Below are 51,180 nucleotides of genomic sequence, written 5' to 3'. Positions count from 1 at the left end.
CCCTATCCGTCGCGGGCGCAGGAAATTTGAGAGGAGCTGTCCTTAGTACGAGAGGACCGGGATGGACACACCGCTGGTGTACCAGTTGTCCTGCCAAGGGCATCGCTGGGTAGCTATGTGTGGACGGGATAAGTGCTGAAAGCATCTAAGCACGAAGCCCCCCTCAAGATGAGATTTCCCATGGCGCAAGCCAGTAAGATCCCTCGAAGAAGACGAGGTGGATAGGTCCGGGGTGGAAGTGTGGCGACACATGGAGCTGACGGATACTAATCGATCGAGGACTTCTCCTCAAGGAAGTGCCGAAGCGGCTGAACAGCTGCGACAGGCATAAGACGAACGGCGGAGCGGGTCCTGACCCGCATAGCTGGACGGCTTATGACCAAGCAGCTAGCCGCTGAGGCCGGACCATGGCACGTGGAAAGATTCGGTATACGAATACAATGTCAGGTTTATCCGGTTTTGAGCGAACAAGCTCAGGTCCAGTGATAATGGCGAAGAGGTCACACCCGTTCCCATCCCGAACACGGAAGTTAAGCTCTTCAGCGCCGATGGTAGTCGGGGGCTTCCCCCTGCAAGAGTAGGACGTCGCTGGGCACAAGGCCGTCTCCTTATGGAGACGGTTTTTTTGTGCGGAAAATTAAATGCACTTCAGGTTGAAAGGCAGCCTGTCCGAGGGTCACATGCATCGCTGGATTTCATTAAACGGGGCTGTCCAATAAGCAATTAAATTCTTGTATCATGGCAAACAGCAGTGGTGTCGGGAGACTCCTCGAAAATGCTTCGCATTTCCCTTGTGCGTGCTTGTTTGAGGAGGCTTCCCTGTCCTACGGGAATAGCCTTAGCCGAAGACGCCGGAAGACGCCGCAGGAGGGAGTCCGAGGAGTGCAGCTAATGCCGCTCAATACTTTCGCTTTTGAGCGCAGGTGCCAATCTTCGCATTAGTGCCGGAAACGCCTGCGGAAAGCGACCAGAGCCGTTGGAAAGACAATTTTCGGACAGCCCCGCTCAGTGAACACGCTAAAGAGTCTGTATATGTAGCCGCTCTCCTTTTTGAAAAGCCGGAAATTATCGAATTATCATTCTAACGACACGGCGGTTGTGGTATTGTTGAGTTGGATGATTCTAAAGACAGGGGGGCTTTTGATTGAAGAAGTTAAAGTTTTTGCTGACACTTGCAGCGCTTGTACTGTTCCTGGCAGCCTGCGGGAGCGAGGACGATGGAGCGTCTGAAGAGAATGGAAGTGCCGGCGAAGGGGGCGGCGATGGCGAGACGTATACGGTCGGCATTGACACGACCTATCCGCCATTTGAATTTGAAGACAGCAACGGGGATTACAAGGGGATTGACGTGGATCTGATCACAGCCATCGCAGATAGCCAGGGGTTTGAAATTACGCTCGAGCCGATGGACTTCGGCGGAATCATCCCGGCTCTTCAGGCAGGCCAGCTGGATGTGGCCATTGCGGGGATGAGCATCACGGATGAGCGAAAGGAAGTCGTCGATTTCTCAGATCCGTATTTTGAAGCAGGTCTGACGCTTGTTGCCCAGCAGGAAAACAATGACATCGAGGCGCTTGAAGATCTGGATGGAAAGACTGTTGTTGTCAAATCCGGCACGACTGGTGCCAAGTTCGCACAGGATAACCAGGACGAGTACGGGTTTGAAGTCACAGTGCTTGAAGACAGCCCGTCCATGTTCCAGGAAGTGTCGAACGGCAATGCGGATGTCCTGATTGAAGACTATCCGGTCATCGCGTATGCGATTGCGGAAAGCAATCTGGACCTGAAGATCGTGGGCGACCGCCTAAACGGAGACAACTACGGCATCGCGGTCCTGAAGGGTGAAAACGCAGATCTGCTCGAAAAGATCAATGCCGGTCTTCAGGAGCTGAAAGACAGCGGCGAGTACGATGAAATCCTGAACACCTATATCTCGGAATAAGCCGGACAGGCAAACGGCGCGCTGAGGCGCGCCTTTTCCATTTAACCATCAGGAATTTGCAACGACGGGGGAGTGAATAAATGGAAACGATTATCGAATCCCTTCCCATGCTGTGGGAAGGTCTGAAAATGACGCTTTATATTTTTGCTGTCGCCATTGTCCTTGGCTTTCTTATCGGACTTGTCATGGCGCTATTGCGGCTTTCGCCGTTAAAGATTCTGAACTGGATCGCCAAAATCTTCGTGGATGCAATACGGGGTACGCCGTTTATCGTCCAGTTGTTCTTTATTTATTTTGGCCTGAACTCATTTTCCTGGGTGTCCCTGGATAAGGAATGGGCCGGAATTGTCACGGTCGCAATCAATGCCGGGGCATACTTCGCGGAAATCATCCGTGCGGGGATCCAGTCCATCGACAAAGGACAGACGGAGGCAGCGCGCTCACTTGGACTCACACAGTCCCAGAACATGCGCCATATCGTCCTGCCGCAGGCATTCCGGCGGATGCTGCCGACGATCACGAACCAGGCGATCATTTCACTCAAGGATACATCGCTCCTGTCGATCATCGGAGTTGCCGATCTGACGCAGCGAGGCCGGGTCATCGTGAGTGCTACATTTGAACCATTCACCATATACCTGGCACTCGGGGTCATGTATTTTGTCATTATCTATCTTCTGTCACTCTTGTCCGGCTATCTGGAAAGGAGGTTTGTCCTGAGATGAGTATGATTCAGGTGAACAATCTCAAGAAATCATTCGGGGATCTGGAAGTCATCAAAGACATGTCCACTGCCGTGGAGCCCTCCGAAGTAGTTTGTGTCATCGGGCCTTCGGGATCGGGAAAGAGCACGTTTCTCCGGTGCCTGAACCGACTGGAGGAGATATCCGGCGGTCATGTCTATATTGACGGGGTGGATATCACCGACCCGAAAAACAACATCAATCAGATCCGTCAAAATGTCGGGATGGTATTCCAGCACTTTAACCTGTTTCCTCATATGACGGTTTTGGATAATCTGACGCTCGCACCGGTCAAGACCGGAAAGCTGAAGCCGGAAGCTGCAGAGAAAAAGGCACTTGTCCTGCTGGATAAGGTCGGTCTGGCCGCCAAGGCAAAGGCTTACCCGGGCGAACTGTCGGGCGGCCAGAAACAGCGTGTGGCGATCGCCAGGGCACTTGCGATGGACCCGAAGGTGATGCTGTTCGATGAGCCCACCTCTGCGCTTGACCCGGAAGTGGTCGGCGATGTTCTCGGCGTTATGAAGGACCTTGCAAAAGAGGGCATGACGATGATCGTCGTGACCCACGAGATGGGATTTGCCGCCGAGGTGGCTGACCGGGTGCTGTTCATCGACGGGGGCTATATCGTCGAGGAGAATGTCCCGAAAGAACTGTTCGGCAACCCGCAGCATGAGCGGACAAAAGCGTTTCTCAGCAAGGTTCTATAAGAATACCCAGACACCGCCTCTCTTTACGGGAGGCGGTGTTTTCTGTACATCCATGGGGCTAATATTAGGCTGACTCAAGCTAACTGAAACTCATAAAAGGCATGTAATGATTAGCTGTTCCCGCTTGTCCCCTCTTCCCTCGTATTGCACAATGGATTCAGGAAAGAAGGGATGAACGTGAAGATTCTGGTTGTGGATGATGATCCGGGGATCCGGGAGCTGGTCCGGATCACCCTTCAGGACGCGGGATACCGGGTTGCTGTCGCGGGTGATGCCATCGGCGCACTTTCGCTGCTGGATACGGAACATCCGGATTTGGCGGTTGTCGATGTCATGATGCCCGGCATGGACGGGTTTGCGCTCACGAGGGAACTAAAGTCGTTCAGGGACATGCCGGTGCTGCTCCTGACGGCAAAGGGTGCGCTGGAAGACAAGGAACGGGGATTCCGGGCGGGGTCCGACGACTATGTTGTGAAGCCGTTCGAGCCGAAGGAACTTCTGTTCCGGGTGGAGGCGATTCTGCGCCGCTACAGGAAAGAGGAAGAGGCGCCGATTTTGGCCGGCCCACTTGAAATTGACCGCCAGAGCTATGAGGTGGCCTGCGGAAACAGGACGCTGCTGCTCCCCCTGAAGGAGTTTGAGCTGCTTACAATTCTCGCATCCAGGCCGAATGTGGTGTTTGAGCGTGAACGTCTTCTGGAGCGTGTATGGGGGCTTGATTATGAAGGGGATGACCGGACGCTGTCAGTGCATATCAAGCGCATCAGAGGACGCCTGGAGGGGCTTACAGACCGGGTCTCGATTGTGACCGTGCGGGGAGTCGGATATAAGCTGGAGATCCGCCCATGAAATCACTGTATGGTAAGTTCGTCCTTGCGTCGGTTGTGGTGCTTGCTTCGGGGCTGATCCTGTCCTATCTAATCGTCAATACGGTGTATCACCGTGAAATGAAAGAAGACAACGATGCAAAACATGTCGCGATCGCCGCTTCCATGGCCGCTTTCATTGAGAAGAACGGATCGCTCGATCTTGACCAGTACCTGAAGACCCATGCGTATGCCGGATATATCCTGTACGTGACGGACCGCGAAGGGGGCGGGACTTTCTACGGCGGTCCGTTTAACGACAGGACCCTTCCTCCGGGCACGGTCGGCAAGGTGCTTTCCGGGGAGGTTTATCATGGCATGCGCGACCTGCCTGCTGAGACGTTCTGGGCAGGATATTTCGCCAACGATCTCGCCAACACGGCCGGAGTCCCCTTCACATATGACGGACGGCCACACGCGCTGTTTATCCGGCCGGACATCGGTCTCCTGTTCAGTGAGCTGCACTGGCTGACGGCGATCATGCTAGTGTCGATGGCGGTGATCGGCTTTGCAGCGGTTCTGGTCACGGCCAAACGGCTGATCCGGCCGCTGACGGAACTGACGGAGGCGACGAACCGGGTGGCGGAGGAGCGCTTTACGGAGCTCCCGGATATCCGCCGGGGCGACGAGATCGGCCAGCTGTCGGACAGCTTCCGGAGAATGGTCGGCAAGCTCGCCGAAAACGACCTGGCGCGCAAGGCGTTCATCAGCGATGTTTCGCATGATTTCCAGTCGCCGCTGCAGAACATGCAGGGCTATGCGAAGCTCCTTATGGATCCGGAGCTTCCCGCGGACCGCCGCCATGAGTATGCAGAAATCATCCGGGACGAATCCGCCAGGCTCTCGGCCCTATCCGGCCAGCTGCTGCTCCTGAGTTCGATCGACCAGTTTACCGAGCTGCCGGAACACTGTCTTTTCAGTGTATCCCGCCAGCTGAAAGAAACCGTACGCAGGTCCCGCTGGCCGTTCGAGGAAAAGGGAATTTCGGTGACGCTTGAAGTGGAAGAAGCATCTGTCACGGGAGACCGTGAACTGCTCGGAAAAGTATGGGAGAACCTCCTGTCCAACGCGGCAAAGTACACGACTGAGGGAGGGGAGGTCCGGATCACTGTCAACGATGGCCCGGATGGCGTCACAGTGAATTTTGACGATTCAGGGCCGGGGATTCCGGCAGGGGAGCGTGAGCGGATATTCGAGCGGTTTTACCGTTCTGACAAAGCGAGGAGCGCGGGAGGCGGCACCGGACTCGGGCTTTCGATCGCCGGAGCGGTTATCGCGCTGCATGGCGGCCGCCTCACTGCCGGAGATTCCCCTTCCGGAGGGGCCAGATTTACCGTGTTCCTGCCTGAAAAGACCCAGGGTTGAACGTTTTGTCACCCCAAGTTCATCTTCCGTTCAACTTGGGAACTTATAATGAAATCATCAAGTGAACGGAGGGATTCAACATGCAAGGAAAATGGAGTCTGCGCCTCATGCGCATCGCAGCCATTTTTGGGCTGATCGGTACGGTGATCGGCTCCCACATGGCGGGAGCGGGATCCTATGCGTTCCGCCCGATCCACGCCCATATCCTGCTCGTCGGCTGGCTGTCGGTGTTTTCCTGGGGTGTCTTTTATAAGCTTTACGCGGTGCGCTCACAGAAACTGGTCGCCATCCACGGCTGGACCGGGATCCTCGGTGCGATTGGCCTCACAACGGGGATGTGGCTGCAGTTCATGCAGCCATTCGGGATTAATGAAACGTTCTCGCTTATCTTCTACATCGTCGGCGGGACCACTCTGCTTGTCGCGTTCGCATTGTTTGTCGCGGTAACCTTTATGACTGAGAAAGAAGGGGATCGCCGATGAAAGGGAAACGGAAGTATTGGGCGACCCTGCTCATCTGGATCATTGCTGCCTCCGTGCTGTCTGTTGTGGCACCGGGTGCCAGGGACTTTTTCGAGCCGAATGAAAACTCCGGGCTTCCTGCGGATGAGCCGTCGATCGTCGCTTCGGAGCGCATCAACGATTACTTCCCTTCGGAGGAAGGGGTTCCGGCTATCGTTGTTGCAGAAAACGCGGATGGCCTGACCGAGGAACAGATCACTGCCTTTGCGGAAGCGATCGGCGGGCTTTCCGAAAACGAGTCCTATGAAGACGTGACGGTCATCCCGGCTCAGGCGCTTCTCGGAACAAGGGATACGTTCCTCTCCGAAGACGGAACGGTATTTTTTGCGCCGGTCACGCTGCCCGGCCTGGAAGGGACAGAGCTGAAGGTTCTTCTTGACGACATGAAAGAAACCGTCGCCGCGGAAGCGGGAGACGGCATGGAAATCTATTGGACCGGACCGGCGGGAATCGCTGCCGACGCTGTCGAGCTGTTTTCACGGGCGGATGTTGTCCTGATTCTGTCGACTGTGGCGATCATCCTGGTCCTGCTTCTCATCATCTACCGCTCACCGCTTCTGGCGCTGATCCCGCTTATCGGGGCATCGATCGTCTATACGGTCGTTGATAAAGTGGTCGGACTTGGTGCATCGGCCGGCTGGTATGTCACCGAGAACCAGTCCATCTCAATCATGCTTGTCCTGCTGTTTGCGGTCGTCACTGACTACTCGCTGCTTGTATTCTCGCGATTCCGCGAAGAATTGCGGACACATGAAGATACCGCCGAGGCGATGGATGCGGCGGTCAAGGGTGTCAGAGAACCGATCTTCTTCAGCGGAAGCACGATCTTCCTCGGTGTCCTTACTTTGTTTGTTGCGCTTTACGAGTCCTACCGGAACTTTGCGCCGGTGTTCGCCATTGCTGCTGCGATCATTCTTATCGCCGGCCTGACATTGCTTCCGGCACTGTTCGCCATTGCGGGGCGCAAGGCATTCTGGCCAAGGATTCCGGCTTATGGCGAAGAGAAAGCAAAAAAGAAGACGATCTGGGCCCGGCTTTCGGAAAAGGTCACGGCCCGTCCGGTCGCATTCCTGATTCCGGTGCTGGCCGTGCTCGTCCTCGCTTCGATCAACACGGTCAACTACAAGGAATCGTTCGACCTGATCAAGTCGTTCCCGGATGATCTGTCTTCACGCCAAGGATTCGAAGTGCTCGGCGATACGTTCGGCGAAGGGGAGCTTGCTCCGGGAACGGTGCTTGTCGTTTCTGAAGGCACAATCACGCCGGACCAGGCTGCCGAACTCGCGACGGCCATCGAACAAGAACCGGGCATCGCAGGAACCTCGTTCCAGGGCATGCCGGTATCGGAAGACGGCGAGGCGGTCCAGGTCACGGTCACGTTCGACTCGAACCCGTATGAAAGCGACGCGCTTGATGCGGCGAACCAGTTGAGGGACCGCGGCATGGAGATTGCGGAAGAGGCGGGAATCAATGCCGCCGAATTCCATCTGGCCGGCCAGAGCGCGATCAACGCGGACCTACGGGAAATCAATGACCGTGATACGCTCATCATCATGATCGCCGTCGCGGTCCTGATCACGCTTATGCTGGCGTTCCAGACCCGTTCGGTGATCGCGCCGCTGTATCTGATCGGCACGCTGCTGCTGTCATTCGCTGCGACGCTCGGATTGTCGATCTTCCTGTTCGATGTGTTCTTCGGGACGGATGAAATCAGCTACCGCATCCCGCTTTACACATTCGTCTTCCTGATCGCGCTGGGTGTCGACTACTCCATCATGCTCATCGCCCGGATCCGTGAAGAGCGGAAGCATCACGAGCTGAAGGAGGCCGTCAAGCTCGGTATCGAGAAGACCGGCGGCGTCATCAGTTCGGCAGGTCTTATCCTGGCCGCGACATTCCTTGTGCTTGGAACGATGCCGATTTACGAACTTAAACTGTTTGGCATTATGATGGCACTCGGTATCCTGATTGACACATTCGTCGTAAGGCCGCTGCTGATCCCGGCAATCATCCTTTTGCTCGGAAAGCGGAGCGGAATCTGATCAACCAAAAACCCCCGTGGCACGGTCTTCATGACTGTGCCGCGGGGATTCTTTTTATTCGATCGTGATGTCCTTGGCCGGCATCGTGTGCAGGCCGCGGGCGGTCGTATGAGGGATCACCTTATAGGTGCCCGGCTCGTCGAAGGTTTTCGTGATGGGGTAAGCTTCTTCTCCGTCGAATTCGGCCACGATCATTTCGCTTTCTCCGGCCTCGTTCCGGATCTCGTACTTCACTTCATCCGCGTCTTCAACGATTTCATCGCCCATCGTGACGATCGTGCGGATGGTGACTTCCTCGCCAGCGGTCGCCTTTTCCGGCAATTGCATATCTACGGTGAGCGGGTGTACGCCTTGTTCGGCATCCGTCTCTTCGTGTCCGGCATGGTCACCACCGGTTTCTCCCGACTGGTCATCAGAGGTGCCGCAGGCGCCGAGCAAGAAAATCAGGAAGGCCGACAAAAGAGTGAACGTCATTTTCTTCTTCATGGAGATACCTTCTTTCCATTAAGTGTGCTGACTCTATCAAACCATATGGGCATCCGGGAATCTTGACAAACAAAAGGCGATTACGTCGATTCCGTGACAGCGGGCGGAGCGGAACGCCTTCGCTCGAACAGTGTGGGAACGATCATTCCGATCAGGATGACAATGATTCCCGCAAGCTGCAGACCCGAGAACGGCTCATTCAGGAGAAGGACAGAGACGGTGACGGCGACCGGCAGTTCGGCCGAGCTCAGTATCGAGGACATGCCGGAGCCGACATGCGGCACCGCCATGCCGAACAAGGCAACCGGCGCAATAATCCCGAAGACGCCGAGCAACAGCCCATACATCCAAAGGCCATCCGGCAGGCTGCCGTTCCAGAGGATTTCTGGGGATTGGAAAACCGATATGACAATCACGGCTACAAAAGAAGTGACAAGCATGCGGGTGAGCGTATCCATGCCTTCTACTGATTTACGGTTTGAGAAGATGAACAGGGAGAAGGTAAGTGCGGCGGCCATTCCCCAAGCCCATCCCTGCCAAGGAATGCCGGTCAGGTCGGTGCCGATCAGGCCGGCAGCCAGCACCGTGCCTGCAAAGAGCAGGACAAGGGAAAGCAATTCTCCCCGGTTGGGCAGCCTTTTTCTGGCGATGCAGTCGATCAGCATGCCGATCCACGTAAACTGGAATAGCAGGACGACGGCAAGGGATGCGGGAAGGTAGATCAGCGACTTCCCATAGACGATTCCGGTCGCTGCCGTAAACACGCCCGCCGGAATCAGTGCCGATGCCCCCTTCAGATTCGGCAGCCGCCGGTTGATGGCGGCAAACAGGATCAGCGCCAGGAAAAAGCCAGTCATGTATTGGGCGGTGACAGCCTCGGACGCTGTAAAGCCGGCGTTCATCGCCAGCTTGATATTGGTTGACAGGATGCCGTAGCAGGACGAGCCCACTGCGATCATCACGGGATAAATCCATTTTGGCATTTCTGTGTTTCCTCCATTCCAACCGATAGTATAGCATGGCCGGAAGGCGTGGAGGAAACAGGGGCTCAGTGCCGGAGTGAAGGCGGCAACATTTCTTTTTAGTGGGAACTTTTCCTCACTATGAAACGTAGAATAACCATCTTGATCATGGAGGGATTCCCATGTCCATTACCGAACAGTTAGCTGAAATCCCCTGGGGGCTCATTTGGCCGCTGATTGCGATTCAGCTCGTTCTCATGACCGCAGCGCTGATTGACCTGAACAGGAAACGCTCGACGAACGGCCCGGTCATTCTTTGGGTATTTATTATCATCTTCATCAATACGATCGGTCCGGTCCTCTACTTTACGGTTGGGAGGCGGCATTCGTGAACACGGTATTGGAGGTATCCGGGCTTACGAAACAGTATGACGGCATCCGGGCAGTGGACGACCTGACATTTTCGCTCGGGGAGCATACGGCGACTGCGCTGATCGGGCCGAACGGTTCCGGCAAGACGACGACGCTCTCCATGCTCGCGGGACTGCTCCGGCAAACATCAGGCACAATCCGGTTCAGCGGAGAAGGGAAGGATCCAAGAAGCGCCATCGGGTTTCTTCCGCAGTATCCGAAGTTCTTCCCCTGGATGACGGCCATCGAATACATGGAGCTGGCGGCCGGCCTGAGCGGTCTTGAGGGCCGGAGTGTGCGCTCGGCATGCGAGAAGACACTTGGCTTCGTCGGACTCGGAGATGCAGGAAAAAAGCGGATCGGAGGCTTTTCCGGCGGGATGAAGCAGCGGCTGGGCCTTGCCCAGGCAATCGTTCACCGGCCTTCGCTCCTGCTTCTGGATGAACCGGTATCAGCACTTGATCCAGCGGGCAGGCGTGAAGTGATGGAGATGCTGAAGGAACTCGGCGGTTCGACGACCATCCTGTACTCGACCCATATCCTGAATGATGCGGAGGAGATGACCGACCAGCTGCTGTTTCTCCGGAGCGGCAAGCTGATCGAGCAGGGTCCTCTCCGTGAAGTCAGGGAAAAGTATGGCGGTTCGGGATACAGGGTCTTGTTCAATAACCCGGAGGCGGCGGAGCGGTTTGCCGCATCGGCGCCGTGGGCTGCACGTGCTGACGGTTCGGCCGTCACGATTTCCGGAGAAGCGGTTTCGATGGAAGAATTGCTCCGCTACGCCGGAGGTCATCCGGCCGGCATCACTAACATCGGCAGGGTATCCGTGAGGCTCGAGGACATTTTCATGAAGGTGGTGGAGCGGCCATGAAGCAGTTCAGCCTTTTACTCGGCAAGGAATTGCGTGAGCAGGCGAGAAGCTTCAAACTCTTCTGGGTCCCGCTCGTCTTCATCTTTTTCGGAGCGCTGGAGCCGCTTACCTACCACTTCCTTCCACAGATTCTGGAAAGCGTCGGCAATCTGCCGGAAGGAGCGGAGTTCATGCTGCCTGAAATGACAGGAGCGGACGTCTACGCTTCGCTTACCGGCCAATACCAGACCATCGGGCTGCTCGTCCTCGTGCTTGCGTTTATGGGCTCTTTGTCCGGCGAGCGGAAAAGCGGCACCGGCACACTGCTGTACGTGCGGCCGATCTCATATTCAACTTACTACCTGTCGAAATGGACAGCTGCCGTGTTGCTGGCGTTTGCGTCCCTCTGGCTTGGTTATGGCATGGCGGCGACCTATATCGTACAGCTGTATGAAACGGTCCCCGGATTCACCGATGTGGCCCTGTTTCTCCTGGTCATGGCTGCCTGGCTCATCTTTGTTGTGACTCTCACGCTTACGGCAAGCGCGGCGCTTCCGACCGGCGGGGCCGCGGGAGCGGCGCTTGGCATCCTGTTTATTGGCATGATGATTGATAGCCTCGTCGGGACGTACTGGACTTGGTCTCCGTGGAAGCTTCAGGGTTACGGACTGATGTATCTTACAGGCAGTCCCGAATCCGGTGACCTGGCAGGCGCGCTTGGCGTGACTGCCCTGATTACCGTCCTCCTGATCCTGTTCGGTATCCGGCAGGCCCGGAAAAACGCAGCAAAAGCAAAAGTATAAAGGGGGTAGGACGATGACAGCCAGCAATTCCGAACGGTTCCTGGTCGCTTTTAACCGCATTGAAAAGGCGCTTGAGAAAATGACCGGTTCCAACACTTATGTCTCTTTCTTTAAGCTGATCGATTTTGCCAAAAAGAAGAACGCCATCGTCCGCCGCTTTGAGGATGACCTGCGGGAGTACGGTGACCTGCGCAACGCCATCGTCCATCACCGGACTGCAATCGAGTACGCTATCGCGGAGCCGCATGACGAAGTCGTGGAGAAGATCGAACAGATCGACCGTATCCTCACCGAGCCGCCCGTTGCGGGTGGTCAGTTCCGCAGGCAGGTCCGCATTTTCGCCCCTGACGACTCACTCGCAGATGCGCTCCGCATGGCAGGGAAAAAGAAGGATTTCCAGATTCCCGTGTTTGAGGAAGACGAGTTCCGCGGACTGATTTCGCCTTCCGGTCTGATGGAATATCTGGCCGAAACAGTTGCTGATGACGTCATTTCCCGGGAAATAACGACGCTTTCCGACATCCTCCGCCATATCCATACCGGGCGCTCCTATGAATTCATCTCCGCCAACCTGTCTGTTTATGCGGCGGAAGAGATGTTTTCCGATGCAGTCGTGAAAGGGCGCCGGCTGGAGGCGCTGCTGATTACGGAAAATGGCCGGCGCGATGAAAAGCTGATTGGCATCATCACACCTTGGGACCTGATGAAAATCGAATAGTCAGCGTGAACGCATCGCGAAAAGAAAATAAGCCCCCGGACGGCATCCGTGCCGCCCGGGGGCTTATTCCTGTCTGGTTATCGCTCATCTTCCATTGTTTCGTCATTTTGCTGATAGTCCGCGCCGGGGAACTTCTGGGTGGTCGAGGAGTCATGTTTGGTCATCCGGTTATGGTTTTCCTCGATCTCCTCCTGTTTTCGGTCTTCTACGGGGATGGCGTCGACATGCTTCATATCTTCATCCCTGTCGTAAATGCTCTCGCCTTCCAGTCCCTTCATGTTTTCCGGGTTATCCTTGTTCTCGGGAGTGAGATCCAGCTCCTCTTCGGTTCCCCAAGTTTCTTCTACTTTTTTCTTCTCCTGACGATTTTCCATCTTCCGCACCTCTTTCCTTTATTAACCGGTTATTACCGTCTTTTTCAAGGCAATCCGGAGGTTTTCATACTTATATTATTTCCATGCGCACGTGGCTTCAAACCAGTGCCGGCAACTGCCCGGCTCTTTAAGTCTTTCATTTTTGTAATAGTTTCAGACTCTGAGACCCGGGTAAACACCAAGTAGTCGCACCTCAACATCAACAACGAAAAGATGGAGGGATTCAGTATGGTAAACAGAAAGTATATTGGTACGTATGGTACAGAAGAAGAAGTGATGAACAAGATCGAGCAGCTGAAGACGGAAGGGTATGACGAATCGCATCTTTATGTTGTGACGAACAACTCGGACAATCTGAATACGCTGCGTGGCCGGATGGACGTCGACGCCCGTGGCACGGATGATGACCGCGGCTGGCTCGACCGTTTCATGGACTTCCTCGGAGGCGATGAATCAAACCGGGGCGCCTTCAATGACATGGGCTTCACTGAAGAAGAGGCGAACCAGTACTACAATGATGCACGCGACGGCGGCATCCTGCTGTTTGCGGATGCGGATTATGGCCGTGCCGGCGGTGATATGATGAACAGCACTGATGTGAGCCACTACGACTCCACAAATGTGGGCCATTACGACTCAGGCGTGGTCAATGAGGATGGCATGACGGTGGATGCGCCTCCGCTCGGCGAAGGCCGCGGTGAATCTGTCGGTTCCGGCCGCTTCACGGAAAGCGAGCATCTCCATGAGCATGATCATCACGATCACCTCCATGAAGACGACGAGGCACGCCGCCTCCGCCTCCATGAGGAAAAGCTCAGTGTCGACAAGGAACGCGTACAGACAGGCGAAGTCGATATCGACAAGCATGTCGTAACCGATGAGCAGTCAGTGGAAGTCCCGGTAACGCGTGAAGAAGTATATGTGGAACGCCGCAAAGTCGACGGAGAAATGGCTGATGGCGAAGTGTTTGAAGACGGCGACAGCATCCACATCCCTGTGACGGAAGAGCGCGTCGAAGTGACGAAGCGTCCGGTCGTCAGTGAAGAGATTGTCGTCGGCAAGCGTGAAATCCAAGATACGGAAACAGTAAGCGAAACAGTCCGCAAGGAAGAAGTGGATATCGACAAGTCCGGCAATGTCCATGAAGAATACGGCCGTGCCGGAGGAGAAACACGCGCATTCGATGAATCTGCGTCTGACTTCGATCTGAATGACGATGAAGACCTCGAGCTGCGCAACCGTAACCTTAACGATCGCGACCGCCTGTAAGCGGCACATATCCATTTTAAGGAGGTTATGCATCATGGCAGATAGAGACAACGGTTTTTCCGATAAGGTAAAAGGCGCCGTCAACAAAGTAAAAGGCGAAGCGAAAGATCAATGGGGCAATGCTGCGAATGACCCATCCACCCAAGCCGAAGGCAAGTACGACAAAGCAAAAGGCAATGTGCAGGACAAGGTCGGAGATTTGAAGGACAAGTTCTCTGACGGCGAACGATAATCACCTTCAAGCCGGGGAGGCATTGCTTCCCCGGTATTTTTATTGGGTTTAAATAGGCTTAAAGTCCGGTGTCGAAATTTCGGAAATTCAAAGGAAATCAATAAAAACATGACTAAATATAGTTGAATGAATTTTCAAACAAATTTATACTGGAAGAAATAGAAAGAGAAAAGAAAAATAGGGGAAAGGCGGGATAATATGAAGTTGAGGAAGGGCAGGTATGCCAAATGGCAGGGAAATGTCTATGAGCTTGCATCCTATCAGCGGATCTATTACCTGAGTACGGACGATTCTTCGCTAGCCGAACAAGGTTTCCGGCCCCAAAATGGCCGTCCGGGCCGGTATATCCGCGAAGTCTCCGTCAAAGACCTGGAGGATGCGTATGAGGTGATTCCCTATACAATCTACAAAAGCCACCGTTTTCTTGTTGAAGGAGAAACCGAAGGCGGAAACCTGGTGTTGATTACAAGCGATCCTTACGTTCGGAATGATCTGGAGGTAAAGCCGTACGGCAGACACGAATTCATCATCGAAGTCTCGCCAAATGAAGTGGATCTTGCCGAAGAGCGGAGGGGCATTCTCGGATTCAGCAGCCCAGCATCCATATATCAGAAAAATCTGAAGTGACGAAAAAATAGTATGTTATACTTGAGAAAAGGTTCACCGTACAGGTGGACCTTTTTGGAGTCTGTCAGATCAGTAAAAAAATGAAGTCGGAGGTTTTGGGATTTGCTTGTATTTGATAATGTTTCAAAAGTCTATGCAGGCGGCAAACGGGCCGTCGACAACCTGAATCTTGAAATTGGAGAAGGCGAATTTGTCTGCCTGATCGGCCCGAGCGGCTGCGGAAAGACCACAACGATGAAGATGATCAACCGGCTTGTCCGGCCTTCTGAGGGTAAGATTCTCCTGAACGGAGAAAACCTGCTTGATAAAAATGTTGTCGAACTGCGCCGGTCGATCGGCTATGTGATCCAGCAGATCGGCCTGTTCCCCCATATGACAATCCGCGACAATATCGCGCTTGTCCCGAGGCTGAAAGGGACTTCCGTGGAAGAACGCAACCGGCGCGCGGAGGAGCTGATGGACCTCGTCAATATGCCGAAGGAGTTCCTCGACCGCTATCCGCATGAACTGAGCGGCGGTCAGCAACAGCGAATCGGCGTACTGCGGGCGCTTGCTTCCGACCCTCCGCTAATTCTTATGGATGAACCATTTGGAGCGCTTGACCCGATCACCCGGGATTCGCTGCAGGCAGAGTTCAAGCACCTGCAGCAAACCTTGGGCAAGACGATCATCTTCGTTACCCATGACATGGACGAGGCACTGAAGCTGGCCGACAAGATCGTCATTATGCGTGCGGGGAAGATTGTACAAGTCGGTTCGCCGGATGAAATTCTGGGAAGCCCGGCAGACGAGTTTGTCGAGGACTTTATCGGGAAAGAACGCCTTGCGCAGGCCAGGCAGCAGTTGCAGACGGTGGGCCAGATCATGAATCCGGATCCGGTGTCCGTCGGCATGGGTGAAACGCTGTCACAGGCCGTCAGGGTAATGCGCAAACGCCGTGTCGACTCCCTTCTCGTCACAGATGGAGCGGGTGTGTTCCGCGGCTGGGTGACGGTCGAGATGATTGACAGGCATAAGAACTGGGATGCCGCAGTTGCGGACATCATGGAAACGGATGTCCCGACCGTCCGTGCCGATACCCTTCTTCGTGACGCGACGCGCAATATTCTCGTCCGCGGCCTGAAATATGTGCCGGTCGTGGACGAGCGGAAGCACCTGGCCGGCATCCTCACACGCACAAGCCTTGTCGATGTCCTGTACGACTCCGTCTGGGGGGACGCTGAAGACGAATCTTCGGGCCTGGCTGACGGGGAGGGAGCCTGATGGACAGTATCCTTAACTTCTTCTCCGAGTACGGTGCCCTCCTTTTCGAGAAGACCTGGGAACACTTGCTCATCTCGTTTGCGGCATTGGCACTGGGAGTGCTTGTCGCGGTGCCACTCGGCATCCTGCTTGTGCGGCTGCCGAAAGTCTCTGGGCTCGTCATGGGAATCGCCGGCGTCGTGCAGACGTTTCCGAGCCTGGCGATCCTGGCGTTTTTCATTCCGCTGCTCGGCATCGGCAAAGTGCCTGCGATCGTGGCGCTGTTCCTATATTCCATGCTGCCGATTCTCAGGAATACATATATCGGTGTGAAGAACATCGACGGCAATCTTATCGAAGCGGCCCGGGGCATGGGCATGACCACCCTTCAGCGGACGGTACGGGTGGAGCTGCCGCTTGCGGTTCCGGTCATCATGGCCGGTATCCGGATGACCGCCGTTTACCTGATCGGCTGGGCGACGCTTGCCTCATTCATCGGAGGCGGCGGGCTTGGTGACTTCATCTTCGACGGGCTGAACCTGTTCCGTCCGGATCTCATCATCGGCGGAGCAGTGCCGGTCACGCTACTGGCGATCCTGCTTGACTGGCTTCTCGGCAAATTGGAGAAAGCGGCAACCCCTATCGGTGTCCGTTTGGAAAGGGGGGAGGCGTGATGAAAAAACGTCTGTTTCGGACCAGTCTGATTTTCGCGCTATCAGCCGCCCTTCTTGCGGGCTGTTCACTCCCGGGGCTCGGGGGCGGCGCGGACGGAACGGTCCGCATCTCGACTCTGACCCACACCGAAACGCAGGTCCTCGGCCATATGCTCCGCCTGTTGATCGAGGAAGAAACCGATCTGAAAGTGGAAATGGTTGAGAACCTGGGCACTTCGATCATCCAGCACCAGGCGCTTACCGACAGTCAGGTTGATATCACCGCAGCACGTTATACGGGGACCGACATGGCCTCGATTCTTGATGTTGAGCCCATGAAGGATCCCGACGAGGCGATGGCCTTTGTCCAGAAGGAGTTTGATGAACGCTTTGACCAGGTCTGGTATGACTCTTACGGTTTCCAGAACACTTACGCCTTTACGGTGACGGCGGAACTTGCCGAACAGGAGGGGCTCGAGACAGTGTCTGACCTTGAGAAGGTCGCCGACAGCCTGACGCTAGGCGTCGACAATAACTGGCTAAACCGCCAGGGTGACGGATACCCCGGATTTGTCGAGGCGTATGGTTTTGAGTTCGGCGAGGCGCTCCCGATGTCGATCGGGCTCGTTTATCAGGCAGTGAAAAGCGGCAAGATGGACGTCGTCCTGGCCTATAGCACGGACGGACGGCTGAAGGCATTCGATCTGAAGACGCTTAAAGACGACAAACAATTTTTCCCGCCGTATGAAACCTCGCCTGTCACGCGCAAAGATGTGCTGGAGAAGCACCCGGAACTGGACGGGCTGCTCAAGCGAATGGCCGGTACGATCGATGCGGAAACGATGACGCAGCTAAACTACGAGGCTGACGTCAACAAAAAAGAGCCTGCTATTGTCGCAAAAGAGTTTCTCGAAGAACACAACTATTTCAGGGACAAGGGGGAATGATGAAGTGGAAACCATCCAGGAACTGTGGAATTATTATCAGCTGAACGGATCCTACGTCATGGAACAGTTTTTCCGTCATTTCCTCATGTCGGCCTACGGCGTGCTGTTTGCAGCGGTCGTCGGCATTCCCACAGGCATTCTGATCGCCCGCTACGGCAAACTGAGCGGCTGGGTGCTCACGGCGGCCAACCTGATCCAGACGATTCCGGCGCTTGCGATGCTCGCGGTCCTCATGCTTGCCATGGGACTCGGCGCCAACACCGTTGTCATGAGTCTGTTCCTTTACTCGCTTCTGCCGATCATCCGGAACACCTATACAGGCATCAGGAGCGTCGACAGTTCGATTTTGGAGGCGGGGCGCGCAATGGGGATGACCGGGTCCCAGCGCCTGTTCATGGTGGAATTGCCGCTATCGCTCTCGGTCATCATGGCCGGTCTGCGCACAGCGCTGATCATCGCGATCGGTGTCGCGACAATCGGCGCGTTTATCGGCGGCGGAGGCCTCGGATCGATTATCATCCGGGGCACGAACGTCACTGATGGTGCAGCGATTATTCTTGCCGGCGCCATTCCGACTGCCCTAATGGCGGTTGTTGCGGACGTTGTGATGGGCTGGATTGAAAAAGCCCTGTCGCCTGCCAACCAGAAACGGGCCGCCAAAGCCGGCACGGCAAATACGTGACAGATTCACCCCCGCAAGAGAACTTGCGGGGGTGTTTTTTTGCGCTTGGTATCGCGAATCTCCGTGCTGCGTCCGAAAACTTCCAATCACTGATGCGAAACACGCCGGACGTCATGTTCTGCCTGCCATAATCGTACAATTCCGAAAGCCGGATTTCATTTCCGTCATCAGTCCTCATGCGGTACAATGAGAACAATTTGAAACTCCTGTTTTAAAGGGAGAAAGGAAGACTGCAATGAAGAAATTTCTCCTGTTCCTGCTGCTGATTGCCGCAGCCGCCGCGTATATCGTCTACGATAACGGACGGCTGACGGTGACTGACTATACCGTTTCGGACCCGCGCATCCCGGAATCCTTCGACGGATTGAAAATCGTCCAATTATCGGATGTCCATGACGGGGAGTTCGGCGGGGAGCAGGCAGACCTCATCGAGGCCGTCCGCCGGGAAAAGCCGGATTATATTTTCCTGACAGGGGACTTTATCGACAGTAACCGATATGACCTTGACCGCAGCATGAAAATGATTCCCGCACTTACCGGGATGGCGGAAGTCTTCTATGTGACCGGCAACCATGAAGTCGCAACAAATGAAGTTGATGAAATCACATCCGCCCTCTCGGATGCGGGTGTCCATGTGCTCCGGAACCAGGCGATGGTGGTCGGCTCGGGCAACAGCAGCATCGCAATCGCGGGCATCGATGATCCGCTTTCCGGTGTCGGCACGGAAGGGGAGGCGGCATTCACGCGACATGCCATCGAACAGGCAACCGCGGAAGTGCCGGAAGACATGTTCACGATGCTGCTTGCCCACCGTCCGGAACAGTTCAACACCTATTCCGACATGGATATGCCCCTCGTTTTTTCCGGCCACGCGCACGGCGGACAAGTCCGCATCCCTTTTGTCGGCGGACTGAACTCACCGGGACAGGGCTGGTTTCCGGACCTGACGTCGGGCATCCACAACCGGGACGGCACGCAGCTTGTCATCAGCCGCGGGCTCGGAAACAGTCAGATCCCTCTCCGCATCCTCAATACACCGGAGATTGTCACGGTGACACTCAAAGCTGAATAAATACAAGTGCACCCGGGTGCGGCTTTAGCCGTTGCCCGGGTGTCTGATTTCCATGAGACGGTCGTCGCCTTGGCGCGGGGTACCCCAACCGTCCGTATTGTTGGTAATAAAATAAATTGAATCGCCGTCCGCAAACACATCGCGCACACGGCCGTACCCCTCAATTTTCCGGATCAGGCTGCCGGTACCCGGATCGAACACGAGAACCGCTTCACCCCGTAGTGCACCCGCATAAAGAAGGCCACTGTGATAGGCAAGCCCGGACGGCGCCCAAGTCTCCTCGTCTCCCGAAGTCGCAAGGGGACGCTCCATGCCTTCCCGCTGTTCCGTTCCCTGGATCACCGGCCAGCCGTAGTTCCGTCCTTTTTCGATCCGGTTCAGTTCATCATTGGCCGACTGGCCGTGTTCGGTCGCATACATCACGCCGTTTTCATCCCAGGCGAGCCCCTGCGGATTTCGGTGCCCCATCGTGTACACTTCGAATTCTCCCGCTTCATTCGAACGGAGGATTTTGCCGTTCAGCGAATCCGGATCCTGTGCGGTACCGGGGTCCTGCCGGTCGCCGATCGTCGCAAAAAGAGTGCCGTCCGGGGACAGGGCCAGCCGGCCGCCGTGGTGCACAGGGCCGGACATCACCATATCCAGATGGATTTCAGTCTCCTGCCAGCCTGCATCGTCCCGTCTTAGAGTGACGATGCGGTTTACCGGTCCGGAATCTCCCTGGTAGGTGTAGTAGGCATAGGCTTCCCCGCTCTCGCCGAACCCGGGCTTCAGGACAAAGCCCATGAGCCCCGCCTCGGCCGCGCCGGACAGCGGGGCGGAAAGCCCGGCATCCAGCCGCCTAACTGCTCCGTCAGGTCCGATTTCTGCTATGGTTCCGCCCCGCTCGGAAACATAGAAGGTATCCCCGTACCGGTCGATCGACCATGGCGATTGGAGTCCTGAAGCGACTTCAGCTACCTGGCCTGCTTCCTCATCGACACTTCCTCCTGCAGGAAGTTTATTTTCCGCAGTCTCCTGTTTTTCTCCCGCACATCCTCCGGCAATCAGCAGGGAAACAAGTATAACCACCAACTTTTTCATCCGGAACCGCCCCTTTCTGCAGGTACTTCCTTCATCATACCCGGAGGAGATTTTTCCATCCCTCCGGCGCTTTGCTATAATGGGAGAATCATGGATGGGAAGTGTTGTACATGGAGAACCGGACGGATCCACCCGCTTATACGATGAGAGATGCCGCGTTCTGGAAGATTATCTCGTCGCTCGGTTTTGCTTCGCTGTTTGTGTTCGCTGCAATGTATACGACACAGCCGCTCCTGCCGCTGTTCACTAAAGAGTTCGGCGTGTCGGTTTCTTCATCCAGCCTGTCCGTGTCGCTCACGACGCTGGGTCTCATCATCGGCCTGCTCGTCATCAGTTTTCTGTCCGACCGGCATGGGCGGACGCTCTATATCAAATGGTCGGTCGCGCTGTCGGTCATCCCGTTTTTCATCATGCCGCTCACCGACTCGTTCTGGCTGATCCTGGTGCTCCGCTTTTTCCAGGGGTTTACACTTGCCGGGGTGCCTGCCGCGGCGATTGCCTATATCAGTGAGGAGATGGACCGGAAAAGCGTCAGTTTCGCGACAACTCTATATATCTCCACAAATGCGCTAGGCGGCATGGCGGGCAGGGTGCTGACGGGGTATGTCACTGAGCTCTATTCCTGGCAGACGGCGTTTTATGGTCTCGGCATTGCAGGGGCGCTGATCGCCGCTGCAGTCATTTTCCTTTTGCCCCGGTCCAGGAGGTTCGAAGCTGCTGACGGTACCATTCGCCAGGATATGGAAGCCTTCCTCTTTCACTTGAAGAACCCGCTCCTGCTCATCTCGTTCGGTCTGGGAATCGTTCTTCAGCTAAGCTTCACAGGCGTCTGGACGTTCCTGCCGTTCCATCTGCAGGAAGAGCCGTTCAGCCTTTCGCTTGAAGCCATTTCCTATACATATTTCGCCTACGGCATCGGCGTAATCGGCTCGCCGCTTGCCGGCTGGCTGTCAGTCCGGCTCGGCATCCGGCCGGTCCGGAAGGCCGGGGTGCTGATCCTCGCGGCGGGAATCCTGCTGACGCTTGCTGAAAGCGTCACGATGATCGTCGTAGGCCTGTGTGTGATCTGCCTGGGCTTCTTTACCGCCCATTCCCTCACAGCGGCCACAGTCGGGCGTGATGCGCCCCACCACAAGGGCAGCGCCTCCAGCCTGTATCTCGTTTCGTATTATATCGGCGTTGCCGCGGGAAGTACGCTTTTGTCGCCGCTCTGGACAGCGGGGGGCTGGACGCTCCTGATCCTGTTCACAGCGATCATTCCAATCATCTACCTGGCATTTGCCATCGCCGCAAGGAAACGGCTCGCGGCCCACGGATAATATTCTCATACGAAAAGCCCTGCACCCGAATTCGGATGCAGGGCATATTCATTTAAGGAACTCCGGCAATGTGTTCAGGTCGATGCCGAACACAATCGGCAGCAGGAACCAGATAAACAGCGGAACAAGAACGATGCCCAAGATGTTGAGGGCAACACCGGCCTTCGCCATATCAGGAATCCGCAGATAGCCGGAACCGAACACGACTGCGTTCGGCGGTGTCGCGACCGGCAGCATAAATGCGCAGGAAGCGGCAACGCCGGCAGCGACCATGAGAGCGAACGGATGGACGTCAAGTGCGACGGCAAGCGCACCCATAATCGGGTACATCATCGCGGCTGTCGCCGTATTGGACGTGATCTCTGTCAGGAAGATGACAAGTGCTGTGACGACAATGATCACGACGATGAGCGGAACGGCATCAAGTGCCGTTAGCTGGCCGCCGATCCATTCGGAAAGTCCCGAACCGACAAAGCCCGCGGCGATCGCGAGTCCGCCGCCGAACAGAAGCAGAATGCCCCATGGCAGTTTGACGGCCGTCTCCCAATCAAGCAACCGGTCGCCTTTCACGTTGACAGCCGGAATGGCGAACAGGACAATCGCGAAGAACATCGCGATGACGCCGTCACTGATGCCCGGCAGGAAATTCTGCAGAAAGAAAGAACGTGTAATCCAGGACAGCGCGGCGAGAATGAAGACGGCGAAAACGAGCTTCTCCTCGGTCGAGGCACTGCCCAATTTGTCTTTCTCGGCACGGATCATCTCACGGCCGCCTGGCAATTCTTTGATTTTCTGCGGAAAAGCAATTTTCACGAGATACAGCCAGATCACAAGGATGAACAGCCAGGCGAATGGAGTCCCGAACAGCATCCACTGCCCAAAGGAAATTTCAATGCCGTACATCTTTTCCATCGCAGCAGCGAGCGCTGTATTCGGCGGTGTGCCGATAAGCGTTGCAATCCCGCCGACAGAGGCGGAGTAGGCAATCCCCAGCATAAGCGCCTTGCCGAAACCGAAATTCTCCTGTGAGGTATCGACCGATGGATCATTTTTCAGGGCATCAGCCACCTGATAGGTGATGGCAAGGCCGATCGGCACCATCATCATTGCGGTTGCCGTGTTGGAAATCCACATCGACAGGAACCCGGTGGCCACCATGAAGCCGAGCACGATTTTGTTTATATTCGTGCCGATTGCCGAAATGATCGTGAGCGCGATGCGCCGGTGAAGGTTCCACTTTTCCATCGCGAGCGCGATCATGAATCCGCCCATGAAGAGGAAGATGTTTTCATCCCCGTATGCGGAAGCGGTTGCTTTAACGTCCAGCCCGCCCGCCAGCGGGAAGAGGACGAGCGGCAGGAGTGACGTCACCGGAATCGGCACCGCCTCGGTAATCCACCAGGCGGCCATCCAGACCGTTCCGGCCAGAATGGCACGCGCCTCAGGTGAAAGCCCCTCGGGATTAAAGAAGAACAGGATCAGGAAAAAGAGGAGCGGGCCTGCGATAAGTCCGATCATTTGCGGGGTGGTATAGCTCCGCTCGTTCCGCTTTTTTTCCGGGTCCTTTTCCGTGTAGCCGAACGGCGTCCCCGAGCCTTCGGCGTTCATCATGACCTTGTTTGGCCGGATAAAGAATGTAAAAAGTCGTTTGGCTTCATCGTGCCAATCCCACATCCGGGACCAGGCGTTTTGGAACATATGTATACCCCCTTTGTAGTGCGCTGTGACTAAACAGCCTTCATTATTATACGTGGTGTTCCATCACAGAAACAATCAGTTTTTTGTGAGAATGCAGACTGTTGAGGCAAACTGCTTAGGTTTATAAAGGGGATTAAAGTTCTTTTATCATAATTTTGCCAAAGTCAGGTTTATGTCCGGCCGGTCAGGGAAACTGTTAAAAGACAAGAATATGGGCAGGAAGCATGCAGTACCGGTATAAAACGGATATCCGGGAGGTATGCTTCGTTGTAGATTTTTCATATTCAAAGAATCGACAAAGGAGGAACAGACACATGGCGGATGAAAAGAAAGACGTCTCCCGTCGCGATTTTCTCAAGACGGCAGGCGTCGCGACAGGTGCTCTGGTCGGCGGCGGTGTCATCGGCGGTCTGATCGGATACAACGCAAAGGACGGCGGTACAGCGACCGATGAAGAGGAACGGAGCGGGGGCAGGGCTGACCAGACGGCAGGCTCACCTGGCGGCCGGATGTTCTTCACGAACGACCATGACTTCAATGTCCTTTCAGAGGCGACGGAGCGGATCTTCCCCGAGGACGACCTCGGACCCGGTGCCATCGGACTCGGAGTGCCGTATTTTATCGACCATCAGCTGGCCGGTGCGTACGGAAACAACGAACGGGAATACATGCAGGGTCCATTCAACGGCGGTGAAGTGACACAGGGCTACCAGAGCCGTCTCCGTCGCAAGGAAATCTTCCTCCAGGGTATTAAGAAAATGGAGCAGGAGGCACAGAGCCGGTTCGAGAAAAGCTTCACCGAACTGGAAGGCGATCAGATGGATGAAATCATCACTGCTTTCCAGAAAGACGAGGTCGAGATGGAAGGCGTAACCGCAGGCTTCTTCTTCAGGCTTCTCCGGTCGGCGGTTCTGGAAGGTGCCTACTCCGATCCGATGTACGGAGGCAATGTGGGCATGGAAGGCTGGAAGATGAAGAACTTCCCTGGCCACCAGGCTTCTTACATCGACAAGATCGATAGCAAGGAATTCCAAGAAATCGATCCTCAGTCCCTTGGCGGGAATCACTGATTAGGAGGGGAATTAAATGGCGACAACATTGGATAAGGTAGATGTCGTAACGGTCGGTGCAGGCTGGACGGGCGGCATCATTGCTGCGGAGGCGGCAAAAGCAGGTCTGAAAGTCGTAAGCATTGAGAGGGGACGGGAACGGGGAACCGAAGATTTCCTCCGGGTGCACGATGAGTATCGCTATGCGATCCGCTACGAACTCATGCAGGACCTGTCAAAAGAGACCATCACATTCCGTAACCGTCCGGACCAGCGCGCGCTTCCGATGAGGACAATGGGCTCATTCCTTCTCGGAGAAGGTCTTGGCGGCGCGGGCACACACTGGAACGGACAGACGTGGCGCTTCCTTCCGTATGATTTTGAAATCAAGACGATGACCGAACAGAAGTATGGCGCAAACAAGCTGGGCCCGGATTACCAGCTCCAGGACTGGGGAATTACATACGACGAACTGGAGCCGTATTTTGATAAATTCGAGTATACTGCGGGGATTTCTGGCGAGGACAAAAACCCGTTTGCCGGTAAACGCTCCAACCCGTATCCGACACCCCCAATGAAGAAGACCCCGGTGCTGGAGAAATTTGAAAAGGCGACGAGCGATCTCGGTTATTCCCCGTTCATGCTTCCTTCCGCCAATCTCTCGGAAGCATACACGAACCCGGACGGACAGACGATCAATGCCTGCATGTACTGCGGCTTCTGTGAGCGTTTCGGTTGTGAATATGGTGCAAAAACCTCTCCTGAAATCACGGTCATCCCGGCAGCCAGGGAAACCGGCAATTACGAGATTCGCTTCCATTCGAATGTTGTAGAAGTACTCCATGAGGGCGGCAAGGCAACGGGGGTCCGCTATATCAACTGGATGTCCGGAGAAGAATTTATCCAGCCGGCCGAATCTGTGGTTCTGACAAGTTACGTTATGAATAACGCCAAGCTCCTCATGGTGTCCAACATCGGTGAGATGTATAACCCGGAAACAGGACGCGGCACGCTGGGCAAGAACTACTGCTACCAAGTCCTCCCTGGAGCGACGGGCTTCTTTGATGAGCAGTTCAACACGTTCATGGGAGCTGGCTCGCTCGGCATGACCATTGATGACTTTAACGGCGACAACTTTGATCACGGAGATTTGGACTTCATTCATGGCGGAAGTCTGTCGCTCACCCAGACCGGTTCGCGTCCAATCGCATCGAACCCGGTTCCGCCGGATACGCCGGCTTGGGGATCGGAATTCAAGAAGGCATCTATCGAAAACTATACGAGGACACTCAATGTCGGGGCGCAAGGCGCGTCAATACCTCATCGGCAAAATTATCTCGCACTCGATCCGACGTATAAGGATGCCTATGGAGTACCACTCTTGCAGTTGACCTATAACTTCACAGATCAGGACAGAGCACTTCACAAATACATTTCCGAAAAAGCGACTGAAATCATTGAAGCAATGGGCGCCAAGCAGGCAGTCGGCCGCGCGCCGATCACAGACTACGATATTGTGCCTTACCAGACCACTCACAACACAGGCGGCACCATCATGGGTGCCGACCCGGCAACCAGCGTAGTCAACAACTACCTGCAGCACTGGGATGTGGAAAACCTCTTCGTTGTCGGCGCGGGGAACTTCGCCCACAACGGCGGCTACAACCCGACCGGCACAGTCGGCGCTCTTGCCTACCGCTGCGCAGAAGGCATCATCAAATACAGCAAAGAAGGCGGCTCGCTGGTTTAAGTGCTGATGGCGGCTGTTCAGCTCCGACAGGCATAAGACGGTCTGTGCAGCGGGGCCAGCCCCGCGGAGCGGAACGGCTTATGACCCGAGGAGCTGCCGCCAGAAGCCGGATAAGTCTAAGTGCGGAAGGCGGGGGAGGTTTAGCCGTCCCTGAATAGAGGAAGTTTAACCTTAAAAGGAGGCGATCCGCATGGGTGGAATCGCAAGCATCGGTGTTCCGGGGCTGATCATCATCCTCGTCATCATCCTGATCCTGTTCGGTCCGAGAAAGCTTCCGGAAGTCGGTTCGGCTGTCGGCAAGACGCTGTCCGAGTTCAAGAAGTCGGCAAAGGACATCATGGAGGACGATGATGACAAGCCGAGAAAAGAAGAATTGAAAGAAGAGCGTAAAGAAGCGTGACGGCATGACCGGCCGGGCCGCCCGGCGGCTTTGGACCGGTCTGCCGTTTTTGGCGCTTCTCTGTAATTGAGGCGTTCAAAGACAGGAAGTGATCGATATGGATCCGTACGGTAATGATTATAGTGCCGCACTCAGCCCGGTCGACAAACGGAAAGCCGAGGCGAAAAAGGCCGAAATCGAGAAGCGGGGCACAATGTCCGAAGAAGCGGCGGAAGAGGAGGCAACTGCGGAAACGCTTGTCCAGGCAGCCCAGGAGCAGGGCGCCGGGTCACCGCCTCCAGAAAATCTGCCTCCGGGAAAACCTGCGGACGGGGAGGGAGAAGGCTATCTCACCCATCTCACCGACCTCAGGAAGTCACTGGTCAAAGGCATCAGTGTTTTCCTGCTTGTGTTCATTACGGTTTTTTCGACAATCAACCTGTGGTTTCCGTATGTCACAAAGGGTCATGACCTGGTCATCCTTGGCCCCCTTGAAGTTGTGAAGTTTTACATGACCATGTCGGCAGCGATTGCCCTGGGTCTCTCGCTTCCGCTCCTCTGCCACTTTATCTGGCAGTTTGTTAAACCGGGACTGAATGATAACGAAGCGAAGTTTATCGGGCTGTATTCCCCGGCGATGCTGTTGCTCTTTCTCGGGGGCGTAGCGTTTGGTTACTTTATTATCCACCCGCTAAGCTATGAGTTCCTCCTCGGTTTCGGAGCGGCCAATTTCGACATCATGGTTTCTGCGCAGGAGTATATGAGGTTCCTGCTCATGACGACAATGCCTGTCGGACTGATGTTCGAGCTTCCGATTGTTGCACTTTTCCTTGGGTCAATCGGATTGCTGACAGCGGATACGATGAAAAAGGTCCGTAAATGGTCCTATGTCTCGCTTGCCGTCGTCTCGGCCCTGATTACACCCCCAGACTTTATCAGCCAGCTGCTCGTCCTCATACCGATGGCGATCTTGTATGAATCGAGTATTTGGCTGGTCCGGCGGGCCGAACGAAGGCAGCAAAGCACAGCTATAGCGGAATAAGCGAATAAATAACTGTGGCGGTTCCCGGTATGGGGAACCGCTATTTTTGTTGAAATCAGAAAGCTTTTGTTATATAGAAACGGCCAACTTTAAAAATTCTGATAAAATTTCACACTAATATATTGCATTCTTCATGAATCGATAGTAGGATAATAAACATCACCTCTTTTAAAACTTTCGGAATATTAAATACACCAAGAGAAAGGGTTTAATCCTCATGAAAGAAAGTATGTCGTTTTCCAAGTATGTAGCTGTCGGTGTGATGTTGTTCGCTTTGTTCTTCGGAGCAGGAAACCTGATTTTCCCTGCGCAGCTCGGCCAATTAGCCGGCGAGAACTTCTGGCCTGCCATCATTGGCTTCCTCATCACAGGAGTGGGACTCCCGTTCCTGGGCGTCATCGCCATCGGATATTCTGCAAGCAGTAACTTGCAAGATCTTGCAAGCCGAATCCATCCGTTATACGCAGTCATCTTTACTTCTGTTTTATACCTCACGATCGGGCCATTTTTTGCGGCACCCCGTACGGGAACTGTTGCTTTTGAAATCGGAATCACGCCTTATGCAGGTTCCGGCCCGCTGGCGCTGTTGCTGTTTACAGTTGTCTTCTTCTCTCTAGTGCTATGGCTTTCGCTGAATCCGGCTAAAATCGTCGACCGGGTCGGCAAAATCCTCGCACCCGGAATTGTCGTTCTTCTGATTGTCATGATCGGGGCAGCCATTGTTAATCCAATGGGTGCCATCCAGCCGGCAACGGAAGGGTATGTCGGCAACCCGTTCGCGAAAGGGTTCACAGAGGGCTACAATACGATGGATGCCATTGCTGCCCTGGTTTTTGCCATTATTGTCATTAAAGCAGTAAAAGCAATGGGTATGAAGACAAACAAAGGCATTCTGAATGCGACTTTCAAGGCCGGTGTAGTGGCTTCATCCCTTCTCGGAATCCTTTATGTCGGCATTGCCTACATCGGTGCCACCAGTGTCGAGCAGTACGGCTTGTTCGAGACAGGAGGTCCGGTCCTCAGCAGCGGAGCCGAGCACTTCTTCGGAGCAGCCGGCACGGCGCTTCTCGCGATCGTCATCATTCTGTCTTGCATGACGACGGCGATCGGCCTGATGATTGCGAACGCCGAGTATTTCCACTCGCTGTTCCCGAACATCAGCTATAAGGTATTTGTCATTATCTTCACGACGTTCACGTTTGTCGTATCGAACTTCGGACTCGCGAATATCATCACCTATTCGATTCCGGTTCTCATGTTGCTTTACCCGCTGGCAATCTCCCTGATTCTGATGGCGTTCACTTCAAAGCTGTTTAATCATTCGCGCCTCGTCTATGTGTCGGCGACGATTGTGGCCTTTGCCATCGGAATTGTTGATGGCCTGAAGGCACTCGCGGGTACGCTTGGAACAGAATTTGCCTGGCTCCAGCCGGTAGTCGATTTCTACACTGCCTACCTTCCTTTCTATACGGACGGACTCGGATGGCTGATCCCGGTGGTGGTCGTTATGATCCTCACAGGAATCATCGCACGGGTAATGGGGCCTGCAGCCAACACAGCGGAAGCCTGATTTTAACCAAATACAACAAAAACCGGCGGACAAGCTCCGCCGGTTTTTCTATGCTCATTTTCGGGTCAAGGTGATGCCCATCAGCTGAAGAAGTTGGTGAGCATTCCGCCTTTTTTGTTGTTGCTTGCAGTTGCCTGCCTGTTGCCGCCGGTCTTTGCTGTTCCGGCAAAGTCGTTGAACTGGCCTTTTAATTTGTCACGAGATTCCTTGTTTCGCATGAGATAAGCGGCACCCAATCCGAGGGCAGTCATCATCATCTTGTTCCGATTCATGTTGTTTTCCTCCTTGTGTGGTGCGTCTGTCCGTTATATTCCCGTATGGACGGATGCTAAACCGCAGAAAAAACAGATGCCATCCAAAAGTCAGACTTTGTCAGTTGTAATCCGGTGCGAAATACATTAGGATGAAAAACATTGGTCGAATTTTAGTGAATCGTCTTAAATATTTGTGTTCCAGCAAAAAAAGCATACCAGGCAGAAAGGATTGCACCTTATGCAAGAAAAAATGTCATTTTCCAACTATATCGCCGTAGGTTCCATGCTGTTTGCACTGTTCTTTGGTGCCGGCAACCTGATCTTTCCTGCACAGCTTGGCCAGCTTTCGGGTGATCAGCTGTGGCCGGCGGTTATCGGTTTTCTGATCACAGGAGTCGGGCTTCCGTTTCTCGGGGTCATCGCCATCGGCTATTCCGGAAGCAATCACCTGCAGGAATTGGCGGGCCGTGTTCACCCGCTTTACGGCGTGCTGTTCACATCCATCCTTTACCTGACGATCGGCCCGTTTTTCGCGGCGCCGAGGACAGGAACGGTCGCTTATGAGATCGGCATCACTCCGTATGTAGGCACCGATGCGGGAAGTCTTCCGCTTTTCCTGTTTACGTTGGCTTTCTTTACGCTTACTCTATGGCTTTCTCTGAATCCGGCCAAAATCGTCGATCGGGTCGGAAAAGTTCTGGCACCCGGCATCGTCATCATCCTCGTCATTCTGATTGCCATGGCCATTTTCAGCCCGCTTGGAACCATCCAGCCCGCAACGGAAAGCTATGTTGAAGGGGCATTCACGAAAGGGTTCACGGAAGGCTACAATACGATGGATGCGATTGCAGCACTGGTATTTGCCATCATCGTCATCAATGCGGTCAAAGGCATGGGGATGACATCGAGAAAAGCCATTACCGGCGCTACTTTCAAGGCCGGCCTAATCGCCATTTCGCTGCTTGCCGTCCTCTATGTCGGGATTGCCTACATCGGTGCGACGAGCGTCCAGCCGTTCGGTATATTCGAAACCGGAGGGCCGGTGCTGAGCAGTGCCGCCACTCATTACTTCGGGTCGTTTGGAACAATTCTGATGTCGGTGGTCATTATTTTGGCCTGTCTGACTACAGCCATCGGGCTGATCTCGGCCAACGGAGAGTACTTCCATTCACTTTTCCCGAAAGTCAGCTATAAGGCGTTTGTGTGGATCTTTACATTGTTCACCTTCACCATTGCCAACTTCGGACTGGCAAATATCATCACATTCTCAATCCCGATGCTGATGTTCTTGTACCCGCTGGCCATTTCGCTGCTGCTCCTGACGTTCACATCGAAGCTGTTCCATCACGCCCGGTTCGTTTATGTCGCGGCGACGGCAATGGCACTGGTCATCGGAATCATCGACGGGCTGAAAGCTCTCGCCGGATCGCTGGGTACGGAGTTTGGCTGGCTTGTCCCGATTGATGAGTTTCTCACAGCCAATCTGCCGCTCTACACAGATGGATTGGGCTGGCTCATCCCTGTAGTGGTCACCCTGGTTATTACCGGAATCATAGCCCAGATCATCGGACCGGACCCGGAAAAGCAATCGAATTAAAAAAATCCGCAGGGAAGCCTATTCGGCCTCTCTGCGGATTATTTGTTTACTAGCCGCGCAGTGCGCGGAGCTCTTCGATCGCGGTGAGCCAGTTTTTGGTCATGATGCCGGTCACTTTTTCGGCATCCCCGTCCTTCATGGCATGAATGATGTCGGTATGTTCCTTGTATGACTGCTCCCGGAGTACGATGGCGTCATGGTAGAATTGCCGGCGTACATGAGCTTGCAGGTTCCCGACGATGCTGCTGATATATGGGTTGCCCGCGGCTTCGACGATAATCTGGTGGAACTCTTCGTCGATGCGGATGGCGGACAATTCATCGCCTCCCCAGATCGCCTGTCCGAAGCGTTCGTTCGTTTCGGTAAGCCGGCTGATGACCTCATCCGTCAGATGGGGAATGGCAAGCTCCGCTGACAGTGCCTGAAGAACAGCGAGCGGCGGAAGCAGGTCATTGATCGCATCCGGATCAATTTCCGTAACTTGGGTCGCTTTTCCGGGGTACATCTTTACAAATCCCTGCGTCTCAAGAAGTTGCAGCGACTCACGGACCGGTGTCCGGCTGACGCCGAGCGCCTTGGCGATTTCCATATCGTTTAATTTCTCACCAGGACGCAGTGTCCCGTCTATGATCCAGCTTTGAACCTGATTGAATGCGGTCTCTTTTGCCGTCATGCGTACCGGCTTGGATAATTCTGCAGGAAGTGGCATATTTCCGTTCCCCCAATCGGAAAACTATATTACATCCATTATACATGAAACCCATTAAAAGGGGTATACAATATATCGCGCGACGAAAAAAGCGGTTTATTTAGCATAATCCTGCCTGAAACAAGAAAAAAACTGATATCCGCTGAAGCCGGCCTGCACTGATTTCTCAGGCGGTCGGTTCCAGTTTCAATCAGTTTGTATGACAATCTCCGGGTGACTTCTTAGCGGACGGAAGGTTCCTGTTCGTCTTGGACAGCTTCCTGCACGGGCAGCCATTCCTGCGACCATCTCTGGATTTCCTGCATGACCGGTGCAAGCGCGCGCCCCTTTTCGGTGAGGCTATACTCAATGCGTACCGGGGTTTCAGGATAGACATCCCTTGTCACGATGCCTTCTTTCTCCAACTCTTTCAGACGCTCCGACAGCAGCCGGTTGCTGATGCCGATCGATTCGGTCATCGTGCAGAACCGCTGAGATTCGCCCAGAAGGGAAAAGATGATCAGTGCGTTCCACCGCCGGCTCAGCATACCGACCGCCTGTTCAAAACGGGGACATAGTTCTGGCTGTACCATATGGCTTTCACTCCTTGTAATTAGTGTATCACAGGAATTAATTGTTCGAAAGTAATTCGGTTACTTGAAATAACCTAAAATATCCGTTATGTTGGTTACAAATCGTAACTGAGAGGGGAACTTACCATAATGACATCTTTCCACCAGGCGCCGGCCATCTATACCGGTGCAGTTTATCTGAATGTGCTTGATCTCCAAGCCATGAAAGCCTTTTATACAGACATTCTCGGTTTCCGTGTGCTGAGCGAGACGGATGGCCGGATCGAACTGACTGCCGACGGCAAGACGCCGCTGCTCGTGCTGGAAAACCGCGAGGGACTCCATGCGAAGCGGCCGAACCGCGCGGGGCTTTATCACTTCGCAATCCTGCTTCCGTCCCGTGAGGACTTGGGCGCAGCAATTCTGCATTTTATCCAAAAAGGTGTGCGCATCGGAGCAAGTGATCACTATGTGAGTGAGGCACTTTACCTGAATGACCCGGAAGGCAACGGCATCGAAGTATACCGCGACCGCCCGGCGGATGAATGGAACTGGAACGACGGCCAGGTTGAAATGGCTACAGTGGCACTGGACGGCGACGGTGTCGTCCGTTCCGCGCAGGAAGCCGGACGTACCTGGAGCGGTCTGCCGAAAGAAACGGTCATGGGCCACGTGCACCTTCATGTTTCGAACCTTGCCGAGACAGAACGCTTCTACCGTGAAGGACTCGGCTTTGAAGTGGCTACGTATTACCCGGGCGCTCTTTTCATGTCAACGGAACGCTATCACCACCACCTCGGCCTGAACGTCTGGAACGGCGAGGGCATACCGGCGCAGGAAACGGACAGCGCGGGCCTCAAAGCCTATACGCTCGTTTTCCCGGACAGCGAAGCGGTTCAAAAAGCTGCAGAACAGCTTCGGTCAATCGGAGTTGAAGTCAATGAAGACGGCGGGCATACCGTGACCGCGGACCCGTCCGGCAACCGAATTATCCTGCAGGCAGGTGCCTGATTCGAACCGCCCCATCACCGGGGCGGTTTTTCTGTCCGGTAAATTACTCCTCGAAGTGGCGGAATTTTGGCTCAAGAAGCGGACGGGAAATGCGATTTGTGCATGGAATCGGGTATACTGGAGGAAGGATTGGTAGAAAGCTATAGCAAAGGAGTTCCCATGACTAAGAAACTCTGGTTCCAGGCAGGGGTCGGCATTCTGCTTGCCCTGCTCATCATCCATTTTTTCATCGATATCAAAGGCCTCTTCGCGCCGATCGGCATTATCCTGAGGACGATTTTCCTGCCGCTGCTCGTGGGCGGCGTATTGTTCTACCTGACGGAGCCCGTGCAGCGTTATCTGGAAAAACGCAATTTCCCGAGGTGGGCGAGCATCCTGAGTGTTTTCGTGCTCATCATCGGCGTGTTCTGGGGACTGTCCGCCATGATCGGTCCGATGATCACAAAGCAGGTCAATTCCTTCACCGACAATCTTCCGCAAATCACCGAGGATGTCCAGGATAACGTCAGTTACTGGCTTGATCGGCGTGATGAACTTCCGGAGTTCGTGGAGAATGCGATCGACAATGCGCGTGAACGTGTAAACGAAATCGCTCTGAACCTCGGCGGGGGAATGGTCAATTTCATCACAGGGTTTTTCCAGACGATCTTTATGCTCGTCCTTGCCCCGTTTTTCCTCGTCTACATGCTAAAGGACCATGAACGGTTTATTCCGTTCGTCTCTCAGTTTTTCAAGGGGGATAAGAAAACCTTTGTCATCCGCACGCTGGAAGAGGTCAACAGAACCATCTCGAACTATGTCCAGGGCCAGATGCTCGTCAGTATCTTTGTCGGCATCATGCTGCTGATCGGTTATCTCATCATCGGGTTGGAATATGCGCTGATCCTGGCGATCTTCGGCCTCTTCATGAACCTGATTCCGTTTATCGGGCCATGGATTTCGGTGATCCCGGCGCTCCTGATCGCATTGATACAGGATCCGAAGCTCGTAATTGGAGTCGGCATCATCATGCTGGTCGCCCAGCAGGTCGAGAGCAACTTCATTACTCCGAACATCATGGGCAAAACGCTCGACATCCACCCGCTCACGGTCATTACGGTTATCCTGGCCGCGGGAAATATCGCCGGGTTCGTCGGAGTGCTCCTCGGTGTTCCGCTTTACGCGGTCGGCAAAACGATCGTCAAGAACTTTTATAAAGAGAGAAAAGAAATCCGTAAAGCCGCGACGAGCGACGTGGCGGAGGAATAGACAAATGGAAGCCCGCGGCTTTGTCCGTGGGCTTCCATTTGTCATTACTCAAAATAAAAATGGCGGTGGAGCTTACAGCCCTGATTAAAAGCGGCGGCGCAGGAAGGGCATGCGGAGGCTCCATCCAGGTATTCGGCCACGGTCAGCTCATGGCCGCAGGCACCACACAAAACCGCTTTCTCGGAAAACCGGTCCTTGGGCCAGACCTCATGCCTGTCACATCCTGATTCCGAATGGCAGGCGTGGCAAGGGAACCAATTTCCACAGCAGAAAAACTTGATGGCAATCCGGTCGGTCGTGCCGTGATAGTGCCGGCACCGCGTTTCTTTATCAATGACCGAACCATGTATAAGACGACCATGGATGTTCATGGTTAACCCTCCGTCCGAAAGTGGTTGACTGATTGCCTTTTCATTATATATGATAAGTTTAGTCAACTGAAAGAGAAAATACGTTAACCAAACGGGGGATGGGACATATGGGGAATGAACGATTGAAAATGATGATCATGGCCGCTCTCTTTGCGGCTATCATGGGGGTTGGGGCACAGATCATCATTCCGATCCCGCCGGTGCCGTTCACGGCACAGACATTGGCACTGGCACTTGCAGCGACAATACTAGGCAAGCGATATGGAACGCTCGCAGCCGCACTCTACGTACTGATCGGCGCAATTGGCGTCCCGGTGTTTGCAGGGATGAAGTCCGGACTCGGTATTTTGCTGGGGCCGACCGGCGGATATATTCTCAGTTATATTCCAGTGGCATTCATCATCGGCTGGATTTCTGAGAAAGGCGGTTTCCGTACGTCTGCGGTGGTAACGGCCAACATCATCGGGGCGCTTGTCATCCTCTTGATCGGCACGGCATGGCTGAAATTCATGGGCAACCTATCCTGGACCGGCGCCTTTGCCGGCGGAATGCTGCCATTCATCATTCTTGACTGCGTCAAGGCCGTGTTCGCTGCGATTCTCGGTGTGCTCGTCCGCAACCGGCTCGCTTCGGCGCGGTTATTGCCGGCCGGAATCTGATTTTAAGCACCACACTCGGAAAAGCAACTGCCGGATAAGGGGCTGGAAATGGAACTTCCCGTCTGATTGGGAAGTTCCATTTTTTATTTGTGATCCGCTCTACCTTCTTCTGGATAATTTTGTGAGCATAACGCATGACAAATAAAATGGATAGTATAAAATATATCGCTGGGTGGAATTAATTGTTTTAGTAACTCACAATTAATTCCCTGTTACTATCTATGATCAAATAGAGGAGAGTTGGAATAATGCAATTGATCGGGATGTCCATTTTGCTGATACCGATTCTGATGTTCACATTTGCTTTGGAGGAACGGGGCAGGAAAATGATGAAACGTGTGGAGCAGATGGACAACTTGGGAATAGAGGCGGACGCTGTAAATTGGGTGGAGGAAGCGGACGATGGGGAAAAGTGGTCCAGCAAGGAACTGGCACTCGGGTTGACGATTTCCCTGATCGGCTTCGGCAGCTATGTATTCAATATGCTGTTGGGCTAATAACTAAAAGGGCTGGGAGCAGCTCTTTTTTATTTTGCTTTTTAACCCGGACGCTTGTGATGTCTAACCTCCCCGGCACCCATCCATACTGAAATAGAATGGAGATTCAGGGGGAGTTCACGAATATCTGGGATGTCTTTCTCGCCGTCCCTCTGTGATTTCCGTGTTTGTCAGCCATAGAGGCGATCTGGAGGCAGGGTTATTCATGGGCGTACTTTACGGGGCGGCAGCGGTTTCATTCTATGTGTCGGCCAAGCTAACCATCCGCGCATACCGCTCCCGCTAGATTAATTCACCTCATAACGGGAATGATTAAGGTGATTTCAGAACAGGAGGGATCACCGATGGATATGGAAAGAAGTTCGTCGACCGAACGGTTTCAGCCGGTGACGTCCGTGAACAGCGGCGACGGTGTTCCGGTAGGTGAGGACCTGTACAGCTATACAATCCAGGTCGTAAACATCATTTTCTACGGGAAGCCGGGTATCGGGAATGATTGGGTGCTGATAGATGCCGGCATGCCAAAGTCGGGCGGTAAGATCTTGGAGGCAGCGGCGGAGCGGTTCGGTGAAAACAATCCGCCAAAAGCGATTATCCTGACCCATGCCCATTTTGATCATATCGGTGGCCTGATCGATCTGCTTGAGCACTGGGATGTCCCTGTTTTCGCGCATCCTCTTGAGCTCCCTTATATTACGGGCAAGCGCGACTACCCGGATCCGGACATGACCGTCGAGGGCGGCATGGTAGCGAAGATGTCGAAAATGTTTCCGAATGAATCGATCGATATCGGCGAACGAGCGCGTGAACTGCCTTCCGATGACACGGTGCCGCATATGACCGGGTGGAGGTGGATCCATACGCCGGGACACACCGAGGGCCACGTGTCACTTTTCCGGGAGTCCGATGGATCGCTTATTGCAGGCGATGCATTTGTCACGGTAAAGCAGGACTCGTTGTATAAGGTGATGACCCAGGAACTCGAGGTCAGCGGGCCGCCGGTTTATCTGACCCCGGACTGGGAGAGTGCCGAACAGTCGGTCAAGGCTCTCGCTCAGTTGCAGCCCGGCGCAGCCATTACCGGTCATGGGGTCCCTGTGACGGGAGAGTATTTGCAGAAAGAGCTGGCCGTCCTTGCAGAACGTTTCAAGGAAAAGGCCGTGCCGGATCACGGGAAGTTTGTGGACGGCGAGAAATGATGGGCTTGTCTACCCCGCCGGGTATCCGGCGGGGCTTTTGCTATTTGCCAGAAACGGGTATTGGAAGGTTGGATGGTTTGATGAGATTTCAACATGATAAGGAGAACAGCTTGTAGGCGCTTATTGCTTCAGTCAAACACTCCTGTTGACACCTAAATACCCCTGATGGTATACTGTGAATACCCCAAAGGGTATCAAAGGCGAAAGGAATGAAGCTGAACATGTTTTTCCAATCATTTTTTGACGACCGTCTTGCTCAATATGCCTATCTTGTAGGCTGCCAGCGCACTGGCGATGCGATTGTCATCGATCCTCCAAGACATTCGGAGGCCATCATTGCGCGCGCCAAAAAAGAAGGCCTGAACATCACGGCTGCCGCGGAAACCCATATCCATGCCGACTTCACTTCGGGTGCCCGCCAACTGGCAGAAGACCTTGGAGCCAAACTGTATCTGCCGGGTGAAGGCGGAGAAGACTGGAGCTACCAATATACAGACGGACTTGATGTTGTTCTTCTGAAAGATGGAGACAAGTTCTCTGTCGGAAACATTGACTTCGAAGTGATGCACACACCGGGCCACACTCCGGAAAGTGTGTCTTACGTTTTGACCGACCGCGGTGGCGGCGCGACGGAAGCGATGGGCATCTTCACGGGTGACTTCGTCTTTGTCGGTGACATCGGCCGTCCGGACCTGCTCGAAAAAGCGGCAGGCATCGCGGATACCGCTGAAAAAGGCGCGGTTCAGATGTTTGATTCCGTCCAGAAGTTCAAGCAGCTTCCTGACCATATGATCGTCTGGCCGGGCCACGGCGCAGGTTCCGCATGCGGAAAGTCGCTTGGAGCGGTTCCTCTCACGACAGTCGGCTACGAAAAGCAGTTTAACTGGGCGATGAAGGAAAACGACCGGGATGAATTTGTGAAGCAGCTGCTGGATGGCCAGCCGGAAGCGCCGAAGTACTTCGCCATGATGAAGAAAGTGAACAAGGAAGGCCCTGCGCTCCTGAACCGTGAAGCGATCCGGGTCATTGAAGGCGCACAGGAATTCAACCAACTTCGCGAACAGGACGGTACACTCGTGCTCGATACACGCCCGGCAAAAGATGCCGAAACAGCGCTTGTCAAAGGCTCCATCAATATCCCGTTCAATAAATCCTTCACCAACTGGGCGGGTTGGCTGATCGGATACGACCAGGATCTTCTCGTCATTGCCGAAGAAGGCAAGGAGAGGGAAATCCGTGAAGCGCTCGAATCGATCCACCTGGACCGGATTCTTGCATTTGTCCGTCCGGAAACCGCGGTTTCCGCAGCTGAGACGGATTCGTACGAAACACTGACCGTCGAAGAGTTTGAGGAAGCGAAGAAAGATAAGAATACGTATGTTCTCGATGTCCGGAACGATTCCGAATGGGAAGGCGGACATATGTCCGAAGCCACTCATCACTTCCTCGGCCATCTTTGGGACGAGGATCTGCCGCAGGACAAGGAACTGCTCGTTCACTGCCAGAGCGGCGCCCGCTCCGCAATCGCCTCCAGTATCCTGAAGGCGCGCGGATTTGATAAAGTCTCCCACATGGCAGGCGGATTCGGCGCGTACGAAGGAAAAGGTTATGATACAGTGAAGTAAACCCGACCGCCCGGGCTGGACGGTCCGGAAAGGAGAACAGAAGATGGAATACGATCAGAAAGTCAAAAACCGGATGAGGCGCGTGGAAGGACAGGTCAAGGGTGTCCTCCAGATGATGGAGGAAGGCCGGGACTGCCGGGAAGTCGTCATGCAGCTCCGGGCGATCAAGAGTGCCATCGACCGGACCGTCGGCGTGGTCGTCAGCACCAATCTCGAAGCCTGTGTGCGAGAAAGCATTGAATCAGGTGAGGAAACAAGCGATAAGGTCCAGGAAGCGATCGACCTGCTCGTCAAATCAAGCTGAGCAGGCACTGGTAACAGGAAAGGAAGCGAGTCACCATGGAATGGCTGATCATTTTGATCATCGTCGCCTTTTTCGCCTGGCGTATGATGCCGGCGAAGGGCGTGCGGACCATTGATGCGGCGGGGCTGAAGGACAAGCTCGGCAACAAGTCGGTGCAGTTTGTCGATGTCCGTACCCCTGCGGAATACAAAGCCCGCCATATCAAGGAATTTAAAAACATCCCGCTGAACACATTGCCGTCCAGGACGGAATCTCTAGATAAGTCCAAAGAGACCGTTGTAATCTGCCAGAGCGGCATGCGGAGCGCTCAGGCGGCACGGGTTCTCAAGAAAAACGGATTTGAGAACGTCGTGAATGTCCGCGGCGGCATGGGAGCCTATAACGGGTGAGCGGCGCGGAATTGACGCTTCCGTTCATCCTGACCCTGTTCGCGATCGGGTTTGCTGGCTCATTCATCTCCGGCATGGTCGGAATCGGCGGATCGATCATCAAATACCCGATGCTCCTCTATATCCCGCCGATGCTCGGCTTTGCGGCTTTCACGGCCCATGAAGTCGCCGGCATCAGCGCGGTACAGGTCATCTTCGCGACCATCGGCGGGGTCTGGGCCTACCGAAGCAGCGGCTACCTGAACAAAAAGCTGATCATCGTTATGGGCGCGGCCATTCTGGCCGGCAGTTTCATCGGAGGATTCGGATCCTCAGGATTGAGTGAAATGACGGTCAACGTCGTCTACGGCATGTTGGCAGCCATTGCGGCTGTCATGATGTTCATCCCGAAAAAGGAAGTGCCGGACATGCCGGAGGAAGACGTGCCGTTTTCGGTCCCGCTTGCGGCAGTGCTCGCGTTTATTGTGGGAATCGGCGCCGGTATCGTCGGTGCGGCCGGTTCCTTCCTGCTTGTGCCGATCATGCTGACGGTGCTGAACATCCCGACACGGATGACCATCGCGACATCCCTTGCGATCACGTTCATCTCGTCGATCGGCTCGACCGCCGGCAAAGTGTTTACCGGACAGGTCCTGCTTTGGCCAGCGGTCATCATGATCGTGGCCAGCCTGATTGCTGCGCCGATTGGTGCAAAGGCCGGCCAGAAAATGAACACGAAGGTCCTTAAGTGGCTCCTTGCGATTCTCATTGCAGCCACCGCCATCAATATCTGGCGCGACCTGTTCTTGCAACTGCTGTAAACCAATATTTTTTTGCATACCAATATACCCATACGGGTAACTGTATATTAGGAGGAACTCACAAATGAAAGTAGCCATCATCGCAGCAAACGGCGGAATGTTCGACGCCTACAAAGTATTCAATATCGCAACCGCCGCAGCGGCAACAGACGGGGAAGTCGAGATTTTCTTCACGTTCGAAGGCCTGAACCTGATCCACAAGGAAGGCCTGAAGCAGCTGCCGATGCCGGAAGGCAAGGAGCACTTCGCGGAAGGATTCGCGAATGCGAATGTCCCGTCGATCGAAGAACTCGTCGGCATGGCGCAGGAACTCGGCGTCAAATTCATCGCATGCCAGATGACGATGGACGTCATGGGCCTCAAGAAAGAGGATTTCACGGACGGCACGGAAGTCGGCGGTGCGGTGACGTTCCTCGGCTACGCGAAAGACGCGGACATTACACTGACATTCTGATTTAGGATTACAAAGATTGAGCCGATGCTCAGGAGGGAATGCAATAATGGAAAATGTGACGAAGACATTGGACGCAAAAGGGCTCGCCTGCCCGATGCCGGTCGTCCGGACGAAAAAAGCGATTGACGAGCTGTCGGCCGGAGATGTACTGGAAGTGGTGGTGACCGACCGCGGATCGATCGCGGACATTCCCATGTGGGCAAAGAACACGGGTCACGAATACCTGGAACTCGTCGAAGAAGGCGATGTGATGAAACACTATGTCCGCAAAGGCGGAGAACATGCTTCGGACAAGGAGGAATCCCAATTGAAAACCATTACGAATGAAGAGTACCTGGACATCGCTGATAAAGGCCAGGTCACACTGATCGACGTCCGTGAGCCGGACGAGTTCACGGAAGGCCATGCGCCGGGTGCGAAAAACATCCCGCTCGGCCAGGTTGAACAGCGTGCGGATGAAATCCCGGCAGAGGGCGATGTCTACATCATGTGCCGCTCCGGCGGCCGTGCGGGCATGGCGTGCGACACGCTCGAAACACTCGGAAGAAAGAACCTGATCCGTGTGGCACCGGGCATGGGCGACTGGAACGGTCCGGTCGAGTCATAACAGAATCATCAGGACGGCAACGGAATGGCTCCGTTGCCGTTTTTTTTATAGTGCGGCAGCCTTGCTGTTTTGTCAGGCTAACATTAGACTAATTTACCCCTAACATGAGCCGGATTCCATGATACAATGGGAAGCAGAGAAAGCTAACATAAGCAACCGACCGGAAAGAGGAGGAGCAATGGTTAAATACATAGGGGACGTCACCAAGGAATTCGGCATCGAATCACATACGCTGCGCAACTGGGAAGACCGCGGCCTCATCGGGGATGTGGAGCAGGACTTTGTCCACGGCCGCATGTACACGGATGAACAGATCGAGCGCATCAAAACTATCCAGGAAGTCATCACCGCCCAGCGCGAAAAGGGCATGAAGCGGACGGATTACCGGGAAGTGGAAGATATCCTTCTCGACCGTTTCGGCGGCATGATCGTGGAGCGCCAGGAAAATATCCCGGCTACTCCTGAAACTTTCATCAACCTGCTGAAGAAGCTGGAAAAGCAGGAGCAGGCCAACGAGCAGCTGAAGGAACTGCTGATGACGATGGCGAAAAGCCAAGTGGAAGGAAATGACCGGATCCACCAGGCGCTTGTTGAGAACACAGCCAAGCAGGAAGAAGAAATGAAGGAGATCCGGGAAGTCCGGGAAATGATCATCGGGCTGAACAAGGATCTTCCTGCGCGTACAAGCGAAGCGCTGCGCAAGGGCCTCCCGGAAGCTCCGGCGATCTCCAAGGAACAGGCGGATACCGTCATCAAGGAGAACCAGTCTCTGAAGCAGGAAGTGCAGCTGATGAAGAAAGTGCTGGACGAAGTGCTTCTGCAGATCGAGGAAGACCGGGAAAAGCAGGCAAGCTTTCAGGCCGCTCCGGCAGAAGAACAAAAAAAGGGATTCTTCGCAAGGATATTCGGATAAAAAAAGGAGCCGCGGGGAGGGCATGAATCCCTCCGCGGCTCCTTTTATTTGGTCTGGGAAAGCTACCGCTTCAGCGGGCAATACCCGCATTGCATGAGTCCGGGGACATCTTTGGAGTGGCAGCACGTCGTGCGGACGGTCGTATTGAGAAGGAGTGAAGGACGCGAACCCCGGAGATACTTGGCGAAGAGGGAACCCTGTGCCAGCCCCACCCATGTCCGGTCATCTTTCAAAATCTCCATGACGGCCTCAGCTTCTTCTGCAGTCCAAGGATCTGACAGCAGCACATGCAGGTGATACAGCAGGAAGCCGAATAAATTCTCCCAGTGTGTGAGGGACGAAGCGGACGAAACCGTCCGGAGTGCATCCGACACCTCTTTGGTATAGGTCCTCAGGATTTTCCGGATCGTTTCTGTCCGATCTGCTTCGTCTGCCATGACATAGCCGCCGGCCGAAAGGAAGGTGCTGACGGAGAGCTTGCCGTACTCTTCGATGGCACCGAACCGGATGGCGTCATCCGGCCCCTCCCAGACCTCTTCGTAAACGATCAGTGTATACAGCTGCATCGCCGTAAACATGCCGATCCGCCGGCTGAAGTAGGAGGCGGCGACCGCCGGATTGTCCGCTCCGCTTACCGCACGGACCAGGCGGAGTGCACTTTCCGGGTCGGATTTCAAGGATTTTAGGGTAAATAGAGGGTGTGCGGGTTCGCCTGTATAAATGCTGTAACTATTCAGTTGGCGCTTTTGTTCATGGGTCAGATTCATCATATTGCCATTATACCGCACAGGGCCGGGGTTCCGGAATGCGCCCGGCATGTTGGTGTGCTATCTTGAAACTATTCGGAAAGGGGGTGGGCCGGCATGCGATTGGCCATCATGACCGTAGGGAAGACACATAGCGGAAAGACGACATTCGGCAACCAACTTGCCGAAGCGCTTCCCGGTTCCGCAGTGATCGATCAGGATCTGCAGGCGGAATTCCTCAACCGGCATTATGCCGAACTGCTTCCGGAAAAGGGGCCGAACACGATCAAGAATGCTCTCACACAGACGCTTGTTGATCATGCGGTTCGGCATACCGGCCTGCACCTCATCATCTCCAACTCGAATCTGGGTCAAGACGCCCGGCTGAAGTGGCTGGACTATTACAGGGAACACGGTTTCACGACGGTCCTCGTCTTTTTCAATATTCCGGAAGACCATCTGAGGATCCGCATCAGGGAAAGCGGCCGGAGCACGAAAATCTTTAGGGTCAGCCTCACTTTCGATGAACTGCTCGACCGGCAGAAAGCCGCATTTCCGGTTGCTGCTCCTCAGGAAGGGGAGGCGGACCACCTGTTCACGGTGCGGTTGCCGGATGACACTGAATCCGTTATCCGTAAAATTACCGGGCTCGCCGACGAAACGGAGGAAAGCTGATGAAGATCCTTGTTGACGCGGACGGCTGCCCGGTCGTTGCCGAAACGATCGCTACGGCGAGAAGGTATGGAATACCGGTTACGCTGCTTTGTGATACCGCCCACGAGATGCACCGGGAAGGCGCAGAGACGGTCATCGTCTCCAAGGGTGCCGATGCGGTCGATTTCCTTCTTGTGAACCGGGTGAGCCCGGGGGACATCGTCGTGACCCAGGACTATGGCCTGGCCGCGATGGTGCTCGCAAAGGGCGGCCGGCCGATTGATCAGAACGGCCGGCTCTACACGGAAGACAATATAGACGGCCTGCTTATGAGCCGCTACGTTTCCAAGAAAGTGCGAGATGCCGGCGGCCGTATGAAGGGACCGAAAAAACGCAGGCCGGAGGCGAATCTCCGGTTTGAGCGTAATCTGGACGCGCTGCTCTCCGGTTTTGCGGAAGAAGCAGCGCCGGAGGAAAGGAACGAAGAGTAAATGGCTTTTGTCTGGTTTGCATTGGCCGCCGCTATCACGGTATTCGCGGCCATTAAGCTATCCAATTACGCAGATGTGCTCAGCACGAAAACTTCAATGGGCGGTCTCCTTGTCGGAACGCTCCTCCTTGCAGGCGCGACATCGCTTCCGGAAGTGACCACGAGCGTGTCCGCGGTGCTGATCGGCAATCCCGATATAGCCATCGGGAACGTTGTCGGATCAAACATGTTCAATCTGTTCATCTTTGCCTGCTTCGACCTGGCTTACCGCAGGCATCATCTTCTGGAGCTGGCGGGCCGTAACCACCTCTATACGGCAGGCACCGGCTTTGTCCTGATGGCTGTGACTTATCTGTCACTCCTGTTCCGCCCGGAGTGGGGTGTTTTCGGTGTCGGACTGGACTCGATTGTACTGGTCGTACTGTATGCAATCGGCATGGTGATTGTCGGACGGGTATCCAAAAGCGGATCGCCGGCCCCGGCTGTCCCGGTTTCCGACACGGCTGTCACTTCCGATGAAGACGACGGCATCACCGTCCGCCGCGCTGTGATCGGCTTTTCCCTCGCGGCATTGCTGATCATGGGGGCCGGAACGGTCCTGTCGATCATGGGTGACAGGATTGCTGTTATTACCGGCCTCGGATCCAGTTTCGTCGGCAGTTTCCTGATTGCCGCGACCACCTCACTGCCCGAAGCGGTATCCGTCTATGTCGCGCTTCGTGCGAAGAACGTCAATCTGGCGCTGGGGTCGATCCTTGGGAGCAACATGTTCAATATGCTCATCATTTTCATATCCGACCTTTTCTACAGGGATGGGCAAGTACTCTTCATGGCGGATCCGTCCCACCAGATTACCGCGCTTGTCGTCATGGCACTTTCCGCCATTCTCCTTCTTGCCATCGCAAGAAAAAAGACCGCATCCCATGCCGCTTATATCGTCCCGTCCGTCCTTATTGTCATCGGCTATTTTGTTGCCTCTTATCTGATGTTTCAGGGATAAGTGGAAGAATAATCCGGGTATAGAGTCTTAAAGACCATCCCGGCGGCCATGATAGGGTTAGTGACGCGGATGTTGATCCGCGCCCACACATTCATCCGCAGGGAGATGCGAATCTTCTTGGAGAGAGACGGAGATGAGTGAAATGGCCGGTATATTCGATGAATACATGATCATGATCTATTGCCTGGTGGTTTTGTGGATCAATCTCGGCTATCTTCATGACCAGCCTGAAGAAGCGAGGGGGATCGCGGAGCTTTCGCCTGCCGAGGACCTTGCGATCAAACAGGACAGCCTGCCGATGCTGACCCTCTCGCTGGCATTTAATTTCAGCCGCAGATGGCTGTTTTATATGCTGGCATCGATCGTGACCGGAAACCTGCTCGTCAAGGCCCTGTCGGTGACCTTATTTGCCGTCAGCCTGCACAACAGCATGCCGCGGCAGAAGACGTCGGTATGGAAAAGGAAGCGGAAGCGGAACCTCGGCATGTTTTTGGCGATCGCCGACGCCTTTTTCATTACTGGATTCCTGATCTGGATGATCTGGACCTGACAGTCCGCTCAGGCAAAGCTGCGCGCCGGCTCAACGGCTGGACAACCCCATTGCCCGCCTCACCTACGAGGCGGGCTTTTTGGTGCCCAGACATCCGTCCGGGCGGGCTCATATCCTGTACGGGAAGGGGTGAAGGCGTATGCCATCTGAACATAACCCGGTCGCGGTCGAACGGGCCGAATGGAAAAAACGGCAGTTGAAGGAACGGATGAAGCAGCTTCTCACCGTCTCCTCCCCGATCTTCATGCTGCTTTTGTGGGAATTGCTGTCCCGGACAGCCGTAATCGATCCCAGGTTCTTTCCGCCGCCGACGGCGATCCTTGAGACATTCTGGAACTTGGCGGTGAGCGGGGAACTGCTCACGCATATCGGGGTTTCGCTCTACCGGATATTCGGCGGCTTCCTGCTCGGGGTCATTCCCGGTGTGGTCATCGGCCTCCTCATGGGGCTTTACTCGCCGGTCCGGCATTTTGTCCAGCCGATCGTCATGGCACTCATGCCGATTCCGACGCTGGCGCTGTTGCCGATCATCATCATCCTGTTCGGCATCGGCGACCTGTCAAAAGTCGTGACCATTGCGGGAAGTGTGTTTTTCCCGGTCGTCATCAATACGGCTGCCGGTGTCATGAACATCGACCCGATCCACATGGACCTCGCGAAAAACTACGGCGCCGATTCTAAAGACTACTTTCTCAAGATCGCCTTTCCCGGCGCGCTCCCGGTCATGCTGGAAGGGATCCAGATGGGGCAGGCAATCGCGCTGCTGACGATTGTGGCGGCGGAAATGATGGGATCGGTATCAGGCATCGGTTTCCTGATCTGGACTTCCTACAAGGCGTTCCTCCTGCAGGAGATGTATGTCGGACTTATCCTGATCTCATTTTTCGGCTATCTGTTCTCGCTCCTGCTGCGCGGGCTCCAGCGGAAAATCCTGAGGTGGAGGTGACGGGATGAATGATGACGTCAAGATCCGGATCCGCAACCTGACGAAGGTGTTTTACCAGAAAGGGGAAAGCACTACGGCGCTGGACAATGTGACACTCGATATTCTGGACGGGGAATTTGTCTGCCTGGTCGGACCGAGCGGCTGCGGCAAGACGACCCTTCTCCGAATTCTTGCGGACCTCGAGCAGCCGAGCGCAGGCGAATATGAAATCGCGCGTGAAAAGGAGGACCGGCCGCTCCAGTCGATGGTATTCCAGGAGCGGGGGGTCATCCCCTGGCTCACTGTCCGAGACAATGTTGCGTTTGGACTGGAGATGCGGAAGCTCCCGAAAAAGGTTGTGAAGGAACGGACCGACTATTACCTGGAGAAAACCGGACTTATGGCGTTTGCGGACCGCTACCCGAAGGAGCTGTCCGGCGGGATGAAGCAGCGGGTCGGCATCGCCCGCGCATTTGCGAATGATCCTGAGATTCTCCTCATGGATGAACCGTTCGCAGCGCTCGACGAGCAGAACAAGTTCATCCTGCAGGAAGAGTTGCTGCAGATCTGGGCGGAGACGAGGAAGACGGTACTGTTCATCACGCACAGCATCGATGAGGCACTTCTTTTGTCCGACCGGATCCTCCTGATGAGCGCACAGCCGGGAAGGATTTCCGAGGAGATCCGGGTGGCGGCGCCGAGGCCAAGAACGATGGAAGCCATCCGGGCAGATCCAGGCGTCGCAGAACAGTTCGTCCGGGTGCTGAAGCATCTTCAGGACGAGGTGCAGCGGTCGAGGGGATGACCATGGAAAAGTTTACGCGTGAACCGGGTCACGAAGACGGCGATATGCGGTCTTGAGCCATGCAGACATCTGGCTGCCACAAGGCTTAAGGGGAAAAGACAGGGAGATGGGGGATCAGAATGGGTAAGCAAAAACTGAAGGCGGGCTTTGTCGCAGCAGCGGCGGCGCTCCTGCTTTTGGCGGGCTGCACACAGAAGGAGTCAGCCCCGCCTGAGAAGCCGGCAGATCTTCCGGAAGGAGAGCATCCGTCCGGAGACCTGGCACCGCTTGAAAAGCGCGTGACGGTCACGATCGCTGAAGACGGTGCCGCATCGGGCGCCGGGTTCTATATCGCGAAGGAAAAAGGGTATTTCGAGGACTACAACATCGACGTGGAATTTGCGCAGTTCGCCAACAGTGACGAGATGCTGCCTGCGGTCGCGGCGGGTGAGGTCGACATCGCGGGCGGCGTCTCGACCGCTTCGTTCTTCAACGCGATCGCCCAGGGCATTGATGTCCGGATCATCGCCGACAAAGGCCATAACGTCCCGGGCAAGTCGTACTTTACCTTTGTCAGGGGAGTGGACAGCGGCATCGAGGAATACGCCGACATCAAGGGCAAGAAAATCGCCGTCTCCTCGCGCAACTCGATCGACAGCTACTTTTTCGACAAACTGATCGAGCACGCCGGCTTCACGGAAGAGGAAGTGGAGTTTGTTTTGATCGCAGACTTCGGCAGCATGCTCGGAGCGGTCGACAACGGAACGGTCGACATGGCGCTCAGCATTGAGCCGCTCATCGCCCAGGGCATTGTGCAGGGCATGCACGAGCGCTTCCGGGACGCGACCGAGTTCGCACCGGAAACCCAGGTGGCGATGGTGCTCGGCTCGCCGCAGTTCATGACACAGGAAAGGGACATCTCGCTCCGTTTCATGCTCGCCTACCTGAAGGGCCTGCGTGACTACAACGACGCGTTCCAGAAGGATGAAGGCAAAGATGAGATCATCGACATCATGGTGAAGCATACCGCGCTGAAGGATCCGGAAATGTGGGAGCAGGTGCAGGTGACCGGCCTTGACCCGGACGGCAAGATGTTTGTCGACAACATCCGCGAGCAATATGAACACTATAAGGCAGCCGGCGCCATCTCGGGCGAGATCGACTTCGACAAGGCGATCGATACCTCGATCACGGAAGAGGCGCTTGAGATCATCGGACCGTATGACGGCGACTGAGCGCGCGTATCATAAACCGGGGTTTTCTTGAGCCGGCCGGCACGATAAGGTATAATGGCATGAGAAAGAGGAACTAGAAAAGGACCGGATGCGCAAACATCCGACCCCTGTGCAGCCTGTGCCCGGACGGGTCAGGCGGATACAATATGGCCGTCCCGACCTTTGCCGAGGGGGACGGCTATTCTTTTTTGCTGATGGCGACGATCAGTGTCACGACAAGCGTCAGCAGGCCGACGATGGCACCGGCCACCTGAATGATCAGTCCTGCCGCTTCGGCGACGGTCAAAGGCATCACCCCCTCCCCCGGGGAATGCCGTCCGGACAAGTCTGCTCACCCATTATACCACAAGTGCGAACGTGTGTTCTATTTACGTTCCGATTTTCTGCAGTAGGGACAATTTACCCTCGGAAACAGTGCGATTGATTTCCTGTTACTAACTATTTCATCCAATAACCTAAGTGTATCAGGTCCTTCCAAAGGGAATGCCATCAGCAAGAGACCGAAGGAGGGATCAGGATGAAGGCGAAATTCGCATTCCCGATCGTCATCGCGGGATCGCTGGCACTGGCGGCTTGCGGCTCGGAAGGACCGGAGGAAGCTGTAACGGAGGAAGAAGCGGCGGCAGCCGGCACGGACAGTGAGTCACCTGTTAAATCTCAGGCTTCGGACGGCAGCGGCCAGGCCGACATGAGGAAGAAGATGCAGGCAATGGACTATACGGAGTTTGAACTGGAAGTCGAATATGACAATGATGAAGAGTACGAGGCCCAGCTTGAGCTGAAATCGGATGACTCGGTTGTAGCCGGCTATGAAGACGATATGAACAGCATTAAAAAACAAGGCATCGAAGCTTTCAATGATCTTTATCCGCTTGTCGAACAGTTGGAGCTCAAGCCATCTTCCAACCAGGAGGAAGAGATCCAGAAGGTGCTCTCGACATTCAGCCTTCCGGATGACTTCACCGACTTTTCCTTGGAGCTGAGATTCATCGACGGGACCAAGCATGAATTTGAAGTGGAAAAATGATCATGAAAACGTTCGCCACAGTAAATAAGTGAGCGGGCGTTTTTTGTGTTCGCAACAGGCGGAATTTTCGATTTCTTATCGCGAAAAAGAGCAGGTGATGCTAATATTAGGTTAAAGGTAAATTTTGGAGGTTCTATGGTTTCACTGGCGGTGATCAGCAGTCTCGCTCTAATTGCGGCAGGGATAATTGTTCTTTATAAGGTTAAGAAGGCATGGTTATCGGTGCCTCTGTTTGTTTTCACAGTACTGGGTGGTGCTGCAATATTGGTTTTGGCATCCATTGGATCAATCGAATGGCCTGAGCGGACCAGCCGCGTGCTGGAGTCCGGGTCGTATACGGTTTTATATCGTAATGGCGAGAGGCAGCTGGCTGATGAGGTGCTCTCTGCATTGCATGAAATGGAGCCCGTGGTCTCCGAACTATTGGGCGAAGCTCCGGAAGCACGGCTGACTGTCCGTTTCTCGAATCAACTGCAAGGGGAAGTGGCTGATCAGTCAGTCGGTGTCTATAACTGGAAAACTTCCACGGCTACGCTGCTCTCCGGCATTTCCGACTGGAGATCTACTCTGCTTCATGAATATACCCACTATCGCTCGCACCAATATCAGGCCCTTAAAGGTACGCCACCCGGGACAATCCCGCAATGGTTTGAGGAAGGCCTGGCGATGTATGTTCAGCATCCTGTGCCGCCTGCCGATGCAAGTGATGTGAAGATTTCACATGACTTAAGAGAAATCGGCAGCTACCAGGACTTTCTGGGCACTCTTGAGTACACCGATATTTATGTACAGAGTTATTTTGCGGTAGCTCATCTGATCGAGCGGTATGGTACAGAGTCCGTTTTGGGCCTTCTCAATTCTACTTCACAGGATCAATTTTATGCCCGACTGGAAAATCTGACCGGCAAAAGTAGTGCTGATTTCAGTGGTTCGCTGATGGCCGCTTACAAGAATGACGAGGAACAAAAGTACGAGATGACTATGCGCTTCCATGATCACCTGTTCAAGGGTGACTTCGATGGGGCCGAACAGGTGCTGGCTGACTGGCCGGGTGCGGAAGGCAGCCGGGCATCCAAAGAGGCGGAAGATCTTCAGCACACCCTTTTATTGCATACCAGGGAATGGCAGGAACTGATGCACAGCCTCGAGCAAAAAAGGACAGCCCGACCATATGATA

General features: G+C 54.6%; 58 protein-coding genes and 2 rRNA genes (1 of these 60 cut by a window edge). 49 read left to right on the top strand and 11 right to left on the bottom strand.

Annotated features, from left to right (window positions below; genetic code table 11):
• The 9 genes from BMX91_RS05200 to BMX91_RS05160 all read left to right on the top strand — a co-directional run.
• Positions 1–290 (top strand): 23S ribosomal RNA (locus BMX91_RS05200); the annotation flags it as partial.
• Between the two features lie 188 nt (positions 291–478).
• Positions 479–594: ribosomal RNA gene (gene rrf, locus BMX91_RS05195) — 5S ribosomal RNA — on the top strand.
• Between the two features lie 550 nt (positions 595–1,144).
• Positions 1,145–1,942 (top strand): transporter substrate-binding domain-containing protein, encoded by a 798-nt coding sequence (locus BMX91_RS05190; RefSeq protein WP_092050655.1) that lies wholly within the window; start codon positions 1,145–1,147, stop codon positions 1,940–1,942.
• Between the two features lie 80 nt (positions 1,943–2,022).
• Positions 2,023–2,667 carry an amino acid ABC transporter permease gene (locus BMX91_RS05185; RefSeq protein WP_092050652.1) on the top strand — a complete coding sequence of 215 codons (645 nt, stop codon included), beginning with the start codon at positions 2,023–2,025 and terminating at the stop codon, positions 2,665–2,667.
• Positions 2,664–3,392: an amino acid ABC transporter ATP-binding protein gene (locus tag BMX91_RS05180; RefSeq protein ID WP_092050650.1), complete on the top strand. Its 729-nt coding sequence runs from the start codon at positions 2,664–2,666 to the stop codon at positions 3,390–3,392. Before BMX91_RS05185 ends, BMX91_RS05180 begins: the two co-directional genes overlap by 4 nt.
• 177 nt (positions 3,393–3,569) lie before the next feature.
• Positions 3,570–4,241 (top strand): response regulator transcription factor, encoded by a 672-nt coding sequence (locus tag BMX91_RS05175; protein WP_092050647.1) that lies wholly within the window; start codon positions 3,570–3,572, stop codon positions 4,239–4,241.
• Positions 4,238–5,623 carry a sensor histidine kinase gene (locus BMX91_RS05170; RefSeq protein ID WP_092050645.1) on the top strand — a complete coding sequence of 462 codons (1,386 nt, stop codon included), beginning with the start codon at positions 4,238–4,240 and terminating at the stop codon, positions 5,621–5,623. The genes BMX91_RS05175 and BMX91_RS05170 overlap by 4 nt, the downstream gene beginning before the upstream one ends.
• 80 nt (positions 5,624–5,703) lie before the next feature.
• Complete coding sequence (locus BMX91_RS05165) at positions 5,704–6,105, top strand: hypothetical protein (protein WP_092050643.1); 402 nt, start codon at positions 5,704–5,706, stop codon at positions 6,103–6,105.
• A complete protein-coding gene (locus tag BMX91_RS05160) occupies positions 6,102–8,186 on the top strand; it encodes an MMPL family transporter (protein ID WP_092050641.1) in 2,085 nt (694 codons plus the stop codon). Before BMX91_RS05165 ends, BMX91_RS05160 begins: the two co-directional genes overlap by 4 nt.
• Before the next feature lie 54 nt (positions 8,187–8,240).
• Here the strand turns inward: BMX91_RS05160 and BMX91_RS05155 are convergent, their stop codons facing one another.
• Together BMX91_RS05155 and BMX91_RS05150 are read right to left on the bottom strand one after the other, a co-directional pair.
• Entirely contained in the window at positions 8,241–8,672 is a 432-nt protein-coding gene (locus tag BMX91_RS05155) for a FixH family protein (RefSeq protein ID WP_092050639.1), read from the bottom strand.
• 80 nt (positions 8,673–8,752) lie between these two features.
• On the bottom strand, positions 8,753–9,655 hold the full coding sequence (locus BMX91_RS05150; protein ID WP_092050636.1) for an EamA family transporter: 903 nt from the start codon (positions 9,653–9,655) through the stop codon (positions 8,753–8,755).
• A gap of 161 nt (positions 9,656–9,816) precedes the next feature.
• Between BMX91_RS05150 and BMX91_RS05145 the strand changes: the two genes are divergently transcribed.
• From BMX91_RS05145 to BMX91_RS05130, 4 genes are read left to right on the top strand one after another with little or no spacing between them, the layout of a single operon-like run.
• The gene (locus BMX91_RS05145; RefSeq protein ID WP_092050633.1) at positions 9,817–10,026 is read left to right on the top strand and encodes a PLD nuclease N-terminal domain-containing protein; all 210 of its coding nucleotides are present in this window, start codon (positions 9,817–9,819) and stop codon (positions 10,024–10,026) included.
• Positions 10,023–10,916 (top strand): ABC transporter ATP-binding protein, encoded by an 894-nt coding sequence (locus BMX91_RS05140; protein ID WP_092050630.1) that lies wholly within the window; start codon positions 10,023–10,025, stop codon positions 10,914–10,916. Before BMX91_RS05145 ends, BMX91_RS05140 begins: the two co-directional genes overlap by 4 nt.
• The gene (locus tag BMX91_RS05135) at positions 10,913–11,698 is read left to right on the top strand and encodes an ABC transporter permease (protein ID WP_092050627.1); all 786 of its coding nucleotides are present in this window, start codon (positions 10,913–10,915) and stop codon (positions 11,696–11,698) included. The genes BMX91_RS05140 and BMX91_RS05135 overlap by 4 nt, the downstream gene beginning before the upstream one ends.
• 13 nt (positions 11,699–11,711) lie before the next feature.
• The gene (locus BMX91_RS05130) at positions 11,712–12,416 is read left to right on the top strand and encodes a CBS domain-containing protein (protein ID WP_092050624.1); all 705 of its coding nucleotides are present in this window, start codon (positions 11,712–11,714) and stop codon (positions 12,414–12,416) included.
• Between the two features lie 77 nt (positions 12,417–12,493).
• On the opposite strand, the gene BMX91_RS05125 is transcribed toward BMX91_RS05130, so the two are convergent.
• A complete protein-coding gene (locus tag BMX91_RS05125; protein WP_092050621.1) occupies positions 12,494–12,790 on the bottom strand; it encodes a hypothetical protein in 297 nt (98 codons plus the stop codon).
• A 228-nt stretch (positions 12,791–13,018) separates the two neighbouring features.
• On the opposite strand from BMX91_RS05125, the gene BMX91_RS05120 reads away from it, so the two are divergent.
• From BMX91_RS05120 to BMX91_RS05085, 8 genes are all read left to right on the top strand, one after another.
• A complete protein-coding gene (locus BMX91_RS05120) occupies positions 13,019–14,059 on the top strand; it encodes a YsnF/AvaK domain-containing protein (RefSeq protein ID WP_177168273.1) in 1,041 nt (346 codons plus the stop codon).
• A gap of 34 nt (positions 14,060–14,093) precedes the next feature.
• Positions 14,094–14,291, top strand: a complete 198-nt coding sequence (locus BMX91_RS05115) for a CsbD family protein (RefSeq protein ID WP_092050616.1) — start codon at positions 14,094–14,096, stop codon at positions 14,289–14,291.
• A 198-nt stretch (positions 14,292–14,489) separates the two neighbouring features.
• Entirely contained in the window at positions 14,490–14,918 is a 429-nt protein-coding gene (locus tag BMX91_RS05110; RefSeq protein WP_092050614.1) for a hypothetical protein, read from the top strand.
• 102 nt (positions 14,919–15,020) lie between these two features.
• The gene (locus tag BMX91_RS05105) at positions 15,021–16,181 is read left to right on the top strand and encodes a betaine/proline/choline family ABC transporter ATP-binding protein (RefSeq protein WP_092050612.1); all 1,161 of its coding nucleotides are present in this window, start codon (positions 15,021–15,023) and stop codon (positions 16,179–16,181) included.
• Positions 16,181–16,834: an ABC transporter permease gene (locus BMX91_RS05100; RefSeq protein ID WP_092050611.1), complete on the top strand. Its 654-nt coding sequence runs from the start codon at positions 16,181–16,183 to the stop codon at positions 16,832–16,834. The genes BMX91_RS05105 and BMX91_RS05100 overlap by 1 nt, the downstream gene beginning before the upstream one ends.
• Positions 16,834–17,760, top strand: coding sequence for an osmoprotectant ABC transporter substrate-binding protein (locus BMX91_RS05095; protein ID WP_092050608.1), 927 nt, complete (start codon positions 16,834–16,836; stop codon positions 17,758–17,760). The genes BMX91_RS05100 and BMX91_RS05095 overlap by 1 nt, the downstream gene beginning before the upstream one ends.
• A gap of 4 nt (positions 17,761–17,764) precedes the next feature.
• On the top strand, positions 17,765–18,442 hold the full coding sequence (locus BMX91_RS05090) for an ABC transporter permease (RefSeq protein WP_092050606.1): 678 nt from the start codon (positions 17,765–17,767) through the stop codon (positions 18,440–18,442).
• A 235-nt stretch (positions 18,443–18,677) separates the two neighbouring features.
• A complete protein-coding gene (locus BMX91_RS05085; RefSeq protein ID WP_092050604.1) occupies positions 18,678–19,514 on the top strand; it encodes a metallophosphoesterase in 837 nt (278 codons plus the stop codon).
• A gap of 24 nt (positions 19,515–19,538) precedes the next feature.
• On the opposite strand, the gene BMX91_RS05080 is transcribed toward BMX91_RS05085, so the two are convergent.
• Positions 19,539–20,597, bottom strand: a complete 1,059-nt coding sequence (locus tag BMX91_RS05080) for a PQQ-dependent sugar dehydrogenase (protein ID WP_092050602.1) — start codon at positions 20,595–20,597, stop codon at positions 19,539–19,541.
• A gap of 110 nt (positions 20,598–20,707) precedes the next feature.
• Between BMX91_RS05080 and BMX91_RS05075 the strand changes: the two genes are divergently transcribed.
• Entirely contained in the window at positions 20,708–21,916 is a 1,209-nt protein-coding gene (locus tag BMX91_RS05075; protein ID WP_092050600.1) for an MFS transporter, read from the top strand.
• Positions 21,917–21,964: 48 nt separating this feature from the next.
• On the opposite strand, the gene BMX91_RS05070 is transcribed toward BMX91_RS05075, so the two are convergent.
• Complete coding sequence (locus BMX91_RS05070) at positions 21,965–23,614, bottom strand: SLC13 family permease (RefSeq protein WP_092050598.1); 1,650 nt, start codon at positions 23,612–23,614, stop codon at positions 21,965–21,967.
• 314 nt (positions 23,615–23,928) lie between these two features.
• Here BMX91_RS05070 and BMX91_RS05065 point away from each other — a divergent pair, with 314 nt between their 5' ends.
• The 5 genes from BMX91_RS05065 (at position 23,929) to brnQ (BMX91_RS05045) (ending at position 29,404) form a co-directional block, all read left to right on the top strand.
• Positions 23,929–24,684 (top strand): gluconate 2-dehydrogenase subunit 3 family protein, encoded by a 756-nt coding sequence (locus BMX91_RS05065; RefSeq protein WP_092050596.1) that lies wholly within the window; start codon positions 23,929–23,931, stop codon positions 24,682–24,684.
• 16 nt (positions 24,685–24,700) lie between these two features.
• Positions 24,701–26,413: a GMC family oxidoreductase gene (locus BMX91_RS05060; protein ID WP_092050594.1), complete on the top strand. Its 1,713-nt coding sequence runs from the start codon at positions 24,701–24,703 to the stop codon at positions 26,411–26,413.
• 190 nt (positions 26,414–26,603) lie between these two features.
• Complete coding sequence (gene tatA, locus BMX91_RS05055) at positions 26,604–26,813, top strand: twin-arginine translocase TatA/TatE family subunit (RefSeq protein ID WP_092050592.1); 210 nt, start codon at positions 26,604–26,606, stop codon at positions 26,811–26,813.
• 97 nt (positions 26,814–26,910) lie between these two features.
• Positions 26,911–27,834, top strand: a complete 924-nt coding sequence (gene tatC, locus BMX91_RS05050; protein ID WP_245744256.1) for a twin-arginine translocase subunit TatC — start codon at positions 26,911–26,913, stop codon at positions 27,832–27,834.
• A 217-nt stretch (positions 27,835–28,051) separates the two neighbouring features.
• Positions 28,052–29,404, top strand: a complete 1,353-nt coding sequence (brnQ, locus tag BMX91_RS05045; RefSeq protein WP_092050590.1) for a branched-chain amino acid transport system II carrier protein — start codon at positions 28,052–28,054, stop codon at positions 29,402–29,404.
• Positions 29,405–29,484: 80 nt separating this feature from the next.
• On the opposite strand, the gene BMX91_RS05040 is transcribed toward brnQ (BMX91_RS05045), so the two are convergent.
• Positions 29,485–29,676, bottom strand: a complete 192-nt coding sequence (locus BMX91_RS05040; protein ID WP_092050588.1) for a hypothetical protein — start codon at positions 29,674–29,676, stop codon at positions 29,485–29,487.
• Between the two features lie 220 nt (positions 29,677–29,896).
• On the opposite strand from BMX91_RS05040, the gene brnQ (BMX91_RS05035) reads away from it, so the two are divergent.
• Positions 29,897–31,255, top strand: a complete 1,359-nt coding sequence (brnQ, locus tag BMX91_RS05035; RefSeq protein WP_092050586.1) for a branched-chain amino acid transport system II carrier protein — start codon at positions 29,897–29,899, stop codon at positions 31,253–31,255.
• Between the two features lie 49 nt (positions 31,256–31,304).
• Here the strand turns inward: brnQ (BMX91_RS05035) and BMX91_RS05030 are convergent, their stop codons facing one another.
• Positions 31,305–31,964, bottom strand: coding sequence for a GntR family transcriptional regulator (locus BMX91_RS05030; RefSeq protein ID WP_092050584.1), 660 nt, complete (start codon positions 31,962–31,964; stop codon positions 31,305–31,307).
• A 221-nt stretch (positions 31,965–32,185) separates the two neighbouring features.
• Entirely contained in the window at positions 32,186–32,536 is a 351-nt protein-coding gene (locus BMX91_RS05025) for a winged helix-turn-helix transcriptional regulator (protein WP_092050582.1), read from the bottom strand.
• A 129-nt stretch (positions 32,537–32,665) separates the two neighbouring features.
• Here BMX91_RS05025 and BMX91_RS05020 point away from each other — a divergent pair, with 129 nt between their 5' ends.
• Together BMX91_RS05020 and BMX91_RS05015 are read left to right on the top strand one after the other, a co-directional pair.
• Positions 32,666–33,526, top strand: a complete 861-nt coding sequence (locus tag BMX91_RS05020; RefSeq protein ID WP_092050580.1) for a VOC family protein — start codon at positions 32,666–32,668, stop codon at positions 33,524–33,526.
• Positions 33,527–33,685: 159 nt separating this feature from the next.
• Positions 33,686–34,774: an AI-2E family transporter gene (locus BMX91_RS05015; RefSeq protein ID WP_092050578.1), complete on the top strand. Its 1,089-nt coding sequence runs from the start codon at positions 33,686–33,688 to the stop codon at positions 34,772–34,774.
• Positions 34,775–34,818: 44 nt separating this feature from the next.
• Here the strand turns inward: BMX91_RS05015 and BMX91_RS05010 are convergent, their stop codons facing one another.
• Positions 34,819–35,145, bottom strand: a complete 327-nt coding sequence (locus BMX91_RS05010; RefSeq protein ID WP_092050576.1) for a CHY zinc finger protein — start codon at positions 35,143–35,145, stop codon at positions 34,819–34,821.
• A 107-nt stretch (positions 35,146–35,252) separates the two neighbouring features.
• Between BMX91_RS05010 and BMX91_RS05005 the strand changes: the two genes are divergently transcribed.
• The 10 genes from BMX91_RS05005 to BMX91_RS04960 all read left to right on the top strand — a co-directional run bounded on the left by BMX91_RS05005 (position 35,253) and on the right by BMX91_RS04960 (position 42,592).
• On the top strand, positions 35,253–35,804 hold the full coding sequence (locus BMX91_RS05005; RefSeq protein ID WP_092050574.1) for a biotin transporter BioY: 552 nt from the start codon (positions 35,253–35,255) through the stop codon (positions 35,802–35,804).
• 248 nt (positions 35,805–36,052) lie between these two features.
• Positions 36,053–36,301: a hypothetical protein gene (locus tag BMX91_RS05000; protein ID WP_092050572.1), complete on the top strand. Its 249-nt coding sequence runs from the start codon at positions 36,053–36,055 to the stop codon at positions 36,299–36,301.
• 344 nt (positions 36,302–36,645) lie between these two features.
• Positions 36,646–37,500, top strand: coding sequence for an MBL fold metallo-hydrolase (locus BMX91_RS04995; RefSeq protein WP_092050570.1), 855 nt, complete (start codon positions 36,646–36,648; stop codon positions 37,498–37,500).
• A gap of 221 nt (positions 37,501–37,721) precedes the next feature.
• Positions 37,722–39,125, top strand: a complete 1,404-nt coding sequence (locus BMX91_RS04990) for an MBL fold metallo-hydrolase (protein WP_092050807.1) — start codon at positions 37,722–37,724, stop codon at positions 39,123–39,125.
• Between the two features lie 43 nt (positions 39,126–39,168).
• Complete coding sequence (locus BMX91_RS04985) at positions 39,169–39,429, top strand: metal-sensitive transcriptional regulator (RefSeq protein ID WP_092050568.1); 261 nt, start codon at positions 39,169–39,171, stop codon at positions 39,427–39,429.
• Between the two features lie 35 nt (positions 39,430–39,464).
• On the top strand, positions 39,465–39,818 hold the full coding sequence (locus BMX91_RS04980; RefSeq protein WP_092050566.1) for a rhodanese-like domain-containing protein: 354 nt from the start codon (positions 39,465–39,467) through the stop codon (positions 39,816–39,818).
• Complete coding sequence (locus BMX91_RS04975; RefSeq protein WP_092050564.1) at positions 39,815–40,618, top strand: sulfite exporter TauE/SafE family protein; 804 nt, start codon at positions 39,815–39,817, stop codon at positions 40,616–40,618. Before BMX91_RS04980 ends, BMX91_RS04975 begins: the two co-directional genes overlap by 4 nt.
• Positions 40,619–40,682: 64 nt before the next feature.
• On the top strand, positions 40,683–41,072 hold the full coding sequence (locus BMX91_RS04970; protein ID WP_092050563.1) for a DsrE/DsrF/DrsH-like family protein: 390 nt from the start codon (positions 40,683–40,685) through the stop codon (positions 41,070–41,072).
• A 46-nt stretch (positions 41,073–41,118) separates the two neighbouring features.
• Entirely contained in the window at positions 41,119–41,679 is a 561-nt protein-coding gene (locus BMX91_RS04965) for a sulfurtransferase TusA family protein (protein WP_092050561.1), read from the top strand.
• Between the two features lie 178 nt (positions 41,680–41,857).
• Positions 41,858–42,592, top strand: a complete 735-nt coding sequence (locus BMX91_RS04960) for a MerR family transcriptional regulator (protein ID WP_177168272.1) — start codon at positions 41,858–41,860, stop codon at positions 42,590–42,592.
• Positions 42,593–42,654: 62 nt separating this feature from the next.
• On the opposite strand, the gene BMX91_RS04955 is transcribed toward BMX91_RS04960, so the two are convergent.
• Complete coding sequence (locus BMX91_RS04955; RefSeq protein ID WP_245744254.1) at positions 42,655–43,359, bottom strand: hypothetical protein; 705 nt, start codon at positions 43,357–43,359, stop codon at positions 42,655–42,657.
• Positions 43,360–43,455: 96 nt separating this feature from the next.
• Between BMX91_RS04955 and BMX91_RS04950 the strand changes: the two genes are divergently transcribed.
• From BMX91_RS04950 to BMX91_RS04920, 7 genes are all read left to right on the top strand, one after another.
• Positions 43,456–44,013: an ATP-binding protein gene (locus BMX91_RS04950; RefSeq protein WP_245744252.1), complete on the top strand. Its 558-nt coding sequence runs from the start codon at positions 43,456–43,458 to the stop codon at positions 44,011–44,013.
• On the top strand, positions 44,010–44,483 hold the full coding sequence (locus BMX91_RS04945; protein WP_092050557.1) for a YaiI/YqxD family protein: 474 nt from the start codon (positions 44,010–44,012) through the stop codon (positions 44,481–44,483). The genes BMX91_RS04950 and BMX91_RS04945 overlap by 4 nt, the downstream gene beginning before the upstream one ends.
• Entirely contained in the window at positions 44,484–45,482 is a 999-nt protein-coding gene (locus BMX91_RS04940) for a sodium:calcium antiporter (protein WP_092050555.1), read from the top strand. It begins immediately after the preceding gene.
• 133 nt (positions 45,483–45,615) lie between these two features.
• The gene (locus BMX91_RS04935; protein ID WP_092050554.1) at positions 45,616–46,032 is read left to right on the top strand and encodes a hypothetical protein; all 417 of its coding nucleotides are present in this window, start codon (positions 45,616–45,618) and stop codon (positions 46,030–46,032) included.
• A gap of 139 nt (positions 46,033–46,171) precedes the next feature.
• A complete protein-coding gene (locus BMX91_RS04930; protein ID WP_092050552.1) occupies positions 46,172–46,978 on the top strand; it encodes an ABC transporter permease in 807 nt (268 codons plus the stop codon).
• Between the two features lie 4 nt (positions 46,979–46,982).
• Positions 46,983–47,762 carry an ABC transporter ATP-binding protein gene (locus BMX91_RS04925; protein ID WP_092050549.1) on the top strand — a complete coding sequence of 260 codons (780 nt, stop codon included), beginning with the start codon at positions 46,983–46,985 and terminating at the stop codon, positions 47,760–47,762.
• A gap of 119 nt (positions 47,763–47,881) precedes the next feature.
• Complete coding sequence (locus tag BMX91_RS04920) at positions 47,882–48,976, top strand: ABC transporter substrate-binding protein (RefSeq protein ID WP_092050547.1); 1,095 nt, start codon at positions 47,882–47,884, stop codon at positions 48,974–48,976.
• 178 nt (positions 48,977–49,154) lie between these two features.
• On the opposite strand, the gene BMX91_RS15890 is transcribed toward BMX91_RS04920, so the two are convergent.
• The gene (locus BMX91_RS15890; protein ID WP_221761803.1) at positions 49,155–49,262 is read right to left on the bottom strand and encodes a putative holin-like toxin; all 108 of its coding nucleotides are present in this window, start codon (positions 49,260–49,262) and stop codon (positions 49,155–49,157) included.
• A gap of 231 nt (positions 49,263–49,493) precedes the next feature.
• Between BMX91_RS15890 and BMX91_RS04915 the strand changes: the two genes are divergently transcribed.
• On the top strand, positions 49,494–50,003 hold the full coding sequence (locus BMX91_RS04915; RefSeq protein ID WP_092050545.1) for a YusW family protein: 510 nt from the start codon (positions 49,494–49,496) through the stop codon (positions 50,001–50,003).
• A 135-nt stretch (positions 50,004–50,138) separates the two neighbouring features.
• Positions 50,139–51,180: the 5' portion of a peptidase MA family metallohydrolase gene (locus tag BMX91_RS04910; RefSeq protein WP_092050543.1), read on the top strand. It continues 299 nt past the right edge of the window; 1,042 of the gene's 1,341 nt are visible here — the first part of the coding sequence; its start codon is at positions 50,139–50,141; its stop codon lies off the right edge, out of view.

Source organism: Bhargavaea ginsengi (genome assembly GCF_900109165.1).
Taxonomy (GTDB): domain Bacteria; phylum Bacillota; class Bacilli; order Bacillales_A; family Planococcaceae; genus Bhargavaea; species Bhargavaea ginsengi.
Note: the sequence above shows the minus strand (reverse complement) of the source record. Positions and strands in the feature narration are given on the sequence as shown.

Coding starts and splice junctions, on each gene's coding strand:
- BMX91_RS05185 (WP_092050652.1), top strand. CDS start 2,023: ATGGAAACGATTATCGAATCCCTTCCCATGCTGTGGGAAGGTCTGAAA.
- BMX91_RS05180 (WP_092050650.1), top strand. CDS start 2,664: ATGAGTATGATTCAGGTGAACAATCTCAAGAAATCATTCGGGGATCTG.
- BMX91_RS05170 (WP_092050645.1), top strand. CDS start 4,238: ATGAAATCACTGTATGGTAAGTTCGTCCTTGCGTCGGTTGTGGTGCTT.
- BMX91_RS05165 (WP_092050643.1), top strand. CDS start 5,704: ATGCAAGGAAAATGGAGTCTGCGCCTCATGCGCATCGCAGCCATTTTT.
- BMX91_RS05160 (WP_092050641.1), top strand. CDS start 6,102: ATGAAAGGGAAACGGAAGTATTGGGCGACCCTGCTCATCTGGATCATT.
- BMX91_RS05155 (WP_092050639.1), bottom strand. CDS start 8,672: ATGAAGAAGAAAATGACGTTCACTCTTTTGTCGGCCTTCCTGATTTTC.
- BMX91_RS05150 (WP_092050636.1), bottom strand. CDS start 9,655: ATGCCAAAATGGATTTATCCCGTGATGATCGCAGTGGGCTCGTCCTGC.
- BMX91_RS05145 (WP_092050633.1), top strand. CDS start 9,817: ATGTCCATTACCGAACAGTTAGCTGAAATCCCCTGGGGGCTCATTTGG.
- BMX91_RS05135 (WP_092050627.1), top strand. CDS start 10,913: ATGAAGCAGTTCAGCCTTTTACTCGGCAAGGAATTGCGTGAGCAGGCG.
- BMX91_RS05130 (WP_092050624.1), top strand. CDS start 11,712: ATGACAGCCAGCAATTCCGAACGGTTCCTGGTCGCTTTTAACCGCATT.
- BMX91_RS05125 (WP_092050621.1), bottom strand. CDS start 12,790: ATGGAAAATCGTCAGGAGAAGAAAAAAGTAGAAGAAACTTGGGGAACC.
- BMX91_RS05120 (WP_177168273.1), top strand. CDS start 13,019: ATGGTAAACAGAAAGTATATTGGTACGTATGGTACAGAAGAAGAAGTG.
- BMX91_RS05115 (WP_092050616.1), top strand. CDS start 14,094: ATGGCAGATAGAGACAACGGTTTTTCCGATAAGGTAAAAGGCGCCGTC.
- BMX91_RS05110 (WP_092050614.1), top strand. CDS start 14,490: ATGAAGTTGAGGAAGGGCAGGTATGCCAAATGGCAGGGAAATGTCTAT.
- BMX91_RS05100 (WP_092050611.1), top strand. CDS start 16,181: ATGGACAGTATCCTTAACTTCTTCTCCGAGTACGGTGCCCTCCTTTTC.
- BMX91_RS05095 (WP_092050608.1), top strand. CDS start 16,834: ATGAAAAAACGTCTGTTTCGGACCAGTCTGATTTTCGCGCTATCAGCC.
- BMX91_RS05085 (WP_092050604.1), top strand. CDS start 18,678: ATGAAGAAATTTCTCCTGTTCCTGCTGCTGATTGCCGCAGCCGCCGCG.
- BMX91_RS05080 (WP_092050602.1), bottom strand. CDS start 20,597: ATGAAAAAGTTGGTGGTTATACTTGTTTCCCTGCTGATTGCCGGAGGA.
- BMX91_RS05075 (WP_092050600.1), top strand. CDS start 20,708: ATGGAGAACCGGACGGATCCACCCGCTTATACGATGAGAGATGCCGCG.
- BMX91_RS05070 (WP_092050598.1), bottom strand. CDS start 23,614: ATGTTCCAAAACGCCTGGTCCCGGATGTGGGATTGGCACGATGAAGCC.
- BMX91_RS05065 (WP_092050596.1), top strand. CDS start 23,929: ATGGCGGATGAAAAGAAAGACGTCTCCCGTCGCGATTTTCTCAAGACG.
- BMX91_RS05060 (WP_092050594.1), top strand. CDS start 24,701: ATGGCGACAACATTGGATAAGGTAGATGTCGTAACGGTCGGTGCAGGC.
- tatA (WP_092050592.1), top strand. CDS start 26,604: ATGGGTGGAATCGCAAGCATCGGTGTTCCGGGGCTGATCATCATCCTC.
- tatC (WP_245744256.1), top strand. CDS start 26,911: ATGGATCCGTACGGTAATGATTATAGTGCCGCACTCAGCCCGGTCGAC.
- brnQ (WP_092050590.1), top strand. CDS start 28,052: ATGAAAGAAAGTATGTCGTTTTCCAAGTATGTAGCTGTCGGTGTGATG.
- BMX91_RS05040 (WP_092050588.1), bottom strand. CDS start 29,676: ATGAATCGGAACAAGATGATGATGACTGCCCTCGGATTGGGTGCCGCT.
- brnQ (WP_092050586.1), top strand. CDS start 29,897: ATGCAAGAAAAAATGTCATTTTCCAACTATATCGCCGTAGGTTCCATG.
- BMX91_RS05030 (WP_092050584.1), bottom strand. CDS start 31,964: ATGCCACTTCCTGCAGAATTATCCAAGCCGGTACGCATGACGGCAAAA.
- BMX91_RS05025 (WP_092050582.1), bottom strand. CDS start 32,536: ATGGTACAGCCAGAACTATGTCCCCGTTTTGAACAGGCGGTCGGTATG.
- BMX91_RS05020 (WP_092050580.1), top strand. CDS start 32,666: ATGACATCTTTCCACCAGGCGCCGGCCATCTATACCGGTGCAGTTTAT.
- BMX91_RS05015 (WP_092050578.1), top strand. CDS start 33,686: ATGACTAAGAAACTCTGGTTCCAGGCAGGGGTCGGCATTCTGCTTGCC.
- BMX91_RS05010 (WP_092050576.1), bottom strand. CDS start 35,145: ATGAACATCCATGGTCGTCTTATACATGGTTCGGTCATTGATAAAGAA.
- BMX91_RS05005 (WP_092050574.1), top strand. CDS start 35,253: ATGGGGAATGAACGATTGAAAATGATGATCATGGCCGCTCTCTTTGCG.
- BMX91_RS05000 (WP_092050572.1), top strand. CDS start 36,053: ATGCAATTGATCGGGATGTCCATTTTGCTGATACCGATTCTGATGTTC.
- BMX91_RS04995 (WP_092050570.1), top strand. CDS start 36,646: ATGGATATGGAAAGAAGTTCGTCGACCGAACGGTTTCAGCCGGTGACG.
- BMX91_RS04990 (WP_092050807.1), top strand. CDS start 37,722: ATGTTTTTCCAATCATTTTTTGACGACCGTCTTGCTCAATATGCCTAT.
- BMX91_RS04985 (WP_092050568.1), top strand. CDS start 39,169: ATGGAATACGATCAGAAAGTCAAAAACCGGATGAGGCGCGTGGAAGGA.
- BMX91_RS04980 (WP_092050566.1), top strand. CDS start 39,465: ATGGAATGGCTGATCATTTTGATCATCGTCGCCTTTTTCGCCTGGCGT.
- BMX91_RS04970 (WP_092050563.1), top strand. CDS start 40,683: ATGAAAGTAGCCATCATCGCAGCAAACGGCGGAATGTTCGACGCCTAC.
- BMX91_RS04965 (WP_092050561.1), top strand. CDS start 41,119: ATGGAAAATGTGACGAAGACATTGGACGCAAAAGGGCTCGCCTGCCCG.
- BMX91_RS04960 (WP_177168272.1), top strand. CDS start 41,858: ATGGTTAAATACATAGGGGACGTCACCAAGGAATTCGGCATCGAATCA.
- BMX91_RS04955 (WP_245744254.1), bottom strand. CDS start 43,359: ATGAATCTGACCCATGAACAAAAGCGCCAACTGAATAGTTACAGCATT.
- BMX91_RS04950 (WP_245744252.1), top strand. CDS start 43,456: ATGCGATTGGCCATCATGACCGTAGGGAAGACACATAGCGGAAAGACG.
- BMX91_RS04940 (WP_092050555.1), top strand. CDS start 44,484: ATGGCTTTTGTCTGGTTTGCATTGGCCGCCGCTATCACGGTATTCGCG.
- BMX91_RS04935 (WP_092050554.1), top strand. CDS start 45,616: ATGAGTGAAATGGCCGGTATATTCGATGAATACATGATCATGATCTAT.
- BMX91_RS04930 (WP_092050552.1), top strand. CDS start 46,172: ATGCCATCTGAACATAACCCGGTCGCGGTCGAACGGGCCGAATGGAAA.
- BMX91_RS04925 (WP_092050549.1), top strand. CDS start 46,983: ATGAATGATGACGTCAAGATCCGGATCCGCAACCTGACGAAGGTGTTT.
- BMX91_RS04920 (WP_092050547.1), top strand. CDS start 47,882: ATGGGTAAGCAAAAACTGAAGGCGGGCTTTGTCGCAGCAGCGGCGGCG.
- BMX91_RS04915 (WP_092050545.1), top strand. CDS start 49,494: ATGAAGGCGAAATTCGCATTCCCGATCGTCATCGCGGGATCGCTGGCA.